Origin of the sequence: Streptomyces caniscabiei (assembly GCF_014930365.1) — a bacterium.
GTDB classification, from domain to species: Bacteria; Actinomycetota; Actinomycetes; order Streptomycetales; family Streptomycetaceae; genus Streptomyces; species Streptomyces caniscabiei.
The window spans coordinates 162,031-218,785 of record NZ_JABXWI010000001.1 but is presented as its reverse complement, the minus strand read 5'-3'; the positions used below and the strand labels follow the sequence as shown (position 1 = coordinate 218,785).

At 71.4% G+C, this 56,755-nt stretch carries 53 protein-coding genes (2 of these 53 running past the window's edge); 32 read left to right on the top strand and 21 right to left on the bottom strand.

Going from position 1 to position 56,755, the window contains the following annotated elements; genetic code table 11:
* Positions 1–1,645: the 5' portion of a serine/threonine-protein kinase gene (locus HW837_RS01235; RefSeq protein ID WP_193379512.1), read on the bottom strand. Its footprint begins 236 nt before the window's first position; 1,645 of the gene's 1,881 nt are visible here — the first part of the coding sequence; the start codon lies at positions 1,643–1,645; its stop codon lies beyond the left edge, outside the window.
* A 257-nt stretch (positions 1,646–1,902) separates the two neighbouring features.
* On the opposite strand from HW837_RS01235, the gene HW837_RS01230 reads away from it, so the two are divergent.
* Positions 1,903–2,196 (top strand): DUF3303 family protein, encoded by a 294-nt coding sequence (locus HW837_RS01230; RefSeq protein WP_045558142.1) that lies wholly within the window; start codon positions 1,903–1,905, stop codon positions 2,194–2,196.
* Positions 2,197–2,225: 29 nt separating this feature from the next.
* On the opposite strand, the gene HW837_RS01225 is transcribed toward HW837_RS01230, so the two are convergent.
* The 4 genes from HW837_RS01225 to HW837_RS01210 all read right to left on the bottom strand — a co-directional run bounded on the left by HW837_RS01225 (position 2,226) and on the right by HW837_RS01210 (position 7,632).
* On the bottom strand, positions 2,226–2,876 hold the full coding sequence (locus tag HW837_RS01225) for a hypothetical protein (RefSeq protein ID WP_045558141.1): 651 nt from the start codon (positions 2,874–2,876) through the stop codon (positions 2,226–2,228).
* Positions 2,877–2,974: 98 nt separating this feature from the next.
* A complete protein-coding gene (locus HW837_RS01220; protein ID WP_193382416.1) occupies positions 2,975–5,431 on the bottom strand; it encodes a dolichyl-phosphate beta-glucosyltransferase in 2,457 nt (818 codons plus the stop codon).
* Positions 5,428–6,132, bottom strand: a complete 705-nt coding sequence (locus tag HW837_RS01215) for a GntR family transcriptional regulator (RefSeq protein ID WP_060883867.1) — start codon at positions 6,130–6,132, stop codon at positions 5,428–5,430. Before HW837_RS01215 ends, HW837_RS01220 begins: the two co-directional genes overlap by 4 nt.
* Positions 6,133–6,276: 144 nt before the next feature.
* Positions 6,277–7,632, bottom strand: a complete 1,356-nt coding sequence (locus HW837_RS01210; protein WP_193382417.1) for an aspartate aminotransferase family protein — start codon at positions 7,630–7,632, stop codon at positions 6,277–6,279.
* A 312-nt stretch (positions 7,633–7,944) separates the two neighbouring features.
* Between HW837_RS01210 and HW837_RS01205 the strand changes: the two genes are divergently transcribed.
* From HW837_RS01205 to HW837_RS01195, 3 genes are all read left to right on the top strand, one after another.
* The gene (locus HW837_RS01205; RefSeq protein ID WP_045558137.1) at positions 7,945–8,556 is read left to right on the top strand and encodes a DJ-1/PfpI family protein; all 612 of its coding nucleotides are present in this window, start codon (positions 7,945–7,947) and stop codon (positions 8,554–8,556) included.
* On the top strand, positions 8,553–9,020 hold the full coding sequence (locus HW837_RS01200; protein ID WP_045558136.1) for a MarR family winged helix-turn-helix transcriptional regulator: 468 nt from the start codon (positions 8,553–8,555) through the stop codon (positions 9,018–9,020). The genes HW837_RS01205 and HW837_RS01200 overlap by 4 nt, the downstream gene beginning before the upstream one ends.
* A 174-nt stretch (positions 9,021–9,194) precedes the next feature.
* Positions 9,195–11,552 (top strand): serine/threonine-protein kinase, encoded by a 2,358-nt coding sequence (locus HW837_RS01195; RefSeq protein ID WP_193382418.1) that lies wholly within the window; start codon positions 9,195–9,197, stop codon positions 11,550–11,552.
* A 126-nt stretch (positions 11,553–11,678) separates the two neighbouring features.
* On the opposite strand, the gene HW837_RS01190 is transcribed toward HW837_RS01195, so the two are convergent.
* Entirely contained in the window at positions 11,679–12,446 is a 768-nt protein-coding gene (locus tag HW837_RS01190; protein ID WP_045558134.1) for an SLATT domain-containing protein, read from the bottom strand.
* 279 nt (positions 12,447–12,725) lie between these two features.
* Between HW837_RS01190 and HW837_RS01185 the strand changes: the two genes are divergently transcribed.
* From HW837_RS01185 to HW837_RS01165, 5 genes are all read left to right on the top strand, one after another.
* Positions 12,726–13,073: a YbaB/EbfC family nucleoid-associated protein gene (locus HW837_RS01185; protein ID WP_078853470.1), complete on the top strand. Its 348-nt coding sequence runs from the start codon at positions 12,726–12,728 to the stop codon at positions 13,071–13,073.
* A 182-nt stretch (positions 13,074–13,255) separates the two neighbouring features.
* Entirely contained in the window at positions 13,256–13,855 is a 600-nt protein-coding gene (gene recR, locus HW837_RS01180) for a recombination mediator RecR (RefSeq protein WP_045558132.1), read from the top strand.
* Positions 13,848–14,510: a DUF5063 domain-containing protein gene (locus tag HW837_RS01175; protein WP_045558131.1), complete on the top strand. Its 663-nt coding sequence runs from the start codon at positions 13,848–13,850 to the stop codon at positions 14,508–14,510. Before recR ends, HW837_RS01175 begins: the two co-directional genes overlap by 8 nt.
* A gap of 88 nt (positions 14,511–14,598) precedes the next feature.
* A complete protein-coding gene (locus tag HW837_RS01170; RefSeq protein WP_159040896.1) occupies positions 14,599–15,024 on the top strand; it encodes a hypothetical protein in 426 nt (141 codons plus the stop codon).
* Positions 15,025–15,160: 136 nt separating this feature from the next.
* Positions 15,161–16,096 carry a M56 family metallopeptidase gene (locus HW837_RS01165; RefSeq protein WP_193382419.1) on the top strand — a complete coding sequence of 312 codons (936 nt, stop codon included), beginning with the start codon at positions 15,161–15,163 and terminating at the stop codon, positions 16,094–16,096.
* Here HW837_RS01165 and HW837_RS01160 read toward each other — a convergent pair.
* Complete coding sequence (locus tag HW837_RS01160) at positions 16,093–16,962, bottom strand: alpha/beta fold hydrolase (protein WP_193382420.1); 870 nt, start codon at positions 16,960–16,962, stop codon at positions 16,093–16,095. The two genes, HW837_RS01165 and HW837_RS01160, sit on opposite strands and share 4 nt — an antisense overlap.
* Entirely contained in the window at positions 16,928–17,386 is a 459-nt protein-coding gene (locus HW837_RS01155) for a hypothetical protein (RefSeq protein WP_193382421.1), read from the bottom strand. The genes HW837_RS01160 and HW837_RS01155 overlap by 35 nt, the downstream gene beginning before the upstream one ends.
* Positions 17,387–17,527: 141 nt before the next feature.
* Here HW837_RS01155 and HW837_RS01150 point away from each other — a divergent pair, with 141 nt between their 5' ends.
* From HW837_RS01150 to HW837_RS01120, 7 genes are all read left to right on the top strand, one after another.
* The gene (locus HW837_RS01150) at positions 17,528–18,283 is read left to right on the top strand and encodes a helix-turn-helix domain-containing protein (protein ID WP_045558277.1); all 756 of its coding nucleotides are present in this window, start codon (positions 17,528–17,530) and stop codon (positions 18,281–18,283) included.
* Positions 18,276–18,467 (top strand): DUF397 domain-containing protein, encoded by a 192-nt coding sequence (locus tag HW837_RS01145; RefSeq protein WP_045558128.1) that lies wholly within the window; start codon positions 18,276–18,278, stop codon positions 18,465–18,467. Before HW837_RS01150 ends, HW837_RS01145 begins: the two co-directional genes overlap by 8 nt.
* Before the next feature lie 295 nt (positions 18,468–18,762).
* Positions 18,763–19,776: a hypothetical protein gene (locus tag HW837_RS01140; RefSeq protein ID WP_193382422.1), complete on the top strand. Its 1,014-nt coding sequence runs from the start codon at positions 18,763–18,765 to the stop codon at positions 19,774–19,776.
* Between the two features lie 103 nt (positions 19,777–19,879).
* Complete coding sequence (locus HW837_RS01135) at positions 19,880–20,458, top strand: Uma2 family endonuclease (RefSeq protein WP_193382423.1); 579 nt, start codon at positions 19,880–19,882, stop codon at positions 20,456–20,458.
* 52 nt (positions 20,459–20,510) lie between these two features.
* On the top strand, positions 20,511–22,010 hold the full coding sequence (locus HW837_RS01130) for an NB-ARC domain-containing protein (protein WP_193382424.1): 1,500 nt from the start codon (positions 20,511–20,513) through the stop codon (positions 22,008–22,010).
* Positions 22,010–22,636 carry a tetratricopeptide repeat protein gene (locus tag HW837_RS01125; RefSeq protein WP_193382425.1) on the top strand — a complete coding sequence of 209 codons (627 nt, stop codon included), beginning with the start codon at positions 22,010–22,012 and terminating at the stop codon, positions 22,634–22,636. Before HW837_RS01130 ends, HW837_RS01125 begins: the two co-directional genes overlap by 1 nt.
* Before the next feature lie 221 nt (positions 22,637–22,857).
* Complete coding sequence (locus tag HW837_RS01120; protein WP_045558125.1) at positions 22,858–23,358, top strand: SgcJ/EcaC family oxidoreductase; 501 nt, start codon at positions 22,858–22,860, stop codon at positions 23,356–23,358.
* A gap of 80 nt (positions 23,359–23,438) precedes the next feature.
* On the opposite strand, the gene HW837_RS01115 is transcribed toward HW837_RS01120, so the two are convergent.
* Both HW837_RS01115 and HW837_RS01110 read right to left on the bottom strand, forming a co-directional pair.
* Positions 23,439–24,827 (bottom strand): HAMP domain-containing sensor histidine kinase, encoded by a 1,389-nt coding sequence (locus HW837_RS01115; protein WP_045558124.1) that lies wholly within the window; start codon positions 24,825–24,827, stop codon positions 23,439–23,441.
* On the bottom strand, positions 24,824–25,543 hold the full coding sequence (locus HW837_RS01110; protein WP_193379519.1) for a response regulator transcription factor: 720 nt from the start codon (positions 25,541–25,543) through the stop codon (positions 24,824–24,826). The genes HW837_RS01115 and HW837_RS01110 overlap by 4 nt, the downstream gene beginning before the upstream one ends.
* 330 nt (positions 25,544–25,873) lie before the next feature.
* Here HW837_RS01110 and HW837_RS01105 point away from each other — a divergent pair, with 330 nt between their 5' ends.
* From HW837_RS01105 to HW837_RS01090, 4 genes are all read left to right on the top strand, one after another.
* The gene (locus tag HW837_RS01105; protein WP_045558122.1) at positions 25,874–27,154 is read left to right on the top strand and encodes an aspartate kinase; all 1,281 of its coding nucleotides are present in this window, start codon (positions 25,874–25,876) and stop codon (positions 27,152–27,154) included.
* A gap of 31 nt (positions 27,155–27,185) precedes the next feature.
* The gene (locus HW837_RS01100) at positions 27,186–28,262 is read left to right on the top strand and encodes an aspartate-semialdehyde dehydrogenase (protein ID WP_045558121.1); all 1,077 of its coding nucleotides are present in this window, start codon (positions 27,186–27,188) and stop codon (positions 28,260–28,262) included.
* An 870-nt stretch (positions 28,263–29,132) separates the two neighbouring features.
* Positions 29,133–29,738 (top strand): SigE family RNA polymerase sigma factor, encoded by a 606-nt coding sequence (locus tag HW837_RS01095; RefSeq protein WP_078853469.1) that lies wholly within the window; start codon positions 29,133–29,135, stop codon positions 29,736–29,738.
* A gap of 344 nt (positions 29,739–30,082) precedes the next feature.
* Positions 30,083–31,321 (top strand): hypothetical protein, encoded by a 1,239-nt coding sequence (locus HW837_RS01090; protein ID WP_313895529.1) that lies wholly within the window; start codon positions 30,083–30,085, stop codon positions 31,319–31,321.
* Between the two features lie 93 nt (positions 31,322–31,414).
* Here the strand turns inward: HW837_RS01090 and HW837_RS01085 are convergent, their stop codons facing one another.
* A complete protein-coding gene (locus HW837_RS01085) occupies positions 31,415–32,239 on the bottom strand; it encodes an SURF1 family protein (RefSeq protein ID WP_093791118.1) in 825 nt (274 codons plus the stop codon).
* A 53-nt stretch (positions 32,240–32,292) separates the two neighbouring features.
* Positions 32,293–32,721 carry a nuclear transport factor 2 family protein gene (locus HW837_RS01080; protein WP_193379520.1) on the bottom strand — a complete coding sequence of 143 codons (429 nt, stop codon included), beginning with the start codon at positions 32,719–32,721 and terminating at the stop codon, positions 32,293–32,295.
* A gap of 213 nt (positions 32,722–32,934) precedes the next feature.
* Here HW837_RS01080 and HW837_RS01075 point away from each other — a divergent pair, with 213 nt between their 5' ends.
* Complete coding sequence (locus HW837_RS01075; RefSeq protein WP_078853468.1) at positions 32,935–34,764, top strand: S9 family peptidase; 1,830 nt, start codon at positions 32,935–32,937, stop codon at positions 34,762–34,764.
* 99 nt (positions 34,765–34,863) lie between these two features.
* Here HW837_RS01075 and HW837_RS01070 read toward each other — a convergent pair whose 3' ends face one another.
* Both HW837_RS01070 and HW837_RS01065 read right to left on the bottom strand, forming a co-directional pair.
* Complete coding sequence (locus tag HW837_RS01070) at positions 34,864–35,490, bottom strand: sigma-70 family RNA polymerase sigma factor (RefSeq protein WP_045558117.1); 627 nt, start codon at positions 35,488–35,490, stop codon at positions 34,864–34,866.
* A gap of 272 nt (positions 35,491–35,762) precedes the next feature.
* A complete protein-coding gene (locus HW837_RS01065) occupies positions 35,763–36,506 on the bottom strand; it encodes a hypothetical protein (RefSeq protein ID WP_045558116.1) in 744 nt (247 codons plus the stop codon).
* Between the two features lie 217 nt (positions 36,507–36,723).
* On the opposite strand from HW837_RS01065, the gene HW837_RS01060 reads away from it, so the two are divergent.
* The gene (locus HW837_RS01060; RefSeq protein WP_193379571.1) at positions 36,724–38,778 is read left to right on the top strand and encodes an NAD-binding protein; all 2,055 of its coding nucleotides are present in this window, start codon (positions 36,724–36,726) and stop codon (positions 38,776–38,778) included.
* 210 nt (positions 38,779–38,988) lie between these two features.
* On the opposite strand, the gene HW837_RS01055 is transcribed toward HW837_RS01060, so the two are convergent.
* The gene (locus HW837_RS01055) at positions 38,989–40,137 is read right to left on the bottom strand and encodes a GTP-binding protein (protein ID WP_193379521.1); all 1,149 of its coding nucleotides are present in this window, start codon (positions 40,135–40,137) and stop codon (positions 38,989–38,991) included.
* 3 nt (positions 40,138–40,140) lie between these two features.
* Positions 40,141–40,311, bottom strand: coding sequence for a 50S ribosomal protein L32 (rpmF, locus tag HW837_RS01050; protein ID WP_033524576.1), 171 nt, complete (start codon positions 40,309–40,311; stop codon positions 40,141–40,143).
* 169 nt (positions 40,312–40,480) lie between these two features.
* Here rpmF and HW837_RS01045 point away from each other — a divergent pair, with 169 nt between their 5' ends.
* Both HW837_RS01045 and HW837_RS01040 read left to right on the top strand, forming a co-directional pair.
* On the top strand, positions 40,481–41,464 hold the full coding sequence (locus HW837_RS01045) for a permease (protein ID WP_193379523.1): 984 nt from the start codon (positions 40,481–40,483) through the stop codon (positions 41,462–41,464).
* Positions 41,461–42,246, top strand: coding sequence for a TIGR03943 family putative permease subunit (locus HW837_RS01040; RefSeq protein ID WP_045558112.1), 786 nt, complete (start codon positions 41,461–41,463; stop codon positions 42,244–42,246). Before HW837_RS01045 ends, HW837_RS01040 begins: the two co-directional genes overlap by 4 nt.
* Before the next feature lie 256 nt (positions 42,247–42,502).
* Here HW837_RS01040 and HW837_RS01035 read toward each other — a convergent pair whose 3' ends face one another.
* Positions 42,503–46,825 (bottom strand): nSTAND1 domain-containing NTPase, encoded by a 4,323-nt coding sequence (locus HW837_RS01035; protein WP_237269802.1) that lies wholly within the window; start codon positions 46,823–46,825, stop codon positions 42,503–42,505.
* A 602-nt stretch (positions 46,826–47,427) separates the two neighbouring features.
* On the opposite strand from HW837_RS01035, the gene HW837_RS01030 reads away from it, so the two are divergent.
* The 7 genes from HW837_RS01030 to HW837_RS01005 all read left to right on the top strand — a co-directional run bounded on the left by HW837_RS01030 (position 47,428) and on the right by HW837_RS01005 (position 52,433).
* Positions 47,428–47,883, top strand: a complete 456-nt coding sequence (locus HW837_RS01030; protein WP_045558110.1) for a helix-turn-helix domain-containing protein — start codon at positions 47,428–47,430, stop codon at positions 47,881–47,883.
* Between the two features lie 236 nt (positions 47,884–48,119).
* Positions 48,120–48,608, top strand: a complete 489-nt coding sequence (locus tag HW837_RS01025) for a M48 family metalloprotease (RefSeq protein ID WP_234442547.1) — start codon at positions 48,120–48,122, stop codon at positions 48,606–48,608.
* Positions 48,605–49,885: an MAB_1171c family putative transporter gene (locus HW837_RS48300; protein WP_237269800.1), complete on the top strand. Its 1,281-nt coding sequence runs from the start codon at positions 48,605–48,607 to the stop codon at positions 49,883–49,885. Before HW837_RS01025 ends, HW837_RS48300 begins: the two co-directional genes overlap by 4 nt.
* Entirely contained in the window at positions 49,882–51,072 is a 1,191-nt protein-coding gene (locus HW837_RS01020) for a cytochrome P450 family protein (protein ID WP_313895530.1), read from the top strand. The genes HW837_RS48300 and HW837_RS01020 overlap by 4 nt, the downstream gene beginning before the upstream one ends.
* A gap of 118 nt (positions 51,073–51,190) precedes the next feature.
* Positions 51,191–51,532 carry a hypothetical protein gene (locus HW837_RS48295; RefSeq protein WP_237269798.1) on the top strand — a complete coding sequence of 114 codons (342 nt, stop codon included), beginning with the start codon at positions 51,191–51,193 and terminating at the stop codon, positions 51,530–51,532.
* 269 nt (positions 51,533–51,801) lie between these two features.
* Positions 51,802–52,029, top strand: coding sequence for a type II toxin-antitoxin system VapB family antitoxin (locus tag HW837_RS01010; protein ID WP_045558107.1), 228 nt, complete (start codon positions 51,802–51,804; stop codon positions 52,027–52,029).
* Positions 52,026–52,433, top strand: a complete 408-nt coding sequence (locus tag HW837_RS01005; RefSeq protein ID WP_045558106.1) for a PIN domain nuclease — start codon at positions 52,026–52,028, stop codon at positions 52,431–52,433. Before HW837_RS01010 ends, HW837_RS01005 begins: the two co-directional genes overlap by 4 nt.
* A gap of 139 nt (positions 52,434–52,572) precedes the next feature.
* Here HW837_RS01005 and HW837_RS01000 read toward each other — a convergent pair whose 3' ends face one another.
* The gene (locus HW837_RS01000) at positions 52,573–53,979 is read right to left on the bottom strand and encodes a restriction endonuclease (protein WP_313895531.1); all 1,407 of its coding nucleotides are present in this window, start codon (positions 53,977–53,979) and stop codon (positions 52,573–52,575) included.
* A 942-nt stretch (positions 53,980–54,921) separates the two neighbouring features.
* On the opposite strand from HW837_RS01000, the gene HW837_RS49520 reads away from it, so the two are divergent.
* Entirely contained in the window at positions 54,922–55,167 is a 246-nt protein-coding gene (locus tag HW837_RS49520) for a helix-turn-helix transcriptional regulator (protein WP_319771732.1), read from the top strand.
* A 103-nt stretch (positions 55,168–55,270) separates the two neighbouring features.
* On the opposite strand, the gene HW837_RS00990 is transcribed toward HW837_RS49520, so the two are convergent.
* From HW837_RS00990 to HW837_RS00980, 3 genes are all read right to left on the bottom strand, one after another.
* Complete coding sequence (locus HW837_RS00990) at positions 55,271–55,453, bottom strand: hypothetical protein (protein WP_193383427.1); 183 nt, start codon at positions 55,451–55,453, stop codon at positions 55,271–55,273.
* Between the two features lie 223 nt (positions 55,454–55,676).
* Complete coding sequence (locus HW837_RS00985) at positions 55,677–55,907, bottom strand: hypothetical protein (RefSeq protein WP_193383450.1); 231 nt, start codon at positions 55,905–55,907, stop codon at positions 55,677–55,679.
* A gap of 287 nt (positions 55,908–56,194) precedes the next feature.
* Positions 56,195–56,755, bottom strand: the 3' end of a protein-coding gene (locus HW837_RS00980) for a helix-turn-helix domain-containing protein (protein WP_193383426.1). It continues 621 nt past the right edge of the window; 561 of the gene's 1,182 nt are visible here — the last part of the coding sequence; its start codon lies off the right edge, out of view; it ends in the stop codon at positions 56,195–56,197.

The window sequence follows — 56,755 nt, the reverse complement described above, 5'->3', positions numbered from 1 at the left end:
CCGGTATGGGAGTACCGGGGCGGGCAGCCCTTGAGAGCGAGAAAGGCGTGGTACCCCACTGCTTCCAGGTCAGCGTGTCCGGTTCGCTGTCCTCGGCGCTCAGATGTAGGTCCATGACGCGGGGGCACCGATCCGCTGACAGGGCCTCCGGCAGCAGGACCTTCTTGGTGGGACGGGACAGAAGGAGCGCCGTGCCGGTGGCGTCGATGTCCGAGAAGGTGCCTGTGCAGACGGCATGGGACGTCGCGGCGATGTATCGGGGGTGCCGGGCGTCTTCCAGATCGATGCTCAGCAGGAAGGGCTTCTGGCCTCCGAGGTCGTGCACAGCCATTCTCCAGGCGCCGCCCCGGACGAGGATCGCCCCTCCACTCATGGTGCTGCCAAGCGTCGGGTCCGGCGATCCCGGCTCCGCCCCGTCCGCGACACTCCCGTCCCACAGCATCCCCACGGCGGGCGTCGCCACCCATATCCCCAGCGTTGTCGACAGTACTCCGGCCACCGCCGCCGTCAGAGAGACGAGCCGTCGTCTGACCACCGTCTGACGCGTGAGCGGCTGACGACGGACCATGGGTGGTTCGATGCCCGCCTCGGGCGCGTCCAGCGGATCGCGCCGGACAGCAGGCGCAGGGGACTCAGGAGCATCGGGGAAAGGCTCGGGGAAGTCGAGGAACTCGGGTTCGCCGTACGCCTCCGTCACCCCGAGTGTGCCGGGCGATGACTCGTAGAGCACAGGGGACGCCGGTAAGGGGCGTGCTGCCACCCGGTCGAGGCGCATCAGCAGTTCGGCGGGCAGCCAGGCGCCGGTCGGCGCGTGGCGGGTGCGCGCGAGGATCTCGCCTATGGTCGGGCGGTCGGCGGGGTCCTTGCTCAGACAGGCTCGTACGACGTCCTCTATCGACTCCGGCAGGTCGCTGAGATCTGGTTCCTCGTAGGCGATGCGGAACATCAGAGCGTGTACCTGGCTCTCCTCGCCCCTGAAGGGGGAGTGGCCGGTGGCGGCGTAGCCGATCACGCTGCCCAGCGAGAAGACATCGGACGCTGAGGTGACGCGTTCACCGCGGACCTGTTCAGGGGACATGAACTCCGGTGTCCCGACGAGGGAACCGGTGCGGGTGATGGTGCTTTCGAGGGACGCGTCGACGGAGTGGGCGATGCCGAAGTCGATGACGCGGGGGCCGTCGACGGTGAGCAGGATGTTGGACGGTTTGAGGTCCCGGTGAATCAGTCCGGCATGGTGTATGGCGCGCAGGGCGAGTGCCAGTCGGTTGGCGAGAACCAGTGTCGAGGCGGAGGGAAGCGGGCCGAAGTCGCCCCGCACGACGGCCCGTAAGGAGGGGCCAGGTACGTACTCGGTGGCCACCCAGGGCACGTCGGCAGTGGTGTCGGCGTCGAGGACACGGGCGGTCCACTCACCAGCCACCCTGCGGGCGGCGGCGACCTCACGGCTGAATCTGCGGCGGAATGATCGCATGTCGGCCGGGTCCGTGAGATCGGCCCGAACGAGCTTGACCGCCACGGGCGTGGTGTCGGGCCCGCCGTTCTCCTTCCGCGCCAGATACACGCGTCCCATACCGCCGCGTCCGAGCAAGGACAGCAGACGGTAGGAACCTAGGATCGCGGGATCATCGGGATTCAACCGGTCCATCAGGCGCTTCCTTCCGCCACTCGCGAGTCCGCCGGGCTCGCTTCCGGCGGCCGTGCGCGGATCTTCGCACAGGGGCAGGAGAGTTGGCTGCGTGTGGGGCACAAAGCACGCTTCGTGAACCTCTCGTCACTGCCTGCGCCGACGCTTGGTGTCGGCCGTAGCCGTCGGGTGACCACATTCTGCGGAGCGGTCATATTCTGGAAAGTGCGCCAATCGTAAATATGGCGCATATCGGGCGACCGGAGGAAGTGACTGCGATGCGCATGATGCTCAAGGCTCGGCTCGACACCGAGAAGTCCAACGAGGCCATTCGGAACGGCACGCTGGCGAAGCAGATGCAGGCGTCCATGGAGCAGGTGAAGCCGGAGGCCGCGTACTTCACCGCCGACGGTGGGCAGCGCACCTGTTACCTGGTCTTCGACATGCAGGACAGCTCCCAGATGCCCGCCATCGCCGAGCCGTTCTTCCTCGAACTGGGCGCCGAGGTCACGTACACCCCCGTCATGAACGCGGAGGACATGCAGAAGGGCCTCGCGGCGCTGGGACACTGAGTGCGGGGACCCTCGGACTCGAAGATCCCTCAGCTGAAGACGATCATCGAGCCCTGCGCCAGACTGCGGGTCGTCGCCGCGTGCAGGCCCAGCCAGACGTGCCGTTCACGGGCGAACGGGCTCGGGTCGTAGGGCGCCGGCACGGCCGGCTCCTCCAACTCCGTGGGCGCGAGCGGCGCCTCGGGCGGCGCCGGCGGGTTCGCCGGGTCGATGCCGATGGCCGGGGCGACGAACTCCAGTTCCCTCAGCAGGCCTTGGGACGAGCCCAGGGGGCCGCCCCCGGCGAGCAGTTCGTCGCTGGCGAGGGGCTGCGGGAAGTCGACGGGGACATAGGCGCCCGCGTGGTCGTAGTGCCAGACCAGGTGCGACTGCTGGGCCGTGCCCTCGAACATCTCCAGGAGCTGCTCGTAGTCGCCGCCCAGCGCGTCCACCGGCGTCACCGCGAGCCCGCACGTCTGGAGCAGATAGGCGCGGCGCAGGAAATGCAGCGCGTCGTAGTCGAAGCCCGCGACGGGGGCGACCTCCCCGGTCAGCCCCGGCATGTACTGGTACACCGGAACCGGTGGCAGCCCGGCCTCGCCCAGCAGCTGGTTGTAGAGCGCGAGTTCCTCGGCGAAGGGGTTGTCGGGCGTGTGGCACAGCACGTCGACGAGCGGGACCAGCCAGAGGTCACAGGCCAAAAGAGAACTCCTCGGTCATCCGGCACGCACACGCACGGTAGGGATACGTTCGCGTACGGCACACAGTGGTCAGGGAAGCGTAGTCGCTGGACGCGTCTTCAGTCCCCTTCGTGCAGGTCCCATACCCACACTCCGGCCACCCACCTCCCGGGGCGGCCGACGAGCTTGTCCACCGCCTCCCGCAACTGCTCGTCGTACGGCTGCGGGCGCAGGACCAGCGCGCCCGCGTGCCAGTACGCGAAGTCCCTGCGGGCCTGCGCCCGCCAGTTCTCGCCGATCACCGGGACCTTGCCGCTGTAGCGGACGTCGCGCAGCAGATTGGAGGTGTGGCGGGGGGCGGCGCCGTAGATGCCGACGCGGTCCTCGCCGAACGGGCCGTTGAAGTAGCCGCCGGGCATCCGGAACCCGAAGTCCGCCGTGGTCTGCCAGCGCAGCGCCTCCGCGTTGCCCGGGTCCGGCAGGGGCACGGGCACCAGGGTCTCGCCGGCGCCGGTGTCGACGTAGGACCGCCATGTGCCGTCCGCGAAGAACGCCGGGACCTCGGGGCGTTCCACGGACTTCAGCGGGGCCGGGACGATCGGCAGCAGCGCGAGGGTCACCGCCAGGAAGCCGACGTAGCGCGTGCCGAGGGAGGGGGTCGCCGCCAGGCGTTCGCAGGCGATCGCCAGCAGCATGCCCAGCACCGGGGCGCAGATCATCGCCACCCGGCCCTCGATGACCGACTCGAACAGCGGCTTCTCGGCGAGCAGCGCCCACGGGCCGGGCAGGACGAGGCCGGTCTGCGGGAGGCGGAACTCGGGGCCGAGGGAGAGGACGGCCGCGGCGACCGCCGTGAACGCCAGCGCCTTCACCAGCGCGTGCTCCCACAGCCGTACGACGATGCCGAGGGCCAGCAGGACCAGGGGCCAGCCGTAGAAGGCGTTCTGCTCGGTGATGTTGAGGGAGAGCGCGTCCGCGCGGTCGCGGTCGCCCGCGAGGAGGGAGCGCTCGGCGAAGGAGAGGAGCGCGAGCGGGCTGTTGCCGGAGTTCGCGCCGTGCGCGATGTTGCCGTAGCTCTGCGGGCCGAAGAACTGCCAGGAGAGGGGGAAGGTGACGAGGGGGAGGGCCACGACGAGCGCGACGCCGAGGCCCTTCAGCAGCGGGCGCCAGGAGTCACGGGCCACGTCCCGGCGGACGAGGCCGTACCCGACGGCGAACAGCAGCATGCCCATGGCGGCGAGGAGGAGGGTCTCCTCGCCGAGGAATATCTGGTAGGTGGCCATCAGGCCGAGGACGATCCCGTCCCGCCGGGTCGCCGCGCCCGTGCACATGCGCAGCGCCCGGTCGACGATCAGCGGGATCATGAACAGGACGACGAAGTTGGGGTGCGCGTTGGCGTGGCTGACCATCGGCGGCGCGAACGCGGCGAGCGCCGCTCCGGCGAAGGCCGCGCCCCGGTGCCGTACGACCCGTTTGACGATCAGCCAGTACCAGGCGACGGCCGTGGCGGCGAGGCCCAGGGTCATGACCAGGGCGAGCGAGACCGCCGGGCCGAGGAGGAGCGTGACGGGCGCGAAGGGGGCCGACAGGCCGAGCATGACCGTGTTGGCCATCAGGTTCACGCCGTCGGGGAAGCCCTGGAAGGTGGTGAAGAGCGGGTTGCGGAAGTGGACGAGGTTGTCGGCGGTGACCGCGAAGAACCACTCCCACTGGTTCTGGTCCTGGAGGGAGTCGGGGAGGTAGCGGCCGTTCGGGTCGAGCCAGCGGCCGCCGTAGAGGGCCACCGCCATCAGCAGGAAGCCCAGGACCGCGAGGACGTCGGCCCGGCGGACGGAACGGGCCCGCAGGACGGCGAGTTCGCCGAGGACCCGGGCGTAGTCGCTCGGGCGGATCTTCGAACCGGGCTGGTGGGACCAGCGGACGGGGACCTCGGCGACGGGCCAGCCGCTGCGGTGGAAGTACCGCAGGATCTCCACGTCGATCCCGAACCCGTCGAGTCGGGACGCGGCGAACGCCTCGCGGGCACGGTCGCCGTCGAACAGCTTGAAGCCGCACTGGGTGTCGCGGATGCCGGGCACCGCGACGCCGCGTATCAGGAAGTTGCCGGCCCGGCCGAGCGTCTCGCGCAGGCGGTGCTGATGGCGCTCGATGCTGGCGCCGGGTGCCTCGCGCGAGCCGATCGCCGCCGTGTGGCCGTCGGAGAGCGCCTTGTCGAGCCGCTCCAACTCGTCGATGGGCGCGGAGAGATCGGCATCCGTGAGCAGGACCCGGCGGCCTTGCGAGGCGAGGACACCGAGCCGCAGGGCGTGGCCCTTGCCCCGGTTGCGGTCCCCGCCGGAGACCAGTTGGACCCGGGCGTCGCGGGCGGTGACGGCGGCCACGACCTCGGCCGTCCCGTCCGTCGACCCGTCGTCGACGACGATGACCTCCCAGCGGGCGGCCGCCTCGGTGGCCGAGAGATGGGCGATGATCGCGTCGAGCGTGGGGGCGAGGCGGTCCTGCTCGTTGTAGGCGGGGACGACCACGGAGAGGTCGACGCTCAGCTGCCCGCCGCCCGCCCTCGGGGTCGTGGTCATCCGTCCGCCAGGCGTTCCACAAGCATCAGGGACTGCTCGTCGTAACCGGCGATGATCTCCTGCGCGGTCTGCGCGTCCCGGCGGGTGAGGGCGTCGACGAGGTCGGTGTGGTCGGCCCACAGCCGGCCCTTGAGGTCGTCCGCCCCGTGGCTCGCCTGACGCAGGTACTGGACCGCGCACACCCAGGACTGCACGCGCAGCCGGTGTAGGAAGTCGGTGAGGTACGGGTTGCCGAACAGGGCGCTCAGCTCGCGCCAGAAGCGGAGGTCGTAGCCGATGAGGATGTCCAGGTCCCCGGCGGTCGCGGCCCGTCGCGCCTCCTCGCCGCGCCGTCGCACCCCGGCGAGCGCGGCGGCCGTACGGGGGTCGACCTCGCGGTCGCCGAGCCGCCGGAACATGCCGGCGGTGACCAGGATGCGGGCCTCGACCATGTTCCGGTAGTCGGCCACCGAGTACGCGTGGACCTCGAAACCACGGTGCTGCACGGCGTCCAGCAGCCCCTGCGCGGACAGGTCGACCAGCGCCTCGCGCACGGGCGTCGCCGAGACGCCGTACTGCTCGGCGATCTCCTTGACCGTGAACTCCTGCCCCGGCTTGAGTCTGCCGCCCAGCACCTCGTCACGGAGCGCGTCCGCGAGCTGCTGCCGCAGGGTGCTGCGGGTCACGGCGCCATTGCCGCCGCCGGTGCCGGTGCCGGGCATCGTGGTCTGGGTCCCCCATCCGCGTACGCGTACGCATCCTGTGCGTGCTCTCCAAGTTCTCTTACGAGCACGTCACCTTACGCGTTCGGGTTCGGGGGAGAGGTTTTCGCCCTTTCTGCTCGGCACCGGCGGCTTCCCGCGATCTCACACGGTGTGCTCGTCCGCCACGGACAGGGCCGCGTCCAGGGCGGCGAGCCCCTCCTTGGCCTCGGCCTCGGTGATGTTGCACGGGGGCACCACGTGCGTGCGGTTCATGTTCACGAAGGGCCACAGGCCGTTCGCCTTCGCGGCGGCGGCGAAGGCGAGCATGGGGGCGTTCGCCTCGCCGGTCGCGTTGTAGGGGACGAGCGGCTCGCGGGTCTCCTTGTTCCGCACCAGCTCCAGCGCCCAGAACATGCCGGTGCCGCGCACCTCGCCCACCGAGGGGTGCCGGTCGGCCAGTTCGCGCAGCGCCGGGCCGACGACGGAGGCGCCGAGGGTGGCCGCGTGGGTCACGACCCCCTCCTCCTCCATCACGTCGATCGTCGCGACAGCGGCGGCGCAGGCCAGGGGGTGGCCGGAGTACGTGAGGCCGCCGGGGTAGGGGCGGCGGGCGAAGGTCTCGGCGATCGCGGGGGAGATGGCGACGCCGCCGAGGGGGACGTAGCCCGAGTTCACGCCCTTGGCGAAGGTCATCAGGTCCGGTACGACGTCGAAGAGGTCCGCCGCGAACCAGGTGCCGGTCCGCCCGAAGCCGGCCATGACCTCGTCGAGGACGAACACGATGCCGTACTTGTCGCACAGCTCCCTGACCCCGGCCAGATAGCCCGGCGGCGGGACCATGATCCCGGCCGTGCCCGGCACGGTCTCCAGGATGATCGCGGCGATCGTCGACGGCCCCTCGAAGGTGATCGTCGTCTCCAGGTGCTCCAGCGCGCGGGCGCACTCCTGCTCCTCCGTCTCCGCGTGGAAACGGGTGCGGTAGAGGAACGGCGCCCAGAAGTGCACCACGCCCGCGGTGCCGGTGTCGGAGGCCCAGCGGCGCGGGTCGCCCGTGAGGTTCACGGCCTGCTGGGTGCCGCCGTGGTACGAGCGGTACGCGGCGAGGACCTTGGGGCGGCCGGTGTGCAGGCGGGCCATGCGGGTGGCGTGCTCGACCGCGTCGGCGCCGCCGTTGGTGAAGAAGATCTTGTCCAGGTCGCCGGGGGTGCGTTCCGCGATGAGCCGGGCGGCCTCCGAGCGGGCCTCGATCGCGAACGCCGGGGCGAAGGTGGTCATCGTGGCGGCCTGCTGCTGGATGGCCGCGACGACCTTCGGGTGCTGGTAGCCGATGTTGGTGTAGACGAGGCCGCTGGTGAAGTCGAGGTAGCGGTTGCCGTCGTGGTCCCAGAAGTAGGACCCCTCCGCGCCGGCGACGGGGAGGGGGTCGATGAGTTCCTGTGCGGACCAGGAGTGGAAGACGTGCGCGCGGTCCGTGGCCTTCACCTGGGCGCCGGTCTGGGGGTTGGGGCGAGGGGTCATGGGGGCGAGGGTAGGGGTGGGGGGTGGGTGGGGGACATCGGCTTTGTGTCTGTATGGGGTCGGCTGAGCACGACAGTGTGTCGCCCCCGCCGAGGGCTGCGCCGCTTGAACCGTCGGCCGTCCGTCCGGTGGGGGCTGGTCGCGCAGTTCCCCGCGCCCCTGAAGGCCTGCGGCTATTTCGGGCCGAAAAGCACGGGGCGCAGCCCCTGCTTTTCAGGGGCGCGGGGAACTGCGCGAGAAGCCCCACTCACCCGCAGCCGACACCCGACCCCTCCTATTGACAGCAGGCTGTCGTAATGTCAGCATGCTGTCATGAGTATTCGGAAGCCTGTTCATCTCGCCGTGTACGACACCTACGCCGACTGGGAGACGGGCCACACCGCCGCGTGGCTCGCGAGGGGCGGGTACGAGGTCCGGACGGTCGCCGAGGGGGCCGACGCCGTGCGGACCATCGCGGGGGTGCGGATCCAGCCGGACGAGACGCTGGAGGCGCTGCGGCCCGAGGACAGCTCGCTGCTCGTCCTCACCGGCGCCGACCTGTGGGACACGGGCGACGCACTCGCGCCGTTCGCCCGCAAGGCGCGGGAGTTCCTCGCGGCCGGCGTCCCCGTCGCCGCGATCTGCGGCGCGACCGCCGGGCTCGCCCGGGAGGGGCTGCTGGACGACCGCGCCCACACCAGCGCGGCCCCCTTCTATCTGGCGGCCACGGGATACGAGGGCGGGCAGCGGTACGTGGAGGCGGACGCCGTCACCGACGCTTCCGGCCTCCTCGTCACCGCCGGCCCCACCGAACCCGTCGCCCTCGCCCGCGAGGTGCTACGTCTCCTCGGCGTCTACGAGGGCGAGGTCCTCGACGCCTGGTATCGCCTCTTCCACGACTCGGACCCGGAGGCGTACGCCGTGCTGGAGGCGGCGGGCCAGTGAGCCGCGAGCAGCAGGACCTCCTCAGCCGCGCCGCCCTCGGCGTCTTCCGCCTCAACGGACAGTTCCTCTCCGTCGCCGACGAGCTGGCGCGCCCGGCGGGGCTCACGGCCGCCTGGTGGCAGGTGCTCGGCGCGGTGCTGCCCGAGCCGCTGCCCGTCGCCGGGGTCGCCCGGACCATGGGCATCACCCGGCAGAGCGTGCAGCGGGTCGCCGATCTCCTCGTCGACCGGGGGCTCGCCGCGTACGTGCCGAACCCGGCCCACCGTCGCGCCAAGCTCCTCACCCCGACCCCGGCCGGCCGCGCGGCGACCGAGCGGATCGACCCGGGCCACGCGGCCCTGGCCGCCCGTCTCGCCCAGGCGCTGGGGGAGGAGGAGTTCACGGCGACCGTGCGGGCGCTCGAACGGCTGTCGGCGGTCCTGGACGACCTCGCGGCGGCACCGGACGCTGTTACGGAACCGTAGACACCGCCCCATCGGCCTCCCCGTACGGCCGCACTACGATCGGTCCGTTGCGCACGTACGCGACGTAGACGACGTTGACGACGTTGATGAGGTTGCCGACGTAGGCGACGTACCCGTACGTACGTGTACACGGACGCGTCGGGGACGGCACGGGGAATCAGGGGGACGGTGGCCATGGAGAAGCTCGGGCCGGGGGATCCACAGCGGATCGGGGCGTACCGGCTGCTCGCGCGGCTGGGCGCCGGCGGCATGGGGAACGTGTACCTGGCCCGGTCCGAGCGCGGCCGTACCGTCGCCGTCAAGCTGGTCCGGCAGGAACTGGCGGAGCAGGAGGAGTTCCGGGCGCGGTTCCGGCAGGAGGTGCGGGCCGCGCGGCAGGTGGGCGGGTACTGGACCGCGCCGGTGCTGGACGCGGACACCGAGGCGGGCATCCCGTGGGTCGCCACCGGGTACGTCGCCGGGCCCTCCCTCCAGGCTGTCGTCGGCCGCGACCACGGGGCGCTGCCCGAGCGGTCGGTACGGATCCTCGCGGCGGGCCTCGCGCACGCGCTGGAGGACATCCACGCGGCCGGGCTCATCCACCGGGACCTCAAGCCGTCCAACGTGCTGGTGACCATCGACGGGCCGCGCGTCATCGACTTCGGGATCGCGCGGGCGCTGGAGACCGTCACGGACGGCGGGCTCACGCGCACCGGCGCGCTCGTCGGGTCACCGGGTTTCATGGCGCCCGAGCAGGTGCGCGGCGACCGCATCACCCCCGCCTGCGACGTCTTCTGCCTCGGCTCCGTCCTCTCCTACGCGGCCACCGGCAACCTGCCGTTCGGCGCCGCCAACTCCGGTGTCCACGCCCTGATGTTCCGCATCGCCCAGGAGGAACCGGACCTGGAGGGGCTGCCGGAGGGCCTGTACGACATCGTCCGCGACTGTCTGCGCAAGGACCCGGCGGCCCGCCCGACCCTGGCCCAGATCCTCCAGCGCACCGGCGCCGAGGACACGGTCTTCGCCGGCCGCTCCCGCGACCCGTGGCTCCCGAGCGCCCTGGTGGCCCAACTGGGGCGGCACGCGGTGCGGTTGCTGGAGACCGAGGATCCGGAGGAGTCGGGGGAGACGGGGGAGACGGGTCCTGGCGGGGCGGCGGGCCCGGCAGGCGCGGCGGCCGCGGGCGTCGGGGGGCCGACGGCTACCCCGGCCTCGGCCGGACCCGACGCGGGGCCGCGCCCGGGCCCGGCGGGCCAGTCCCCGCCTCCGCCGCCGTCCACACCTCCATCCGTACCTCCGTCTGCACCTCCGTCCGCGCCTCCGTCGGGGGCCTCCGCCGCGAATCCGGCGGCCGGTGCCACTGCCGGTGCCGGTGCCCAGGGCTCGCAGGCGGCCGGGGCCGCGGGGCCGCCGCCGTCGGCTCCGCCCGTGTATCCGCTGGGCGATCCCCACTCTCCGTACGGCGGCTCAGGCGGCTCAGGCGGCTCCGGTGCGTCCGGGGCCCAGGACGCCGGCGGGCGGCCCGGGCCGGGGACGCCTGCCGGTGCCCCCGGCTCCCCGGCCGAGCACCCCGCCGCCCTGCCCGAGGGCGCCGTACCGCCTCCGCCGGGGACACCGGGCGGGGAGCCGCTGGACCGGATGCCGACGCGGATCGTGGGGGCGGAGGGCACACAGCCTCCGCCTCCGACCGCCCCGCCCGGGCCCGCCGGGTACGGCTTCCCGCCGCCGTACACCCAGCAGCCCGCCGGCGGGTACGGGCAGCACTCCGCCCCCGGCTACGGCTACCCGCAGGGCGAACCGCAGGCGCCGTACGGGGCGCACGGGGCGTACGGGCAAGGGGCGTACGCCGGCGGTCAGGGGCTCCAGGGCGCCGGCGGGGCGGGGCTGGGTGCGACCCCGCCGTACGGGTCGGAGCCTTTCTACGGGCCCGGCGCCGGGGCGGCCCCCGGTGGCCGCCCCGAACCCGAGCGCGGGAACCGGCGTTCCTCCGTGCTGCTCGTCGTCGTCGCGCTGGTCGTCGCCCTCGGGGCGGGCGGCTCGGTGTACGCGCTGATGAAGAAGGGCGGTGACGGCGGCGAGGAGGACGACGCGAAGGGCGGCACGAAGTCGAGCGCGCCCGAGACGCCGGGGCCGGTGACCGACGAGCCCACGGACCCCGCGACCTCGCCGGACCCGACCACCGAGTCGCCCGACGCCGGCACGGTCCCGGAGGGCTTCCTCGGCACCTGGAACGCCACGCTCGACGGCTCCAGCGGCTCGGACACCCGCCAACTCGTCATCCAGCAGGGCGAGGTGGGCGACACGGTGCTCTCGCTCACGGCGGACGGTCCGCTCGAAGGCGGCGGCACATACCACTGCGTGTTCGAGGCGGCCCTGACGAACGAACCGTCCGACGCCGGTCCGCTGGAGATCGGCCCCTCCACCGTCACCACCGGCGAACCGGCCGAGTCCTGCTCCCCCGGCGCCGCCACCACGGTCACCCTCCTACCGGACGGCCGCCTCCGCCGCGTAGACACGGCCGGCAAGTCGGTGACGTACGAGAAGTCAGCCTGAAGCCGCCTGAAAAAAGCCGGGGCGCAGCCCCGCTTTTTTTCAGGGGCGCGGGGAACTGCGCGACCAGCCCCCACCGGACGGACGCTGGGGGTCAAAGGGGCGCAGCCCCCGGCGGGGGCGAGGAAACTACCTTGCCTCCGGCGGCCGCTGGCGCGGCATGTTCGGCCGCGCCCCCGGAGGGAGCGGCACCCGCCCGTTCGCCGAGCCCTCCGGCCGGGGAACGGCACCCCCCGCCCGCACCCCCAACGGCGTCGCCCCCGTGCGGAACTCCAGCATCCAGTCCGCCGTCTCGGCCCGGACCAGCTCCGTGATGTCCTCGGAGAACCGCCGCAGCACCCCGAGACACCGCTCGGCGGCCTCCCCGGCCGTCCCCTCGGCCGGTCCCAGCACCTCACGCGCGCTCTCGGACGCCCAGTCGAACCGCAGCACCTGGAGCCGCCGCTGCACCGCCTGGGCCGTGGCGACGTCCCTCATCCACCCGGAGGTGACGCCGAAGAACCGATCCACCGCCACGCACGCCGCACAGGACAGCAGCGCGAGATACCCCCAGGGGGCGACCCCGCCCACCGCCCCGGTGAGGTCGAGCAACGGCAGCGCCGCCCCGACGAGCGCCCCCGCCGCCGCCCCGATCCGCAGCAGCCGGGCCGCGAGCCGTTTCCACACCCGGTCCGCGAGATACCACGACGCGGTCTCCAGCGCCGCCCGCTCGACCCAGTGGTACAGCTCCTCCAGCCGCTCCGCCGGAGCCCCCCAGTCGCCCTGCGGGAACGGCCGCCCGGCCGGCTCCCCCACCCACGGTCCGGTCGCCGCCGTCCACGGCTCCGCCCACAGCCCGGATCCCTCACCCCGCCCGTCCTGGGGTCCCCCCTCGGGCTGCATCTCCGGCTGGCTCACCCGGCACTCCCTACGTACGTACGGCGCTCACGCACCACCCTGACGCGGCCGGACCCTTCCTACCGCCCAATGGGTGGCGAAGATGGTGTTTTCACCGCTTATCCCCTGGAAGATGCCCTTGATCGGATATACGAATCCCCGGCCGACTCACTCGAAAGAGTGGCGCGGCAGAGGCCGTGCCGACCACGTAGGCTCGTTGCGACCGCAAGAACGTCCACGGGGGCGTCCGTAGAACCGTCCCCGCGGACCTCCGCAAGTACTCGTGCGAGGGAGCTGAACGTGATCCCCGGTGGTGGCCAGCCCAACATGCAGCAGCTGCTCCAGCAGGCCCAGAAGATGCAGCAGGACCTGGCGAGGGCGCAGGAGGAGCTCGCGCGCACGGAGGTCGACGGCCAGTCGGGCGGCGGTCTGGTGAAGGCCACCGTCAACGGCTCCGGCGAACTGCGTGCCCTGAAGATCGACCCCAAGGCGGTGGACCCGGAGGACACCGAGACCCTCGCCGACCTGATCGTCGCTGCCGTCCAGGCGGCCAACGAGAACGCCCAGACCCTCCAGCAGCAGAAACTGGGCCCCCTCGCCCAGGGCCTCGGCGGCGGTGGCACGGGCATTCCCGGCCTGCCCTTCTGACCCCACCCCTCGGCCGGCCCCCACCCGCTCCTCCCCGCGCCCCCGGCGCGCCCCAGCCTCCGAACTCCTCCGAACTCCTCCGCAGTCCCCCGCGAGCCCATCCGTGGCCGGTACCGCCTTCCTCGGAGCGGCGGCGGCCGACTACGGTACGTACTGAAAGACACCAGGAAGGACGGCAGTCCGTGTACGAAGGCGTGGTCCAGGACCTCATCGACGAGCTGGGGCGGCTGCCCGGCGTCGGTCCCAAGAGCGCGCAGCGGATCGCCTTCCACATCCTGCAGGCGGAGCCGACGGACGTACGGCGGCTGGCGCATGCCCTCCTCGAAGTGAAGGCGAAGGTCCGTTTCTGCGCGACCTGCGGCAACGTGGCGCAGGAGGAGCTGTGCAACATCTGCCGCGACCCGCGCCGCGACCTGTCCGTCATCTGCGTCGTCGAGGAGCCGAAGGACGTCGTCGCGATCGAGCGCACCCGCGAGTTCCGGGGCAAGTACCACGTCCTCGGCGGCGCGATCAGCCCGATCGAGGGCGTCGGCCCCGACGATCTGCGCATACGGGAGCTGCTGACCCGCCTGGCCGACGGCACGGTCACCGAGCTGATCCTCGCCACGGACCCGAACCTGGAGGGCGAGGCCACGGCCACGTATCTCGCCCGCATGATCAAACCCATGGGCCTCAAGGTCACCCGCCTGGCCAGCGGCCTCCCGGTGGGCGGCGACCTGGAATACGCGGACGAGGTGACCCTCGGCCGCGCCTTCGAGGGGAGACGATTGCTCGATGTCTGACGCCACGCTGCACGCGACGGACCTGAACCCGGACGACTTCGCGGTCCAGATCGCGGACCAGATCGAGAGCTTCCTGGTCGCCGTCACCGAGGTGGCCAAGGGCGACGAGCCCGACTCGGCCGTCCCGTTCCTGCTGCTGGAGGTCTCCCAGCTGCTGCTGGCCGGCGGTCGCCTCGGCGCGCACGAGGACATCGTGCCGGACGAGCGTTACGAGCCCGACCCGGGTTTCGAGCCGGACGTGGACGAACTGCGCGAACGCCTCGCCGTGATGCTCGACCCGGTCGACGTCTACTCCGAGGTCTTCGACCCCTACGAGCCCCGCAAGGCGCCGGTCCCGGCCCGGATCTCCGACGACCTCGCCGATGTCATCGCCGACCTGCGCCACGGCATGGTCCACTACCGCGCGGGCCGCACCACCGAGGCCCTGTGGTGGTGGCAGTTCTCCTACTTCTCCAACTGGGGTTCCACCGCCTCGGCGACCCTCCGGGCCCTCCAGTCCCTCGTCGCCCACGTCCGCCTCAACCAGCCCCTCGCCGAGCTGGACGGCCTCGACACCGACCAGGAACTGATGGGCGACGAGACCCTGGAGTTCGAGGCGGGCCAGGTCATGGCGGAGGAGATCGCGGGCCCGCTGGGGCTGGGCAAGGCGAAGTAGCCACACCGCCCGCACCCGCCGCAGGGCCAGGAGCCGGGGGCGGGCCCGGTGGTTCCCCGTTCGACCCGCTGTTCGCCACAATGCCCCCATGACATTGAAGCCGTGGGCTTGGGCCGGGCTGGGGATCGCGGGGGCGGGCGTGGTCACGCTGACCGGGTTCGCCTTCGTCGATCTGGGATCGGCCGATCAGATCGCGAGCGTGGCCGGTGGGTCCGCGGGCGTGGTCGGCCTCGTCCTCGCCGCCATCGCGCAGTTCGGCGGCTCGTCCGCGCCGCCGGCCCCGCCCACCCCCGTGCCCCCGCCGCGGAAGGTCGACGCGTCCGGGACCGGCGCGATCGCCGCCGGAGGCAGCATCGGCTCCGCCTCCACCGGCGGCACCGCCCCGCCGCAGCCCCCGCCCGCCCCCGCCCCGCCCTCCTCCGGCACCCCTGCCCCGGGCACGAACGTGACCGCCTCCGGCCGTGGTTCCATCGCGGCGGGCGGCGACATCGGATCGGCGTCGACAGGCACTTGACCGTCGGCGGACCGGGAACGCTTCGGTGATGGCATCCGCCCCGCGCACCGGTAGCGTGTCCCCCGGCCGTGGAAGCCGCGCACCACCAGCTCGTGTACGGCCCGCCCGCCCCCGACCAGGAACCGGACCCAGTGACGTGACCGTTCTCCTGCTCCTTCTCACCGTCGTGGCCCTGACCGCCGCCATACTGGGCCCCCGTGCCCTGGTGAAGGCGAGGTGGCCCGAGCGGGAACCCGTGGTCGCGCTGTGGACGTGGCAGTGCCTGGTGGCGGCGGCGCTGCTGAGCTGCCTCGCGGCGCTCGTGCTCGGGGCGGCGGCGGTGTTCGAGACGGTGCGCACGCATGCCTTCGCGCCCGCGCCCCCGGCCGTGACCGCCGCGTACGACCTCACGGCCGCGCCGCCCTGGACGGCCGTACTGACGCTGGTGCTGGCCCTCGGGGCGGCGTGGAGCGGCGCGATGCTGGCGCGGGAGCTGGTCGAGGCCCGGCGCCGGCGGCGGCTGCGCCGCGCGCATCTACGGGAGCGCGCCCCCGACCTCCCGGCCGGGCTGCCGCAGGCGAACGGCCCGCTGCTGGTCCTGGAGGACGAGTACCCGGACGCGTGGCTCATGCCGGGCGCCCCGCCCCAACTGGTCGTCACCACCGGCGCGTTGGCCAAGCTGAGCGACCATCAGCTGGACGCCGTGCTCGCCCATGAACTCGGCCACGCCCGCGCCCGCCACGACTGGCTGCTGCACCTCTCCACCGCGCTCGCCACGGGCTTCCCGCGCCTCCCGCTCTTCGCCCACTTCGCCGACCAGACCCACCGCCTGGTCGAACTCGCCGCCGACGACACGGCGTCGCGCCGCTGCGGTCACCTCACCACCGCCCTGGCCCTCATCGAACTCAACCAGCACCGGGGCGTGTTGAGCTGCTCCAACACCCGCCGCCTGCTGGGCGACCGGGTCGAGCGCCTGCTGGAGCCGCCGCCCCGACTGGACCGCACCCGCCGCGCGGCCACCACGACCGCCGCCGCGCTCCTTGCCCTCCTCCCCCTCCTCATCGCGTTCGCCCCGGCGCTGGGCACGCTCTAACCGGCCGACCGAACCGTCAGCCGTTCCCCCGAGTGGTCGCGGAGGAAGTCCATCAGTACGGCGGTGAGTTCGGCGGGGGCGTCCTCCTGGACCAGGTGCCCCGCACCGGAGATCGGCTCGAACCGTGCCCCCGGGATGCGGGCCGCCAGTTCCCGCCCCTTGGCCAGGGGGATCCAGCTGTCCTCCTCGCCCCAGCACACCAGCGTCGGAACGCCGATCTCCCCGTAGCGCCCCTGGATCTCATCCGTGTGGGCCTGGTTCGCCTGCGCTATCTGCCGGTAGAAGGCGGGCTGCCCGTGCTCGCCGAGCCACGGCTCGACGAGCCGGTCGAGGACGGTGGGGTGCAGTCCCGGCCCGCTGGCGGAGCTGACGTACTCCCGTACGAGGGCCCGGTGCAGGGCGGGCGGCAGCTGTTCGAAGACCTCGGCGTGCCTGCCGAGCAGCCGGAAGGAGGGGGATCCCCACGGGGCGAGGGCCACGGGGTCGACGAGGGCCAGCGCGCGGTAGTGGGAGCCGTGCAGGAGATGGGCCCGCAGGGACACGGCTCCGCCGAAGTCATGGGCCACCACCAGGGGTTCCTCCAGCCCCCACTGCCTCAACAGCTCGGCGAAGACCCACCCCTGAGCGGCCAGGGAGACATCCTGACCGGCGTGCATGTCCGACTCCCCGTATCCGGGCATGTCCCACACGAACACCTGGTAGCGGCCGGTGTCGGCCAGTGCCTGGGCCATGCCGCGCCAGACGTAGGAGGAGAAGGGCGTGCCGTGACAGAGCACGACCGGGTCCCGCCCGTCCTCCCCGATCCGGCCCCACCGCACGGCCCCCGACGCACTACGAAAAGTCTGAGTCAGCAGCACTTCGCTCATGGATGTCTGTTACCCCACGGAACGCGGTCGTCACTGCGGCGAGCAGTGACTCCGGTTCCACGTATGGCGTTTGCGGCGTCGGCTCGGAGCACCAGCGCAGCGGGAACGTGTTGCCGTCGAGGGCGGGGATGCCTACGTACGTGACCCTGCGCATGTTCGTCGGGTCCAGCCCGAAGCGCTGCACGCCCGGCAGCCACGCGTGTCCGTGCACCGTCCCCGGCCGCAGCAGGAAGTACACCCAACGGAACCCGACCTGTTCGAGGACGACCGGCCCGGCGTCCCCGTCGGTCACCTTGACCAGCCTGCTCGTGACCAGTTCCCCGCGCCGGCCCTGGATCCGTACGGCGTCGAAGTGCACGCCGATCACGCGCAGCCGGTGTCCCGACACCGGTACCCACGGCGGCCGGTGAATTGCGTTCGTCATGGTCACACGGTGGCGATGCGCGGGCTACGCTCGGTAGTGACTGAGGTGATACACGCCGGTGTGTATCGGTCGGAGGTGCGCGCGGTGTCAGCCCAGTACAACTCCCCCTCGCCGGTGGCCTGGCGGTACGGCGGCAACCAGATGAAGCGCTGGCGCACGAAGGCGAACGTGAGCCGTGAGGAGCTGGCCGAGGCCGCCAACTACTCGCCGGACACGATCAAGTCCATGGAGCAGGGCGTACGGATGCCGACCCCGCGGGTGCTGGATGTGGCGGACGAGTTGTGCGGGGCGCAGGGGTTGCTGAGTTCGGCCAAGGACTACTTGCAGCGGGAGAAGTTTCCGGCGCGGGCTCAGGACTTCATGGAGCGCGAGAGGGAGGCGATCAGCCGGTGGTCGTACGAAGTTGCGCTGATTCCGGGGTTGTTGCAGACGCAGGGTTACGCGCGGACGCTGATCGAGAACCGCTACCCACCTCTGGATGAGGAGACGGTGGAGGCAAGGGTCGCCGCACGTCTGGAGAGACAGGCCATCCTCACGGAGCGGAAGCCCCCGGTGGCCCTGAGCTTTGTGTTGTACGAGGCGGTCCTGCGCAGTTCCCAGGTGGACGCCGAACAACTGCGGCGCTTGCTGGAGGCGTCCTGCCTTCGGAACGTCCTGTTGCAGGTGCTTCCCTTTGATCGAGCCATCAGTGCGGCCCTCTTGGGGCCCATGGTGATGCTGGAGACGCGTGATCACGAGCGGTTCGTCTTCACGGAAGGGCCGCTAGCCAGCGAGCTTTCGGCTGATCCGGAGGTTGTCAACCGCGTGACCGAGCGGCTTAGCATGATCCGCGCGCAGGCCCTCAGCCCCGCTGAATCGGCCCGTTTCATCGAGCGGATGGTGAACCGTAATGAGTGAGCAGCTGGCATGGGTCAAGTCGAGCTACAGCGACGACGAGGGCGGCGACTGCGTCGAAGTCGCCCTGTCCCACGCGCGCCTGACGGTCCACGTTCGCGACTCGAAGAACCCCACCGGCCCCACCCTCACCCTCCCCGCCCCCGTCTGGACCGCCTTCATCGCCGCAGGTCAGCCCGGAGCTTGAGCCCCGGGACCCGAGCTCTTCTCATGGGTTTCCAAGACTCTGGGAAAGACTTGAAAACCAACCCAACCAACCAAATCTGTACGTGAGTTGAAGGGGCGCAACTCGAAAGGGTGACGTTCCGTGATCGACTTGCTTCGGAACGTAAAGCCGCTCTAGGTTCGCGGCATCTGACCACATAGATCGGCCCCGGCCGGTGCGCCAACACCAGTGCCAGGGCCTAGACCTACGGATCGACGGAGACTCGATCGTGGCTTACGCCCAGCCTAGTGCTGCCCTGCCTTCCCCGTCCCACCCGATGGCCAAGACGGGTTACGGAAAACGCTCCGTGGGTGACGAAGACCCGCACGCGGATCCGAACTTCGCACACCTGAGCCCCCGCGACGCCGAGATCGCCGTCTTCATCGACCATCTCGAAGACGGCCACGCCATGGGCCACAAGGTGATCGCGGCAGAACACCCTCACTACGGCCAGCAAGCCGTACGCACGTCGGCGGGTCGCCTCGTGCGTGCCGGGCATCTGCGCTGGATCAAGGAGCACATCACCGTCGAGGAAGGCTCCATGCGCTGGGTGACGCGGACGTACTGGTCGCGCACGCCCAGGTCCGTGGAGTGGTGGGCGGAGTTCGCACGGAAGCGCGACGGCAGGGACGTGACGGAGCACTACCAGTCGGGGCTGGCCCGGGTCGAGGAGAACGAGCCCGCCGACGAGACGCCCGAAGAGGCGACCCCGACCCCGACTCCAAGCACCGCCCCGAGCCCGGCTTCGGGGGACGAGCCCAGCCCCGCGTACCAGACCCTCGCCGACATCCGTTCCGTCGATCCCCGTATGCCGCTGTCCGAAGCCGATTGCCTCGCCCTCGAATCCCTGGTCACGCAGTGGCTGTCGCGAGGGGCGACGCCGCAGGACGTCACCACGGCGCTGACCGACGGGTTGCCGTCGGAAGTCACCAACCCGGGCGGATTCGCCCGCAAACGGTTGGAGAAGAAGATGCCCCCGACCCCGTCGCCGCGTCCGAAGAAGGCCAAGCTGCGGCAGAAGGCGGCGCGGCGCGCTCGTGTCACCCGCGTGATCATGGCCTGTGGTCTCTGCGACGCGGACGAGCGGACCGCCGAGATCGTGCACGGGCTGTGTCCCGAATGTCTTGCCGAGATCGAGGCGGACGGGCCGATGCCGGTGTACACGCCGGTCCCGGACACCTTCCTCCCCGCCCCGCGTGCCGGTGGCCTGCCCGGCGCCGACGAGGTCGTGGACGTCACGGCCCGGGTGGATGAGCTGCGCCGGGCGGGCCGTCTGGGGCGCTGGAAGTGATGACACGGAGCGGTCTCGCCGGCGACCCGGCGGACGGGAGGGGCGGCGTATGAGCGTCCAGGACGTATCGGTCAGGGCACCATGGAGTCGAGGAGGCGACGCCATGACCCCCACGCCCGAACACCGGCCGCAGATGTCCGTCGAGGAGTTCGAGGAGCTGGAACGCCACGCACCCGAGATGGTGCGGCTGGAGTTCATCAGGGGGAAGGTCCAGGTCAAGCCGGTGACCGATGGCAATCACGACCACATCGTCGCCTGGTTGCAGCGGCTGTGCATGCAGCACCGTCCCGAGCTGTGGCTCTACGGGGATCGTGGCATGAAGGTCGAGGAATACCGGAAGGGGCGGGCACGCCCGGACGGCTTGCTCGCGCCGTTCGGATTCCCGATGGGGCATGGGGACTGGTCGGACACCGAGGGCGTCCTCATGGTCGTGGAGGTGACCTCGCACGACTCCGACACCCATCAGCGCGACCGGGTCGAGAAGCCCGACGGCTACGCAGCCGCAGGCATCCCTGTCTACCTCCTCATCGACCGCGACGACTGCTCGGTCGTCGTGTTCAACCAGCCGGAGGGCGGGCGTTACCAGCACGAGGAGAAGTTCGCCTTCGGGGCCACGGTCAAGCTCCCCGACCCGGTGAACATCAGCCTCGACACCGAGCACCTCAAGGAGTACGCGGACTGACCGCCGCCCCGCCATGATGGGTCACACGGGTCGTGCGCGGAGGGGGCGAACGGTGAGAGACGCATCGGCGGGGGACGAGGCGTCCGGCGGGCGTTCGGTGGAGGCATCCGGGGAGCGGGCCGTCGCTGCCGGACGGGACATCCGGCAGGTGGCCACCGGTGATTTCGCCACCCAGGTCCAGGTCGAACAGGGCACCGTACTGCCCGCCGAGGCGCTCACGGTCGGGGATGTGACGTGGCCCGTGAGACATCTGCCCGGGCGGACCGCGCATTTCGTGGGGCGGGAGCGTGAACTCGCGCTCCTGGAAGAGGCGTTCGAGGCGCCCGGTGGGGTCGTGGTGCACGCCGTGCACGGGCTCGGCGGGGTCGGTAAGTCGACGCTGGCGGCGCGGTGGGCCGCCGGGCGGGGCGCCGACGTCAACCCCGTCTGGTGGATCGCCGCCGAGTCCCGGGCCCAACTGGACGCGGGGCTCGCCGATCTCGGCCGGGCCCTGACACCCGCGCTGGCCGGCACCCTCCCGGAGGCGGCCCTCCGGGAACGTACGCTCCAGTGGCTCTCCGCCCACGACGGCTGGCTCCTCGTCCTGGACAACGTCGACGACCCGGCCGATGTGAGGACTCTGCTGGATCGGGCTCCGAGAGGCCGTTTCCTGATCACCACACGGAGGGGGCCGACGAGTTGGCGAGGGATCGCGCGCACGCTGGACCTGGATGTGCTCGCACCCGACGAAGCCGTGGAACTGTTCACGACCATCTACGAGGGCTCGACGGACGGCGTCGAGGAACTCTGCGCCGAGCTGGGGTGCCTGCCCCTGGCCGTCGACCAGGCCGCCGCGTACTGCCGCGAGGCCGGGATCACGCCTGGGGCGTATCGGGAGCTCCTCGCGCGGCGCCCCGCGAGCCTGTACGCCTCGGGCCCCGAGGGCGGTGACGCGGAACGGACCGTCGCCCGGGTCTGGCGCGTGACCCTGGACCGGCTCGCGGACACGCCGAAGGCGCTGATGCTGCTGCACATCCTCGCGTGGCTGGGCTCGGAGGGCGTTCCGCGCGGGTACGTCGAACTGCCGGGTGACCCGCTGGATGCGACCGAGGCGATCAGGCGGCTGGCCGCCCACAGCATGATCACCCTGGGGGACGGGACGATCTCGGTGCACCGGTTGGTGCAGGCCGTGACCCGGACGACCGACCCCGGCGACCCTCATCGGATCGAGGTCCACACCGCCGGCGGTCGTAGAGTCGCCGTCCAGGTGCTGGTCCTGGCCGAACCGAGGTGGCAGGACGGGGACGACACCGACATGAGGGCCGTGCTCCGGCCCGAGGGACGGGTGTGGGCGACGCAGGTGGAGGCATTCGCGGCACGGTATCCGCAGGAGGAGGACACGGCGGACACCGCGATCCTGTTCACCAGCGCCGGTCTGCTGCTCGTCATCAACGAACCCGGTCCGCGTGCCGTGGCGTTGTGCGAGCGAGGGCTCGCGGCCGCGCTGCGCGCCCTCGACCCCGACGACGAGGGCGTCAGATTCGCTCGGGGGCCCTGGCCGAGAGCTGTCTGATGACCGGGGACGTCGACCGGGCCCTCGACCTGAGGCTCCGTAGCCTGGCCGACTGCGAGCGTCTGCTCGGCCCGGACCACCCGGACACGGTCCGGGCGCGGAGCGAGCTGTCCGACGCGCTGGAGGAGGCGGAGGACCGGACACGCGCGCTCGGGGCGACCTTCGCGCACGCCCCGCAGGCGCGGCGGATTCTGGGCGCGGACCGTCGGCCCGACGAGAACACACCGGGCGCGCCGAACGGGACACCGTCGGCGCAGTCCCCCGCCGAACCGGAGCGGCGCCAGGCGTGGTCCCTCAGCGGATCCACGGACGACGACCCGGAGGACCCCCTGCGGCTGCTGGACCGGGCGCGGACAGCCTCCGCGAGCGGTGACCGGCAGCGGGCCGTCGACCTGTCGGCACGGGCCGTCGATCTGGCCCGCCGGGATCTGGGAGACGTCTCACCCGTTACCCTCCTCGTCCGTGCCTACCACGTCGTCCTGCTGCGCAGGGCAGGGCGGCACGCACACGCCGAGGAGTTGGCGGCCGGGGTGAACGAGGACGCCCTGCGGTCGCTGGGCGACTCGAAGATCGGCAGGAACGTGCGCCGCCTCGCTGCCGCCCCCGCGCCGGACGACGCCGACTGACGTCGGTCCGATCCCCACGCCGCTCCACCTGCGGCCGACCCCTGCGCCGATCGCCCGGCGCCGACCCCTGTTCCACCCCTCCCGGACATGCTGTACGAACCTTGCCCGCGGCCTGTACGTCCGCTGCACAGCCCCTAACCGGCGTCGCGCGAATCTTGAGTCACTTCCACCGCACACGAAGCGGAGGCAGTAACACCCCACACTTCGCACAGGAGATCGCGATGACCCGCAAGAACCGGATACGCGCCGCCATCGTCACCGCCACCGCTCTGGTCACCGCCGGCACGGTCACCGCCGGTGTCAGCATGGCCGGGGCCGAGGCCGCTCCGAAGAAGCCCTCCAAGAAGGAGATCGCGGCGCTCTTCGACGGCTGGAACAAGACGCTGCAGACCGGTAGCTCCAAGAAGGTCGCGGACCGCTACGCGAAGGACGCGGTGCTCCTGCCGACGGTCTCCAACAAGATCCGCACCGACCGCGCCGGCATCGTCGACTACTTCAACCACTTCCTGGAGAACAAGCCGGTCGGCAAGAAGACCAAGACGATCATCAACGTCCTGGACAGCAACTCCGCGATCGACACCGGCTCGTACTACTTCATCCTCACCGACCCGAAGACCGGCGAGAAGAAGCGCGTCGACGCCCGCTACACCTACGAGTACGAGAAGCGGAACGGCGTGTGGAAGATCGTGAACCACCACTCGTCGGCGATGCCCGAGGGCTGATCCGCCGGCCGGACCCCAAGTCGTGGCTGGGCTCGACCCCCCGGCCCAGCCACTCAAGGCCGGCTGAGCCACCCCCCGGCTCAGCCACCCCCGTGCCGCGCCGCGCGCAGCGTGAGCGCGACGCACAACCCGCCCCCGGGCGCGTCCCCCAGGGCCACGGTCCCGTTGTCGTCGGTGACGAGCTGCTTGACGACGGCGAGGCCGAGGCCCGACCCGGACTTCCCGGTGAGGCCCTGACCGCGCCAGAAGCGGTCGAAGGCGCGGGACTTCTCGGCGTCCGACATACCGGGCCCCTCGTCCAGCACCGACAGCACCACCTCGTCGCCCCGGGTCTCCACCGAGACCGTGATCGTCGCACCGTCCGGCGAGACCTCCAGGGCGTTCGAAAGCACGTTGTCCAGGACCTGGTCCAGATGACCGGGACTGGCCAGCACAAGCGGCCGGCCGTCGGCACTCCCCCTGAGCGTGATGGTGACTCCGCGCTCGTCGGCGGCCGGTCTCCACACATCCAGGCGCTCCTGGATGACGTCCCGCAGGGACAGGGGTTCCGCCGCCGTCACCTTCGCCTCGGCCCGCGCCAGCACCAGCAGACCGTTGACCAGCCGGCTCATCCGGACCACCTCGGCGGTCGCCTGCTCCACGTCCTCCCGTACGAACTCGTCGTCCACCCCGTCCGCGATGTTGTCCAGCGACAGCCGCAACGCGGTGAGGGGGGTGCGGAGTTGGTGGGAGGCGTCGGCGACGAAGATGCGCTGCGACGCGATCAGCGTGTCCAGCCGCTCGCCTGCCTGGTTCAGCGTGCGCGCGAGGGTCTGCGTCTCCTGGGGGCCGGTGACAGGGGAGCGGGCCGTCAGATCGCCGTCGCTCATCTTGCTGGCCATCTCGTTGAGTTGGCGGAGGGGGGCGGTCAGGCGTCGGGCGGCGAACACGCCGATGCCGGCGGCGGCCAGGAGGACGAGCACGGCCAGGCCCGCCCGGAAGCCCCAGATCTGCCAGAGCCGGTCCGTGAGGTGGTCGGTCGAGAACTTGATCCGGACGGCGCCGACGACCTCGTCCGTCTGCGTCTCTCCGTCCGGCGAGCGCTCGAAGGCGGGGACGGTGACCACCAGGTTGTCGCCCCAGATGAAGTCGGAGCCCCAGTCGACGGTGCTCTCGCCGCGTTCCAGGGCCCTGGCCAGCGCCGCGTCCGCCGTCGGTTCCCGCAGCCTGTCCGGCGCGCACCGGTCGGTCGCGGTGACCTCGACCTTCTCCTCGTCGGGCGGGTACGCCCCGGCGAGCTGCGCCAGGGCCTCGCAGGACGCGGTGTCGCCCACGCCCAGCAGCCGGGCCATCGTCCTGGCCTCGCGCTGGACGGCCTCGCTGGTGTCGTCCCGCAGCTGATCCGTGAGCGTGAACGCCACGGGCACGGTGAACAGGGCGATCGCCACAGCCACGAGGAGGACGTAGCTGCGGATGAGCTGACGGATCATGGCGTGCCGTCGCCCTCACGCGCGGAGCCGGCGGTCTCGACCTCCTCGGTGACGATGAGCCGGAACCCCACCCCCCGCACCGCCTCGATCGTGATCGCCCCGGCGAGCTTGCGCCGCAGCGCGGCCACATGGACGTCGAGTGTCTTCGTCGGGCCGAACCAGTTCGCGTCCCAGACCGCCTCCATGATCTGCTCGCGCGACATCAGGGCGCCCGGCTCCTCGGTGAGGAAGGCGAGGAGGTCGTACTCCTTGGGGGCGAGCGCCACCTCCGTACCGTCGAGGTGGACGCGCGCGGCCTTGCGGTCGACGGTCAGGTGGGGGCCGTAGCGGTCGGGGCCGGCCGGGGGAGCGTCGGCGGCGCGCGGCTGGACGCGGCGCATCACCGCCCTTATCCGGGCGATCACCTCGCGCACCCCGAAGGGCTTGGAGACGTAGTCGTCGGCGCCGAGCTCCAGCCCGACCACCCGGTCCGTCTCGTCGCTGCGGGCGCTGATCACGATGATCGGCACCTGGCTGCGGTCCCGCAGGGTTTTGCAGACGTCGAGACCGTCGGTGTCGGGCAGCCCGAGGTCGAGGAGGACGACGTCGTACGGGCCGTCGTACGACAGTGCCGCCCCGCCCGTGTTGACCCACTGCACCTCGAAGCCGTATCGCAGGAGTCCCCGGCGCAGGGACTCGGCGACCGGCTCGTCGTCTTCCACCAGAAGTACGCGCACGGCATGACCTTAGTGCTTGAAAGTTGGGGTTCCGTCGTCGCGGGGCGCCGTTGTGTGACCCCAGGCACTTTTCGCCGTCCGCGCCGACTGTTCGGCGACGACCTGGGCAGGGACGTTCCCGGAGCGGTCGAGGGTCCGCGGTGAGAAGCCGGGTGAAACCGGTGGAAGGCCCGGAGAAAACCCAGGTGATCAAAGGGTGAGCGGGACATCTCACCATGCGGTACCAGGGAAGCGATATTCGACCGCTCGATAGACTGAGCCGACCGCCGCAGCACGTGTGAGCGCGTGTGTATGTGCGGATAAGGGACTGAAACGGAGCGAGGAGCGCACGTGGGCCTTGTCGTGCAGAAGTACGGAGGCTCCTCCGTAGCCGATGCCGAGGGCATCAAGCGCGTCGCCAAGCGGATCGTGGAAGCGAAGAAGAACGGCCACCAGGTGGTCGTCGTCGTTTCCGCGATGGGCGACACGACGGACGAGCTGATCGATCTCGCCGAGCAGGTGTCACCGATGCCTGCCGGGCGTGAGTTCGACATGCTGCTGACCGCCGGAGAGCGTATCTCCATGGCGCTGCTGGCCATGGCGATCAAAAACCTGGGCCACGAGGCCCAGTCGTTCACCGGCAGCCAGGCAGGCGTCATCACCGACTCGGTCCACAACAAAGCCCGGATCATCGACGTCACGCCCGGCCGCATCCGGACCGCGCTGGACGAGGGCAACATCGCCATCGTCGCCGGTTTCCAGGGTGTCAGCGCGGACAAGAAGGACATCACCACCCTCGGCCGCGGCGGGTCGGACACGACCGCCGTCGCGCTGGCCGCCGCGCTGGACGCCGAGGTCTGTGAGATCTACACCGACGTCGACGGCGTCTTCACCGCCGACCCGCGGGTCGTGAAGAAGGCCCGGAAGATCGACTGGATCTCCTCCGAGGACATGCTCGAACTGGCCTCGTCCGGTTCCAAGGTGCTGCTCCACCGCTGTGTCGAGTACGCCCGTCGCTACAACATCCCGATCCACGTCCGCTCGTCCTTCTCCGGACTGCCGGGCACCTGGGTCAGCAACGAGAAGCCAGAGTCGCAAGGGGACCACAAGGTGGAGCACGCCATCATCTCCGGAGTCGCCCACGACGTCTCCGAGGCCAAGGTCACGGTCGTCGGCGTCCCGGACAAGCCGGGCGAGGCCGCCGCGATCTTCCGCGCCATCGCGGACGCCGAGGTCAACATCGACATGGTGGTGCAGAACGTCTCCGCCGTGACGACCGGGCTGACGGACATCTCCTTCACCCTCCCCAAGACCGAGGGCCGCAAGGCCATCGACGCGCTGGAGAAGAACAAGGCCGGCATCGGCTTCGACTCGCTGCGCTACGACGACCAGATCGGCAAGATCTCCCTGGTCGGCGCCGGAATGAAGACCAACCCGGGCGTCACCGCCTCCTTCTTCGAGGCGCTGTCCGACGCCGGTGTGAACATCGAGCTGATCTCGACCTCCGAGATCCGTATCTCGGTCGTCACCCGCGCCGACGACGTGCCGGAGGCCGTGCGCGCCGTGCACACCGCCTTCGGGCTCGACTCCGACAGCGACGAGGCCGTCGTCTACGGGGGTACCGGGCGCTGATGGCCCTCTTTCACGGAGGCGGCGGTCGTTGATGGCTGTCGATGCCGGGCGCGCCGGCCGGCCGACGCTGGCGGTCGTGGGCGCGACCGGCGCCGTCGGCACCGTCATGCTCCAGCTCCTGTCCCACCGTGCGGACATCTGGGGCGAGATCCGTCTGTTCGCCTCCCCGCGCTCGGCCGGCCGCAAGCTGGCCGTGCGCGGGGAGCAGGTCGAGGTGACGGCCCTGACCGAGGGCGCCGAGGAGGCCTTCGACGGGGTCGACATCGCCCTGTTCGACGTACCCGACGAGGTCGCGGAGCGCTGGGCACCGATCGCGGCGGCCAAGGGCGTGGTCGTCGTCGACACCTCGGGCGCCTTCCGGATGGACCCGGAGGTGCCCCTCGTCGTCCCCGAGGTCAACCCCCACGCCGCCCGGAACCGGCCGCGCGGGATCGTCGCCAACCCCCACTGCACGACCCTCTCCATGATCGTGGCGCTCGGCGCGCTGCACGCCGAGTTCGGGCTGCGCGCGCTGGTGGCCTCCTCGTACCAGGCGGTCAGCGGCGCGGGGCGGTCCGGCGTGGACACCCTGCGCCGGCAGATCTCCCTGGTCGCCGGCACGGAGCTGGGGACCACCCCCGGTGACGTACGGCGGGCCGTGGGCGACGACACCGGGCCGTTCCCGGAGCCGGTGGCGCTCAACGTGGTGCCGTGGGCCGGGGACCTGCGCGCCGACGGCTGGTCCTCGGAGGAGATGAAGTTGCGGGACGAGTCCCGCAAGATCCTCGGGCTGCCGAAGCTTCCGGTGGCCGTGACCTGCGTACGGGTGCCGGTGGTCACCGCGCACTCCCTCACGCTGCACGCCCGCTTCGAGGGCGAGGTCACCGTCGCCAAGGCGCGGGAGATCCTCGCCACCGCGCCCGGGGTCGTCCTCTACGACGATCCGGACGCGGGGGAGTTCCCCACGCCGGCCGACGTGGTCGGCACGGACCCCACGTGGGTGGGGCGCGTCCGCCGGGCCCTCGACGACCCGACGGCCCTGGAGCTCTTCGTCTGCGGCGACAACCTGCGGAAGGGCTCCGCCCTGAACGCGGTGCAGGTGGCGGAGTTGGTGGTGAAGGGGGCGTAGGGCTGGCCGACGGCGCCTGCGGGGGTGGGGGTTCGGGTGCGTGGGCGGCTGCGGGTGCGGGTGCGGTGGGGCTTCTCGCGCAGTTCCCCGCGCCCCTGAAAAGCCGGGGCTGCGCCCTGGGCTTTTCAGTTTGCGGCCCCGTTGCTTTTCAGGCTCGCGAGACCGTGGTCCTTTGGGTGCCTGAGGGGCTGTGGTCCTTCTGGGCCGCTCGGTCGTGGTCCTTCAGGCCCGTGGGGCCGTGCCCGCAGGGTCTGGCTTTCGGGTCCGTGGGGGCTGTCTGTCGGGTCCGTAGGGCCCGGTTTTCGGGGGCGCGGGGAACTGCGCGAGAAGCCCCACCGCACCCGCGCCCGCCGACGCGACCCGCACCCCCCGCCCCCGCCGCCTCGGCCCTTGTCGGTGGTGCCGTGTAAGTTCTTCGAGTCGGCGGTACCCACGGGCGGAGGATTTCCGGCCGCACCGTCGCCGGATTTCCGGGTTGATTCAGGCCTCCCGGTGATCGAGGATTTTTTTCTCCCCGTCCGCCGCAACCGCGCGGCGGACGGGGAGCGTCTTTACCGGGCGCCCTTCGGCGGGGCTGGGCGCCAACACTTGGGGCATAGGGGAAGAGCTGGTACGCATGAGGGCGTTCGACGCGCTGTCCGGTGTTCGGTGGGTCGTACCGATGGCTGCGCGCTGCGTGCCGACGGACGTGGCCGCCATACCGCCCGGCGCACGTTCCCTACGGAGACGTGTGCGGTTCGACGCAAAAGTGATGCCTGTCTCGTACAACCCCGAGGGGGGTACGCGGGTCCAACAGGCGTGGCAGAGGTACTCGATTTCACCGCGGTACAGACGAGGGGCACCGCCCTTCGTCCACCCCGCCGTCCCCGCATGCCCGGTTCGGCCGGCGGCATGCCGGTGATCGCGCCGATGCCAGCGGCGCGGCCGACCCGCATACCCAGCCAGCGCGACGGCGCGGACGACACGTCGACGGTGCCGGCCTCCGGTACGACGGTCGACCATCTCACCGAGACCTACCGCGCTCACTACCGCTCGCTTCTCGGCCTCGCGGCGCTCCTCCTCGACGACACGGCCTCCTGCGAGGACGTCGTCCAGGAGGCGTTCATCCGCGTGCACTCCGCGCGCAAGCGCGTCCGTGACCCGGAGAAGACGCTCGCCTATCTGCGCCAGACGGTCGTGAATCTCTCGCGCTCCGCCCTGCGCCGCCGCATCCTCGGCCTGAAGCTGCTGTCGAAGCCGATGCCGGACATGGCGAGCGCGGAGGAGGGCGCGTACGACCAGCTGGAGCGCGACTCCCTGATCAAGGCGATGAAGGGACTCCAGCGGCGTCAGCGCGAGGTCCTCGTGCTGCGCTACTTCGCCGACATGACCGAGGCCCAGGTCGCGGAGACGCTCGGCATATCGCTGGGCTCGGTGAAGGCGTACGGCTCCCGGGGCATCGCGGCACTGCGCGTCGCCATGGAGGCGCCCGCATGAGCACGCACGGCAGGGACGACGGCCCCGACAGGCAGGACGGTCGGGACGAGCTCGGCGCCCGGAGGCGTGCCTCCTGGGGGCGCCGGGACGAGGACGACCACGCCGAGGAGCACGGGAACGAACGCGCGGAACAGCGCGGGAACGAACGCGCGGAACAGCGCGGGCGGGACGGGCGCGTCGGGGGGCGCGGGCTCGAGGAGCACGAAGAAACGCAATCGCACGCTGGGAACGGAACTGTGAATCACGGCCCCGACGAACAAGGCCCCCGCCCCGAGGGCCAGCATCTCGAAGGCCAGGATCTCGAAGGCCACGCTCCGCACGACGCGCATGAGGACGGCGCGCGTGTGAACGACGCGGGTGAGGACGACTCGCGGTCTGCCGACCTGAATTCGGCTGACCCGGGTACGGACCACGCGGCGGCCGACCACGCGGCGGCGGACGACCCGCCCATGAGCCTCTCGGCGTCGAAGGGCGCCGGGCTGAACGCCTTGGCGCTCAGCGGCGCCGGGCTGAAGGGCGCCGGACTGACGAGCGCCGGGCGGACGAGCACCGGGCTGAACGGCTCCGCGGCGAAGGGCATCGGCGGGTTCGACTCCGACGAGCTGATGCTGCGCGATCTGCTGCACCACGCGGTGTCGGAGATCGAGCCCAGGGACGGCACCCTGGAGCATCTGCGGCGAGCGGTACCGGCGCGGCGGACCCGCAAGCGCCAGGCCGTCGTCGGTATGGCCGCCGCCGCGCTCCTCATCGGCACGGCGATCCCGGCCCTCATGCACGTCTCCAACTCCAACGGCTCCGACGTCAACACATCGATCATGGGCAACGGCTCGAACCAGGAGCAGACCGAGGGCCAGTCCAAGGGGCAGACCGGCGGGAACGGTTCGTCGGGGGGCTCCTCCGGCGGGACCAAGGAGTCCGGCAAGAACACGGACAAGCACAAGGGCGACAAGGGCAAGAGCGAGAGCAACGGCCCCACGGGCGGCACCCAGGCGTCGCCGACGGCCGCCGCCTCCACGCTGTGCACGTCGGCCCAGCTCGGCGGTGGCGGCAGCGTGGGCGCACCGGACTCCGGCGGTGCCGTCTACGGCTCGTTCCGTGTCTCCAACATCTCCGGTACGGCCTGCACGGTCACCGGCGGGGGCGCGGTGAGCACCATCCCGCAGGGGGCCGCGGACGCGTCGAAGATCACCGTGCTGCCCCATGCCGCCGGTGACGCGGCGGCCGGACTGCCCGACCCGTCGCTGTCCCTGACCCAGCTGGTGCTGGAGCCGGGAGCCGCCTACGAGGTGCGGTTCGCCTGGGTGCCGTCCGAGCCCTGCCAGACCACGGGCGGGACGACCGGCGGCGGCACCGGCGGCACGGATCCGTCCCCGGACCCGACGCCCACGGAGCAGGAGACCCCCGGCACCACCACCGACGGCTCCAACTCCGTCTCGACCCAGCTGGTCATGGAGGACGGCGTCGTCGACGGCAGCGTCCTGATCTCCCACACCACCGAGGGCGGCATCGCCAGCTTCACGACGTCCGTCACCAACGCCTGCGCGGGCGTGGTCTACCGCACGGGCCTGCTGGCGGGCGCCTGACGGCAACCGTGGCCGGGGAGCCTCGGCCAGTTGTTCTCTCACAATCGCGTCCGCAGTCGCGGTCGCCTCCGCGGCCGCGTGAGCCCGCCGGTCCTACGGGGCCGGCTCGGCTTCGCGGGAGCGGTCTCCGGGGGCACGGTCGCCGTCCGGTTCGACCGGGTCCGACAGCAGCCCCAGCTCCGCGTCGCGGAGGAACTCGACCTCGCGGCGGACCAGGCGGAACCACATGAAGACGACGAAGCCGGCGAAGACGAACCACTCGCCGGTGTAGCCGAGGTTCTGGAAGGCCTTGAGGTCGAGCCCGGTGTCCTGCGGCGCGGTCGCGGGCACGGCCTTCATGCCCGAGTCGCCCTTGTCGAGCGTGATCCAGGCGTCGTACAGGTCGTCCGGCACGAGGTTCACCAGCGTCGCCGCGCTGATCACCGAGGTCTGCCCGGCCGGCAGCCCGCCCTGGACGGGCACGCCGTTCGACCCGGGCGTCTCGGACGCCTGCAGCGAGCCGGTGACGGTGACCTCCCCGGAGGGGGCCGCCGGGGCCCGGTCGGCGTCCGCGGCGCCGGGCAGCCAGCCCCGGACGACCGGCAGGGCCTTGCCCTCGTCGGTGCGCAACAGCGTCAGCACGTAGAACCCGGTTCTGCCGTCCACCTGGCGGTTGGGCACGAGGAGCTGCTCGCCGTACCGTCCGCTCACGGTGGCCAGTTCGCCCGAGGTCTCCTTGTCCACCGGCAGCAGCTCGGCCAGCGGGCGCGCCGGGGCCCGGTCCGCCGGGTCGATCCGCTCGGTCGCCGCGCGGTGGTCCTGCATCCGGTCCTCGAACCGGCTCAGCTGCCACGAACCCATGAACACGCAGAACGGGATGGCGAGCAGCACGAAGACGTTGATCCCCCACCATCGGGGCGTCAGCAGGAACCGGTACACGCCTTCCACCGTACGGTGCCCGCGCGGTGCCCCCGGCTTCGGGGTCGACCCCCTCAGTACCGCTCGACGAGGTGCTCACGCCCGGCCGGCGGCTCGTACGGCTCGGGCCAGAAGTCCGTTATCGCGATGATCCGGCCGTGCTCGTCCCCCGTGAAGAAGGAGATCGCGTACATCTCCTCAAGCCCCACGGTGACATGCGTCCAGCTCACCACCTGCCCCGGCCGTCCTGGCTCCGCCACGATCCGTTCGATCCGGGCGTGCCAGTCACCGGGGTACTCCCGGTTGAACTCCACGTACCGCTCACGGCCGCGGATCCGCTCCCGCGTCTGCGGCAGCTCGTACACGACGTCCTCGGCCAGCGTCTCGGCGAACGCGGCCCAGTCCCGCCCCTCGGCGGTGGCCCAGAACCGCTCGACGGTCCGGCGGAGATCGGTGCTCGGAGGCCCCGCGGTGGTCCCCGCGGTCGCCCCTGCGGGGACCACGGGAGTCGTTGTTTCTGTAGCTGTCTCCGGTGTCTCCGGTGTCTCCGGTGTCTCCGGTGGCTCTGGTGTCGTCCTCGATGTCGTTGAGGTCATGCGGCGAGTCTGCACCCGGCCACTGACAATCGGCCCGGCCCGCCCTCCTGGCGGCGGAAGTTATCCACAGGCTGGGGGCCTCGTCGGCGCAATGTCGTGCGGGCGGGGCAATATGGGGCCATGACTGAGAGCAACGGGGCCACCCCGCAGCAGCAGAGCGGGTCCATGCCCGACTGGGAGAAGAGGTTCCGGGCACCGAGGGTGTCCCTGCCGGACTGGGCGGAGGACGCGCCGCACCGCTCGCTGTTCGTCTCCAACGCCACGGGCACCTACGAGCTGTACGCGTGGGACCGCGCCACCGGCGAGCAGCGCCAGGTCACGAACCGGGCCAACGGCACGACGGACGGTGTGCTCTCACCGGACGGCGAGTGGATCTGGTGGTTCGACGACAAGGACGGGGACGAGTTCGGCGTCTGGCGGCGCCAGCCCTTCCACGGCGGCCCGGACGAGGAGGGCGCCCCCGGTCTGGAGCCGTCGTACCCGGCGGGCCTGGCCATCGGCCGTGACGGCCGTACGGCGGTCGTCGGCCGCTCCACCGACGAGGACGGCTCCACGATCCACCTGTCCCGCCAGGGCGAGGCCCCGGTCGAGATCTACCGCCACCGCGAGTCGGCCGGCGTCGGCGACCTCTCGCACGACGGCTCGCTGATCGCGATCGAGCACACCGAGCACGGCGACGCGATGCACTCCGCGCTGCGCGTGGTCCGGCCCGACGGCACGGCGGTCGCCGAGCTGGACGACACCAAGGGCGGCACGATCGAGCTGGGCCTGGAGGTGCTGGGCTTCGCGCCGGTCGTCGGTGACACCCGGCTGCTCATCGGCCATCAGCGGGGCGGCCGTTGGGAGCCGCTCGTGTGGGACGTGGTCTCCGGCGAGGAGACCGACCTCGGACTCGCCGACCGGCTGGAGGGCGACCTCAGCGCCGAGTGGTATCCGGACGGCTCCGCGCTGCTGGTCGCCCACAGCTTCGAGGCCCGCAGCGAGCTGTTCCGCTACGACCTGGCGTCCCGCGCCCTGGAGCGGGTGGACACCCCGCGAGGGACCGTCTCCGGGGCCACGGTCCGCCCCGACGGCAGCGTGGAGTACCTGTGGTCCTCGGCCGCCGAACCGCCGGTCGTCCGCTCCACGACCGGCGAGGTGGTCCTCGATCCGCCGGGACTGAAGTCGCCCGGCTCGGTGCCGGTGGAGGACGTCTGGGTGGACACCCCCGGGGGCCGCGTCCACGCCCTCGTCCAGCGCCCGCCGGGTGCCGCCGGCCCGTACCCGACGGTCTTCGACATCCACGGCGGCCCGACCTGGCACGACAGTGACGCCTTCGCCGCGGGCCCGGCCGCCTGGCTCGACCACGGGTACGCGGTGATCCGCATCAACTACCGCGGCTCCACCGGGTACGGCCGCGCCTGGACCGACGCCCTCAAGCACCGGGTCGGCCTGATCGAGCTGGAGGACATCGCGGCCGTGCGGGAGTGGGCCGTCGGCTCGGGCTTCGCCGACCCCGACCGGCTCGTCCTCACCGGCGGTTCCTGGGGCGGGTACCTCACCCTCCTGGGCCTCGGCACCGAGCCGGAGGCCTGGACGCTCGGCATCGCCGCGGTCCCCGTCGCGGACTACGTCACCGCGTACCACGACGAGATGGAGGCGCTCAAGGCGATGGACCGCACGCTCCTCGGCGGCACGCCCGAGGAGGTCCCCGAGCGCTTCGAGGCCTCGTCCCCGCTGACCTACGTCGACGCGGTGAAGGCCCCGGTCTACATCTCCGCCGGTGTCAACGACCCCCGCTGCCCCATCCGCCAGATCGACAACTACGTCGACCGGCTCGCCGCCCGCTCCGCCGTCCACGAGGTCTACCGCTACGACGCCGGCCACGGCTCCCTGGTCGTCGACGAACGCATCAAACAGCTCCGCCTGGAACTGGACTTCGCGGAACGGCACCTGGGAGGACGCCCCTGAGACCGCCGGCACCCCCGCGCCCTCAAGGGGCGCGGGGAACCGCGCGAGAAGCCCCACCGGGCCCGCTGCCGGCTGACGACCGAGCAGGACGGACCCACCTCAGGCCGCCACCAACACGCCCTCCTCACACGCCCCCTCGGCCGCCGCCAGCAGCCGTACGAGCGTGGCCCGCGCCCGTGCCACACGCGACCGCACCGTCCCGACGGGGCACCCGGTCAGCTCGGCCGCGTCCTCGTAGGAGAGTCCCCGCATCTGTGTGAGGACGAACGCCTCACGCCGCTCCTCGGGCAGCGCGCCGAGGAGGTCGGCGAGCGCGACGCCGTCGTCGAAGCCGGGCAGTCCGCGCGGCTGGGCGTGTTCGACGGCCAGCCGCCAGTCGGGTACGTCGGACAGCCGGGGCCGGGCCGCCGCGTACCGGAAGCTGTCGGTCACCGCCCGGCGGGCGATGGACAGCAGCCACGTACGGGCGGAGCAGCGGCCCTCGAACCGGTGGAGGCTGCCGAGCGCCCGCAGGAAGGTGTCCTGCGCGAGGTCGTCCACCGCCTGTGGATCCGCGCAGAGGTGGGCGACGAACCGCTGGACGTCACGTTGGAGCGCGCCGACGAACCGTTCGACGGCCTCCGGGTCCCCACCGCGTGCGGCGAGCGCCCAGGCGGTTATGGACTCGTCGGTCGTCGACCGGGAGGCACGCGGGACCGACGCGGGCGGGGGAGTGAGGGTGATCACCTGGTGTCCTTCTCGGGTCGTCCGGGACCCGGACCGTCCATCGACCGACACGGGCACGTGAGAACCGCATGGCCGTACGGGCGCCGTCCGGGCGCGAACGGGCGCGAACGTGCGCGAAGGTGCGGCACAGGGGAACGCGTCCGGTGATCGGGTGGCCCGTTGGTCCGGTGGTCCGGAGGGGAGGGAAGCCGGCCGTACGGCACGCGGGGTGCGGTGTACGGCCGTAGCCCGGGGAGCGAGCCGTGGTGGCTGCCCCGGGGCACCGGCTGTCGTCAGCTGACAGCGGTCCCGGCGGGCGGACCCCGAGAGGTGATCGCATGGACGAGAAGGAGCCGACGCGGCGAGCGGTCCGTACGGCCGCGTCGTACGCGGGGGCGCGGCCGCTCCGCCGCGACGGGCAGCGCGAGCGCCAGCCGCAGCGGCGCGGCCAGCCGGGCGGCCACGGCGCGCAGCAGCGCGAAGGCGGCGCGCTCGCCGTGCGCCAGCCACAGACCGCACAGCAGCGCGGCCAGCAGATGCGCGGCGAACATGCCGGACGAGGACGCGTCCGCGCCGTCGAGGAAGTAACCGGAGGGGTCCACATGGTCCATGTGACCGGTCGGGCCCATGTGGACGGTGTGATTCATATGGGCGGAGCCCATGTCCATGTCCATGGCGCCGCTGGCGGAACCGGCGCCGGCGGAACTCACCCCCGCGGAACTCGCGCCCATGGAGGCCGAGCCCATGGAGGCCGAGCCCACGGAGCCCGCGGCCATGGAGCCCATCGGTTGCGCCAGTTCGAAGCTCCAGTGGAGGGCCGTCTGCGCGGCGACCACCACGGAGGTGATCAGCGGCAGGCCGCGCTCACGCCCGGCCAGGCACCAGCCGACCGCGCCGGTCGCGGAGATCCCGACCGCCAGGGCCCACCAGGGGACATGACCACCGGACATCAGCACGTGGCCCAGGGCGGCGAGCAGCACACAGACGGCCGCGAACATCGCGGCGCGTGTCGTGCGCGTACCCCACCCTGCGGTCATGGCGCCCCATCCTCGCATCCGGACACCGCCGTCGATCCGTCCCTCTTGAGTACGGATTTCCACCCGCCGTCGCACTCACACCGGCAACTGTGATCCGGATCACTGAGGAACCGGCCCTGTCCATGCGGCAGTCTTCTGCCTCGTGGGGAGCCCTTCGCAGCACAACAGCCGTATCGGTCCGGGCCGGCAGCCGGGTCCGCCCGACCCGGGCGCGCACATGGTCGTCTGCGGGGACGACGGGCTGGCGCACCGGCTCGCCGCCGAACTGCGGACCGTGTACCGGGAGCAGGTGACCCTCGTCGTGCCGCCCACCGCGCGGGTCGCGCAACGGCCGGTCGTCGGGCGCGCCCGCACCGCCGCCGCGTTCCTCGACCGGGTGACGGCGGCCGTCAACAGGGCGGCCGGCAACGGCGATCCGACCACCGGCGACAGGACCGGTGACCGAACCGGCCCGGCTGGAGACCGGACCGGAGAGCGAGGCGACCGAGGCGACCGAGGCGACCGAGGCGATCGAGGGGATCGAGGGGATCGAGGGGACCGAGGGGGCGACCGGGGAGGCGGCAGGAACAACGCCCGGGACGGCGGTGAGCGGGTCCTGGAGGCCGGGGAGGCCACCGAGGCCGTGCTCGCCGAGGCCGGGGTGGAGCGGGCCGCCGCGCTCGCCCTGGTCTATGACGACGACGAGACCAACATCCGCGCCGCCCTCACCGCCCGCCGCCTCAACCCGCGCCTGCGGCTCGTCCTGCGGCTCTACAACCGCCGGTTGGGCCAGCACATCGAGGAACTCCTCGACCAGGCATCGGCGTTGGCGACGGGCGGAACCGCGGCCGACGGGGTCGACGGCTTCGGCGCCTCGACGACCGTCCTGTCCGACGCCGACACGGCCGCGCCCGCGCTGGCGGCGACCGCCGTGGCCGGGACCAGCAAGGTCGTCCAGACGGACGGGCTGCTGCTCCGTGCGGTGGAACGCCCCCCGGGCCGGGCGGGCCAGGGCGCGGGAGGCCAGGGCTCGGCAGGGCTGTGCACTCTCGCGCTGCTGTCGGCGACCACCAACGACCCCGCCGGAACCGAGGGTTCGGAGGGCAGCGGGGAACGCGGCCCTCAACTCCTGCCCGACGAGCGGGCGGTGGCGGAGGCCACCGGGCGCGGCACCGTCGTCCTGGACACCGTGCGCTACGCGGGGCCCGCGCTGCGGCCCGGCCGGTCCGGCGGCGGTCCGCTCGGGGCCTTCGGGTCGCTGCTCTCGCGGCGCCTGCGGTGGTCCCTCGCGGGGATGATCGGGTGCGTGTTCGCCCTCGCCGTCGCCCAGATGGTGATCACCGGGGAGCATCCGCTCCAGGCGACGTACGCGACCCTCCTCGACCTCTTCGGGATCGCCGACCCCGCGACCGACCAGAGCGACTCGCGCCAGATCCTCCAACTCCTCTCCGGCCTCATGGGCTTACTCCTGCTGCCCGTGCTGCTCGCCGCCGTCCTGGAGGCGCTCGGCACGTTCCGCAGCGGCACCGCGCTGCGCAAGCCGCCGCGCGGCCTGTCCGGACACGTCGTCCTCCTCGGCCTCGGCAAGATCGGCACCCGGGTGCTCGCCCGCCTGCGCGACCTGCACATCCCGGTCGTCTGCGTCGAGGAGGACCCCGAGGCGCGCGGTCTCGCCGAGGCTCGGCGGTTACGGGTGCCGGTCATCCTCGGCGACGTGACCCAGGAGGGCGTCCTGGAGGCCGCCAAGATCCACCGGGCTCACGCCCTCCTCGCCGTCACCAGCTCCGACACGACGAACCTCGAAGCCGGCCTGTACGCCCGTTCCGTACGCCCCGACCTGCGCGTCGTCCTGCGCCTGTACGACGACGACTTCGCCACCGCCGTCTACCGAACCCTCCGCGCCGCCCACCCGGGCGCCCTGACGCGCAGCCGCAGCGTCACCCACCTCGCCGCCCCCGCGTTCGCCGGCGCGATGATGGGGCGCCAGATCCTGGGCGCGATCCCCGTCGAGCGCCGTGTGCTTCTCTTCGCCGCCGTGGAGGTCCGAGGTCACCGCCGCCTGGAGGGCCGTACGGTCGCGGAGGCGTTCCGGGCGGGGGCGTGGCGGGTGCTGGCCCTCGACACGGCGGCGCCCGCAGAACCGGGTCCGGAGCGGGCGCCCGGGCCGGTGCCGGGTTCGGGACTGATCTGGGACCTGCCCCCCACGTACGTCCTGCGGGCCGAGGACCGTGTGGTGCTGGCGGCGACGCGGCGGGGGCTGGCGGAGTTGTTGGGGAGACGGGCGGGTGAGTAGGTCTGGGCCGGGTCGGTCGGCTGCGGGTGAGTGGGGGCTGGTCGCGCAGTTCCCCGCGCCCCTGAAAAGCAGGGGCTGCGCCCCGTGCTCTTCAGCCCGCAGCCCGTCGCTTTTCAGGCCCGCAGGGCCGTGGTCTGTCAGGCCCGCAGGGCCTGGGCTTTTAGGGGCGCGGGGAACTGCGCGAGAAGCCCCACCGCCCCGCAGCCGACCTCACTCGCAGACAACCCCGTGCACATCCCACGCCGGGAACGGATCATCGAGGGCCCGGGAACCCACCTCGTCCCCCGTCACCAGACACCCGGCGAGAGCCGCCCGCAACGCATCCCCCCGCAACCCCGTCCCGATGAACACCAACTCCTGCGCGAACGGGGCCTCCTCGTCCTGCGCGGCAGTCGGTTCGAAGCGGGCCACCGACCCCGCCTGGGACCACAGCCCGATGACCCCCGGCCGCCCGGCGAGCGTGAAGAACCCCTTGGACCGCAGCACCTGCCCGAACGCACCGCTGTCGAGCCCCTCGGTCACGAACTCCCACAACCGCCCGGGATGGAAGGGCCGTTCGGCACGGAACACCGTCGAGGAGATGCCGTACTCCTCGGTCTCCGGCACATGCTCACCGTTCAGCTCCCGCACCCACCCCGGCGCCTGCTGGGCCCGTTCGAGATCGAACGCCTCCGTGCCGAGGACGTCCCGGACCCGGACCCGCCCATGGCTGACCGGCACGATCCGCGCCGCCGGGTTGAGCCGGGCCAGGGTCGCCGCGAGCCGCTCGGCGGTCGCCGTGTCGACGAGGTCGAGCTTGTTCAGCACGATCACGTCGGCGAACTCCACCTGGTCCATCAGCAGATCGCTCACGGTGCGCTCGTCGTCCTCGTACTGGTCGAGCCCCCGCGCCACCAGCTCGTCCCCGCGCGCCAGCTCCGGCAGGAAGTTCACCGCGTCGACGACCGTGACCATCGTGTCGAGCCGGGCGAGATCCCCGAGCGTGGCCCCGTCGTCGCGCGCGAAGGCGAACGTGGCCGCGACGGGCATGGGTTCGCTGATCCCCGAACTCTCGATCAGCAGATAGTCGAAACGCCCCTCCCGCGCCAGCCGGTCCACCTCCTCCAGCAGATCGTCGCGCAGGGTGCAGCAGATGCACCCGTTGGTCATCTCGACGAGCCGCTCCTCGGTGCGGGACAGCGCCGCCTCGCCCCCGCGCACGAGCGCGGCGTCGATGTTGACCTCGCTCATGTCGTTGACGATGACCGCGACCCGCAACCCCTCGCGGTTGCCGAGGACATGGTTGAGCAGGGTGGTCTTGCCCGCGCCGAGGAACCCGGACAGGACGGTGACGGGCAGCCGCTCCCGGAGCGTGGTCACCGCTCAGCCCTCGGGGTGGATCAGCCCGCGCTCGTACGCCTTCAGCAGTCGCTGCGGTACGAGGTGCGTGGTGCCGTCGACCGTGAACGGCACCAGCTGGGGCGTGCTCGCCTTCCACTGGGCGCGACGGTGGCGGGTGTTGCTGCGGGACATCTTCCGCTTGGGTACGGCCATGGGGTCCTCCTCCACAGGGTGATGGACCGGAACGCTACATGAAAATGGATCCCATTACTAAAAATGGTTTCCGGTGGCCGTGAGCAACCCCGCGCCGGGCGCCGTATGGGAGGAAAGGGTCGAACAGGCCCGCTCAGCACAGCCGTTCCCTACGGAGGTACCGTCCCCCGTGGCCACAACCAAGGAAGAAGCCCCGCACCGCGGCCGGCATCTCGACCCACCCCTCCTGCTCACCATGCTGCTGGTCCTCGCGGTGGTGGCGCAGGCCCCGCTGCGGGGCCTGCTGTCCGCGCCCGTGACCCAGAGCTGGATGACCGTGTTCGTCGCGGTGGTCGTGCAGGCCCTGCCGTTCCTGGTCATCGGGGTGCTGCTGTCGGCGGCCATCGCGGTGTTCGTGCCCGCGTCGTTCTTCGTCCGCGCGCTGCCGAAGCGACCCGCCCTGGCGGTACCGGCCGCGGGCGTGGCCGGGGTGGTGCTGCCGGGCTGCGAGTGCGCCTCGGTGCCGGTCGCGGGCGCCCTCGTACGCCGGGGCGTGACACCCGCGGCGGCGCTCGCCTTCCTCCTCTCCGCCCCCGCGATCAACCCGATCGTGCTGACCGCGACCGCCGTGGCCTTCCCGGGAAACCCCGAGATGGTGCTGGCCAGGCTGGTGGCGAGCCTGCTGGTGGCCTGTGCGATGGGCTGGCTGTGGCTACGGCTGGGCCGCGGCGAGTGGATGCGCCCGCCGGAGCGGCCGTCCTACGAGGGCCAGGGCAGGGGCGCGGCCTTCTGGGGCTCGGTGCGGCACGACGTGATGCACGCGGGCGGGTTCCTGGTCGTCGGCGCGATGGCGGCGGCCACGCTCAAGGCGGTCGTCCCGGCGAGCTGGCTGAATGCCGCTGCCGACCATCCGGTGATCGCGATCCTCGCCCTCGCCGTCCTGGCCGTGCTGCTGTCGATCTGCTCAGAGGCGGACGCGTTCGTGGCGGCCTCCCTGACCCAGTTCTCCCTGACCTCCCGGCTGGCCTTCCTGGTCGTCGGCCCGATGATCGACCTGAAGCTCTTCGCCATGCAGACCGCCACCTTCGGCCGCGCCTTCGCGCTCCGCTTCGCCCCCGCCACCTTCGCCCTGGCGATCCTCGTCTCGGCCCTCGTCGGGGCGGTGCTGCTGTGAACCGCCAGGCCCAGACCGTCATCCTCTTCCTCACCGGCGGGGCCCTGCTGCACGCCGGCTTCACCGACCTGTACCTCCGCTACGTCAAGGCCGGCCTACGCCCCCTCCTCATCGGCGCGGGCATCGTCCTCATAGCCGCCGCGGCCGCCACCCTCTGGTACGAACGCCGGGCACGCCAGCAGGAGCAACAGGCCGAGCCGCACACCCACGTCGACGACTCGCACTCCCAAACCGACGAGCCGCACGCCCCTGCCGACGAGCCGCACCCCCACCGCGAACCCCGGGTCTCCTGGCTGCTCGTCCTCCCGCTGCTCGCCCTCGTCCTGGTCGCCCCGCCCGCCGCCGGTTCGTACACCGCGATGCGCACCGGCGCGGCCCTCCAGGAGCAGCCCTGGGGCTATCCGAAGCTCCCCGCCGACGGCACCCTCCGCCTGAGCGTCGCCGACTACGCGGGCCGCGCGGTCTACGACAAGGGGCGCGCCCTCGCGGGCCGCCCGCTCAAGGTCACGGGCTTCCTCGCGTTCGACGACTCCGGGACGCCGTATCTGGTCCGCATGGCCCTCAACTGCTGTGCCGCGGACGCCCAGCCCGTCAAGATCGCCCTCACCGGCGAACTCCCCGCCGTGCTCCAGCCCGACACCTGGATCGAGGTCACCGGCACCTACACGCCGAAGCGGACCGAGGACCCCCTCAACGGCACCGCCGTCCCCTACCTCCGGGTCACCACGACGAAGCCGGTGAAGGCACCGCAGGACCCGTACGACGAGGCCTGGAACGGCTGAGACGGCTAGAGGCAGCGGGCGAGGGCCCGGAGGGCATGAAAGGGCCCGGTCGCTGGCGACGGGGGATGCACCAGCGACCGGGCTATGGCCAAGGCTAACAAGGCTGTTCGCGCGACGGGAGCCGACTGGTCGATAGCGTTGACAAGTTGTGATCGGGATCACGCGGGCCCACAGGCCCGACCACCTCGCCCCCGGCCCCGTCCCGATGGCCGGAACGGACCGGGTGGCGATCGCGAACGCGCTGCTCAGCGGCTTGTCAGGCACCCTCGCACGGCGGCTCGTACGACAGCCGAGGCAAATACTCGTCCCACTTCTCCCGCGTGAGCACTCCGCGCGTCGACGAGCAGATGTGCCGTACGGCATCGTCGACATCGAGATTCCACAGCCGTACGGTGTCGGCGCCGCTGGACACCCCGAGCACATCGCTGACCGGGCTGAACGACAGGAACTGGCCGGTCTTGGCGTTGGGGCTCATCGCCCGGCCGATCGGGGAGGCCTCGGCGGGACGGGAGACGTCCCAGAGGTGGACGGTGCTGTCGTTGCCGCCGCTGGCCAGGGTCCGGCCGTCCGGGCTGAAGGTCAGCGAGACGACCGCCTCGGTGTGGCCGACGAGCGGGGCGCCCAGGCGGGTCGCCTCGCGCGGGTCGGAGACGTCCCACAGCCGGACCGTGTCGTCGCCACCGCCGCTGGCCAGCGTCTTGCCGTCCGGGCTGTAGACGAGGTCGCTGACCGCGCCTCGGTGGGCGGTGAGCGGCCCGTCGAGCCGCGCGGACCGGGCCGGATCGCTGACGTCCCACAGCCGGATCGTGCCGTCCGCGCTGCCGCTGGCGAGCGTCCGGCCGTCCGGGCTGAAGACCAGGGCGAGGATGTAGCCCTTGTGCCCGGTGAGGGGCTTGCCGAGCGGGACGACGCGAGAGGGGTCGCTGACGTCCCACAACCGCACGTCGTGGTCGCCGTAGGAGGTGGCCAGGACCCGCCCGTCGGGGCTGTACGCCTGCGCGTCCGTGTACCGGATCCGCAGCGGCAGCGGCGACCCCCGCAGCACCGGGCGGGCCGGGTCGCCGACGTCCCACAGATACAGCGCCCGGTTGCCGGCCACGATCGACAGGGTGCGGCCGTCGGGCGAGAACGACAGGGAGCGATTGCCGCTGTCCTCGAGCGTGAACGCCTTCCCCAGCAGCACGGGTCGGCCGGGCTCCGCCACGTTCCACAGCCGGATCCGGCCGTCGCGCCCGGCGGTGGCCAGCACCCGCCCGTCCGGCCGGAACGCTCCGTTCCGGCCGACCATGTCCGAGGTCGGCACCGACCACAGCCGGACCTTGCTGTCACCGCTGCCGGTGGCGAGGGTCCGGCCGTCCGGGCTGAACCCCAGCGCGAACATCTCCCCGCTCGCCCCGGCCAGCGGCTCGCCGACCTGCGACGGGTACGCCGGGTCCGCGACGTTCCACAGGCTCGCCGTGCTGTCCGCGCTGGCGGCGGCGAGCGTGCTGCCGTCCGGGCTGAAGGCCACGGACCAGATGGGGCCGGTGTGCCCGGTGAGCGGCGCGCCCAGCGCACGCGCCCGGCGCGGCTCGGCCACGTCCCAGAGCCGGACGGTGTTGTCCGAACTGCCGCCGGCCAGCGTCCGCCCGTCGGGACTGAAAGCCAGCGAGTGCACCAGGCTCGTATGGCCCTTGAGCACGGGACCCACCGCGCGCGGCGCACGCGGATCGGCCACGTCCCACAGCCGGATCGTGTTGTCGTCGCCCCCGGTCGCCAGCGTCTTCCCGTCCGGACCGAACGCGACGGCGCGTACGGGAGCGCTGTGGCCGGTGAGGGGCGCGCCGAGTTCCGTAGCGTGCGCCGGGTCGCTCACGTCCCACAGCCGTACGGTCTGGTCCTCGCCCACGGACGCCAGCGTCTTCCCGTCCGGGCTGAAGGCGATCAGGAAGATCGTGCCGTCGTGCCCGGTCAGCGGTGCGCCCAGCGCGCGCGGGGCACGCGGGTCGCGCACGTCCCATATGCGGATCGTGCCGTCGTCGCCGGCGCTGGCGAGCGTACGGCCGTCCGGCGCGAAGACCGCACTGCTCACCCAGCTGGTGTGCCCGGTGAGGGGCTTGCCGAGGGCCTTGGGCCGGGACGGGTCCGCCACGTCCCACAGCCGTACGGAACGGTCGTAGCTGGCGGTGGCCAGGTATTTCCCGTCGGGGCTGAAGGAGGTGAGGTAGACGGCACCGCCGTGGCCGAGCACCGGGGTGGCCAGGGGCGCGTTGACGATCGAGACCAGCCGGTTGCCGGTGCCCTCGTCGTCGGGCCGTAGTTCGTGCGCCACCAGGTCGAGCTGGGCCGACAGCGACGGATCCGAGTACTGGACCCGGTCGGCCTGGGCGACCACCTGCTCGAACACCGCGTCGTTGCGCTGCTGCCAGGCGACCACCGCCGAGCCGACGGCCACCAGGGCGAACGCCACCAGCGCCGCCACGGCACTCCGCCGGATCCGGACGGTACGGCGGCGCAGTCGGACGGAGGCGGCCAGGAACTCCACGGCGCTCCGGGTCAGGAAGACGCCGGTGGTGTCAGCGGCGTCACCGGGGTCGCCGGTGCCGGTCTTTCTTTCGGCGCCGCCCTTGCCCTTGCCCCCGTCGCCCCCGGTGGACTTGGCGTCCGGGGTGGACCTGGCGCCCCCGGTGGACTTGGCCCAGGTGTGCGCCTGTTCGAGCCGCGAACCCCGGTAGAGCAGCGAGGAATCGCGGTCGGAGTCCTCCCAGGCGCGGCCGTCCTCCTCCAGCCGCTGCCGGAGCAGATGGTCGTTGCGGCCCTCGTCGATCCACCCCCGCAGGCGCGGCCAGGCGTGCAGCAGTGCCTCATGGGTGATCTCGACGGTCTCCGCGTCCAGCGTCAGCAGCCGGGCGCGGGCCATCGCCTCCAGCGACTCCTCGGTCTTCGCCGGGTCCGCGGAGCCGTCCGCGAGCTGCCGCCGGGTGCCGCGGCGCCGGGTGGCCTGGGTGTCCTCGCCCAGCCGGACCAGCCGCAGCAACAGCAGCCGCGCCGCGGATCGCGCCGCCGGGTCCAGCCCCGACCAGGCCCGCTCGGCGGTGGCGGCCACCGCGCCCTGGATACCGCCGGCCGCCCGATACCCGGCCAGCGTCAGCCGGCCCGCCTTGCGCCGCTGCCATGTCACGAGCAGGGCGTGCGAGAGCAACGGCAGTACGCCCGCGTCGTGCGCCCCGCGCGGCCCGTCCGCGCTCACCTCGCGCACGATCAGCTCCGCCAGCCCGGGTTCCAGCTCCAGCCCCACGGCCTTGGCCGGGCCGGTCACCGCCTCCCGCAGCTCGGCCGTGGTCAGCGGCCCCAGCACCATGTGCCGGTGCTGAAGGGCGTCCGCGAGTTCCGGATAGCCGAGGCACTGCTCGTAGAAGTCGGCCCGCACACCCAGTACGACGACCACGGGCGCGGCCTCGCCCCCCGCGCCGGGCGTGCACGCCGCACTGAGCAACTGCACGAACGTCCGCCGGTCAGCCTCGTCGGAGGAGAGCGTGAAGGCCTCTTCGAACTGGTCGACGATGAGGACGGGGCGGAGGGGTGCGCGGGTGGGGAGGGGGCCGGGAGAGCGGGTGGGGCCGGAGGAGAGGGCGGAGGCGGGGGTGCTCCGGGGTTCGCTGCGGGCGCCTTGGCTGGTCCCGCTTGTGCTTCGGCTGCTGCTGCTGCCGCTGCCGCCGCTGCCGCTCACGGGCCCGCCCCCGGACCCGGACCCCGACCCGCGCCGTCGTGCCCACGCCGCGACGGCCTCTCGTACCGCCTCGGCGAACATCGGCGTACCGGGCTCGTAGGCCGCGGAGACGACCTGCGCCAGCTCCGGTATGTGACGGGTCAGCTCGCCGACCGGATCGGCACCCGGCACGAGCTGGAGCACCTCGCCGCCCCGCCGCCCACCGGCGGGGCCGGCGCCCCAGGCGTCCAGGGCGCCGTCACGGAGAGCGGGGACGAGCCCGGCGTGGAGGAGGGAGGACTTCCCGGCGCCCGAGGCACCCACGAGCATGACCAGGCCGCCGGTGCGCCCCGCCGCGCGCAACAGCTCGACGAGCGCGTCCGTGCTCCGCTCGCGCCCGAAGAACCAGCGGGCGTCCTGCTGCCGGTACGAGGCCAGCCCCCGGTAGGGGCAGACGCCGCCGGGGAGGGGCGAGCCCTCGCCGGGAGCCTGCTCGTCCGGGACGGCGCCGGGCGGGGCCGCCGAGGTGCCGGACGCGGAGTCCGCCGGGCGCTCCCCGGCGGGATCGGCCAGGGCACGCTCCCAGAGCTTCTGCCACTGGGCCATCTCGTACAGCCCCTTGGTCACCGGAACGGGCCGCGCACGCCGGGCCTCGGGGATCAGTACCTGAAGGACGGCGGCGAGGGCGGCGAACTGCGCGGGCACGTTCCGGGCCCGTCGCCAGTCACTGATCCGCTGGGCCGAGACCCGCACGGGACGCCCGCGCTCGTCGACCCGCTGGAGCCGGACGACCGACTCGGAGACGCTCTTGAGGGGAGGATTGCCCGCTTCCTTGTACAGCAGCGCGAGACGTTCCGCGAATGCCGTGCGTGCCTCGGAGCCGTGACTCAAGGCATCTACCCCTTACTTTCCCCCGCTGCGTGGACATCCGGACCGGAAAACTCACCTTGCTGGTCTGACCTGCGGATATTCCGTCACCGGAGACCAGAGCCCTCCTCTCCCACCAGCCCCGACTGGCAGGATCGGGCCCAGGCCGCACACGCCGTGCACGGCCCGCAGAGGCCACCGGCGTAGCGCCCGCAAATCCGATCCATCATGCCGCACGCATCCGGCCACCCTCAGCGACGCCCCCCAGCCACCACCTCCTCGATCCGCGTCCCCAAGCGTGGATCGACACCCCCGCGCCGTCCGGCACCGGTCCCCACGTGGGGAGGGACCGGTGCCGGACGAAGCGGCCGTACGGCGGCGTCGCGGAACGGAAAAAGCTCCGAAACGAAAACGCTCCGGAGCTGAAGGCTCCAAGGCGGCCGGGCCCACCCCCGCGGAACCCGGCCACCTGGCGCCGTGGAACACTCTGGTGTGAGTGATCCCTCGTAGAACGTACACCGTAGTTGTGGTCGATCGTCAACTAAAGTTGATCAGAAGCCACCGCGGTCCGCGCTCACACGCACCAGAGTGGACACAGCGGCGATCAGGACAAGGACGTACCGGACGTGACAGACGACGAGGCGCGCACCTTCGCGCAGTTGCTGGACCACCTCTTCCAGGAGGTCCACCCCGCGGGTCGCGGCCCCTACACGTACGCCGAGGTCGCCGAGGGGATCCGAGAGGCCTCGGGGGGCGAGGGCAAGGGGCTCACGGCGAGTGCGATCCAGCAACTGCGCACCGGCGCCAAGAAGAACCCCACGCGGCACACCATCAAGGCCTTGGCCGACTTCTTCGGCGTTCCCGCCGGCTACTTCGTCGACGAGCAGGCCGCCCAGCGCACCCGGGCGGAGATCGCCGTCCTGGCCGCCATGCGAGACCAGAACGTCCGCACCGTGGCCCTGCGCGCCAACGGCCTGAGCGCGGAAACCCTCCAGATGGTGACAGCGGTGATCGAACAGGCCCGCATCCTGGAGGGTCTCCCGGGCGAAACCCCATCGAACGACCTCGACCTGGACAATTAACACCGCCCGCAGCCACCGCCAGGGGGCACCCAGATCGCGAGATCCGGCCATTCAGCCACAGCTCCCGGATTCCCTTGGACGCGCCCACGTGTTCGCCTAAGCTTTCGAGCGATTCGGTGCCGGGGACCCCGGATCGCACTCCGGCCTTACGGGGTCACGCCGTCAGCGGCCAGACCCGAGCAACGTCAGGACCGGACATGGACCTTGAGCGGTTACGCCGCGCATGCGAAGAACGCGTGGACGCGCTCAGCCTCCCGCACCGCTTCAACACGAGAGACCTCTGCGACGCCGTGGCGGAGCAACGCGGCCGGCCGATCATCCTCCGCCCCCTGAGCACCCTCGGCGCGATCGACGCCCCCTGCGGGATCCGCCTGGAGACACCCGACGCGGACCTCCTCTTCTACGAGGAGGGAACCTCCGCCCTGCACCAGAACCACATCCTCGCGCACGAGGTCAGCCACATCATCTGCGACCACCCCGGCACGCTGGAACTGGACGCCGACGCCTGCCACGCCCTCGGCTTCAACCCCACCCTCGTCCGGCGCATGAACGGACGGACGAGCTACTCCACGGACGACGAGCGCGAGGCCGAGACGATGGCCACCGTCATCCGGCAGCACATCTACCGCGGACGCGAGTTACCTCCCCGCGAGCCCGAGAAGGGCGCCGAACGCTGGGAGGCCCTGTTCGCCGAACCCACCAGGAAGGGCCGTCGCCGCCGATGATCGACCTCTTGTTCGCAGGCGTGGCCCTCGTGCTGCTGCTCGCCGCCGGCTACTGGCTCCGCGGCCGGGGCGGCCACCGGCCGACCGGCACCTGGGCCATGGCGGCACTCCTCGTCTCCTTCGCCTGTGCCTTCGGCTCGTACGTCTCCGTCGTGGAGAACGCGGTCGAAAGCGTCGTCCCCGACGGCGGACGACTGCTGAGCAACTCGTTCACGCTGGCCGCCGCGACCTCCGTCCTGGCGTTCATGCTGCAACTCGACCTGGAACCCGAGGAGGCCCGGCGGAGCATCCGACGGCGCGTGCTGTTCCTCGGCATCTCCGTCACCGGCATGACGGTGCTGTTCACCGCCAGCCAGTTGAACGACGACTCGCCCCAGCTGTACGCGCTGTACGTGCTGATCTACATCACGTACCTCGGCGTCACCGCGAAGGACTTCGGCAAGCAGACCTGGAAACAGGCCGGCCAGTCACGCCGCAGGAGCCAGCGCGCAGGGCTGCGCATCACCGCCGTGGGCTGCGCCTTCGCGCTGGTGTACGCCGCGTACAAGGTCTTCGGCCTGATCTCCATCGGGCTGGAACTGGACCTCCTGCCGCACGGTGTCCGGTGCTCGACTCCTGTCAGCCCCGTCCGCTGCGTGTTCAGCGTGACGGCGCCGGCGCTCGCGGTACTCCTCATCACCCTGGGACTCACCCTCCCGGCGGTCGCCTGGCCCGTCAGCCAGTTCCTGCGCCGCCGCTGGGAGTCGAGGTCGTTCGCCGCGCTGGCCGTCCTGTGGAAGGACATCACCGACACGACCCCCGAAGTCGTCCTGGCCTCGACGGACTCGCGGCACGGGGACGACTCCGACTTCCACCTCCACCGCCGGGTGATCGAGATCAACGACGGCGTACTGGCCCTCCGCCCCCACCGCTCGCCCCGCGTCCAGCAGAGTGCCGAACGAGCAGTCGCCGCACGCGGCTTGACGGGAACCCCGGAAGGGGACGCGATCGTGGAGGCAGCCGTCCTGCGCGCGGCGATCCACACGAAGAAGGCGGAAACGGAAACCGAACCGGCAACCGCGAGCGAACCGAAATCCCACCCCACCCCACCACCCCCCAAACCCCCCTCCCGACCGGGCAACCTGAGAGCCGAAACGGAATGGCTGCTCCTGGTGGCCAGGGCATACACCCGAACCACCCCCGCGACCACTCGTGGAACCACCCCCGCGACCACCCCGGACTGCGGGTCGCCCACCCCCGAACCCTTGACGCCATCCGGAACGGACCCCCGAACGTGACCAACCCGGCGCCCGACCCGCTGCAGGACCCCGGCTTCTTCACCGACCCCTACCCGACCTACGCCCGCCTGCGTGAAGCGGCACCGGTGAGCAAGGTGGCCACCGGCTCGGGAGGCCGCCACAGCTACGTGGTCACGGGCTACGCCGAGGCCCGGGAGGCATTCACGGACCCCCGGCTCTCGAAGGACACGGCGAGGTTCTTCGCGGGCCGACCGTCGCAGCGCGATCTCCATCCGGCCGTCTCCCGGAACATGCTCGCCACCGACCCACCGGAGCACGCCCGGCTACGGGCACTGGTGGCGAAGGCGTTCACCACGGGGGCGGTGGCGAGGCTGCGCCCGTACATCTCCGGCGTGGTCGACGAGTTGCTCGACGCCTGGCCGGACCACGGAACGGTGGACCTCGTCGCCGAACTGGCGGTCCCGCTGCCCGTCACGGTCATCTGCGAGCTGCTGGGGGTCCCCGAGCCCGACCGCGCATCCGTACGGACGTGGTCGAGCGACCTGTTCGCAGCCGGAGACCCCCGGCGGATCGACGCCGCCTCCCACGCCATCGGTGACTACATGACGGCCCTGGTCGCCACCAAGCGCGCCGCCCCCGGCAACAGCCTGCTCGACGACCTCATCGCCGTACGAGACGGCCAGGACCGCCTGTCGGAGGAAGAGCTCGTCTCGCTCGCCGTACTCCTGCTGGTGGCCGGCCACGAGACCACGACCAACTTCATCGGCAACGCGGCCCTGGCCCTCCTACGGCACCCGGAGTCGCTCGCGCGACTGAGGGCCGAGCCGCGGCTCATCGGCGACGTGCTGGACGAGTTGCTGCGCTTCGACTCGCCCGTCGGGATCGCCACGTTCCGCTACACCACCGAGGCGCTCACCCTGGGCGGCACCGAGATCCCCGCAGGCGCCCCGGTCCTCATCGCACCCGGCGCCGCCAACCGCGACCCCGACCGCTTCCCCCATCCCGACCGTCTCGATCTCACCCGCAGCGCCACCGGCCACCTCGCGTTCGGCCACGGCATCCACCGATGCCTGGGAGCCCCCTTGGCCCGCGCCGAAGCCGAACTGGCCCTCCACGCCATCATCACCCGCCACCCCCGAGCCAGCCTGGCGACCCCCGCCGCCGCCCTCCCCTGGCGCCACACCCGCCTGACCCGAGGCCTGAGCCACCTCCCCCTCACCCTCTGACAACGCCCCCCCGGAACCGCGGACGACGCATCGGCAGTCATGTCATGTCGTGCACACAGCAGACCCGAGACCCACCTCCTGCCTTCCCTGGGCAGGCTCCGCCCTGCTCGGAGCCACGATGGGCGCCGCCGCCTGGTCCCTGACCGTCTGGGCACGCGCGTACTGCGACGCGGGTTACGACGCGGGCGGCCGCTTCGAACTCAACTTCCTGCTCCCCCTGACCGTGGCAGCCGAGGCACTGGTCGCCCTGCTCACCCATGCCCTCGCCCGCCGCCTGGCACGCCACGCGCCAAAAGCGCTCCGCGCCACGCTGCCGCTACTCCTGGTACTCCTCACCACGGCCGCCCTGGCCTGGTACCTCTTCGCCACCCGAGGCACCCTGGCCGACTACCCGGCCGACTCAGGCCTCTGCCCCCCAACCAACATCCCACCCCAATGGCCCACCTGGCTCCCGGCCTGATCAACACCCCCCGGCCCCGGCGGGAGGGTCTGGGGAGCAGATCGGCTCCCAAATGGCTCCCGGAGTCGCATGGCGAGGATCTCGGAGCCCTCCGCTGGCACCGAGCGCGCTCTGCGGTCTGTCGCGACGTACCGAGCCGAGTCCTGGCGTGTCCCTGCTGTCCATGGATGCTCGTCGGTCCGCAAGCGGCAGACTGGTTCCGACCCCTCCTCGCGATATATTCGATCATGTATAGTGATACATTGGCTGGTGTATACGGAGGTGGGCTCATGAGCAGAACCGTCATCGATCTCGACGACGACGCGTTGGACGCCGCAGCGAAGGAGCTGGGCACTTCCACGAAGCGGGACACCATCAACACCGCCCTGCGTGAGGTCGTCGCACGCAACCGTCGCTTGCGTGCCCTGCATGAGCTGCAGGATCTCGCGGATGAAGGCGCCCTCGACATCGAATTCCTCCTGGACAAGCGTAACTATCGAGGTGGTTCCGCCCGGTGAGCGTTGCCGACTACCTCATCGATACGTCGGCCCTGGCTCGCGTGCTGCTGCGTCAGGCGACCGAGGAGTGGGAGCAGAGGATGGGCGCCGGTCTGATCGCCCTGTGCGACCTCACCGAACTGGAAGTCCTTTACTCCGCACGTTCCGAGAAAGACCGCGAGGCCATCCAGGAACGGCTGAACCAGTTCACCTGGTGCCCCATGCCCGACGGCATTTACCGGCGCGCCCGCATCGTCCAGCGCGAGCTCACCACCAAGGGTGAGCACCGCAGCGCCGGAGCCGTCGACCTCCTCGTGGCCGCGGCCGCAGAAGAAGCAGGACTCATGCTGCTGCACTACGACCGCGACTTCGAAACCATCGCCCGCACCACCGGGCAGCCGGTCCGAGTGATCGACCTCAAGTAGCCGGTCCGCTCCCCGATCCCCCGCCACCGCAAACACCCGACCTCCGCCGTACCGATAGCCGTACTCTCCAGGCTCTTCCACAAGATCACGTACTTGAGGCTGCAGTGCGCCGGCGTCGCGTCCTGGAAGCAGGGCGCGCCTACTGGGGACGCCGCTTCGGTGGTACCGGTCCGGGGATGACGTCGAGCTTCATATGTTCCTTGAACAGGTGCACCAGGTTGGCGCCGTCGAGGAGTTCAAGCCTCCCGTGCTCGTTGGCGAACGCTTCGCTGGCCCGGCCGAACCAGGAGGTCGTCACCAGGATGCCTTTGGCTGCACGCTTGTGTTCCACGACGCCGGCGAGCGCAGAGACAGTTTCGAACGGCACCACATTCTTGGTGCGTTTGGCCTGGATGATGCACAGCCCCTTCATGACCGGGTCCGTGTTCATCGCGACCGCGTCCACACCCTCGTCCTTCGACGGCTGTGTGTTTACGCTGTCCAGGCCGATGGCCTCGAACAGTTGCCGGATGAGGTGCTCGAACTCCGTGGGCGTCAGGTCCATCAGTACCGGGCGGCTGTCCAGACCTGCCACGACGTCCAGGCTGTCCATGAGGCGGAACTTGGACAGGTCGAATGTGACCAACGGCCGTACTGGCTCCAACTCGTACGGGTTGGGCGAGATGATTGACCGCAGCCGCTTCAGGCAGGCCCGCGGGTCCACCTGCGTCAGGACCAGCTGACTGAACTCGGTCCGATCCGCCTGAAGCGTGATCAAGCACGGATGGACGTTTCGCCCCGTGGCGCGGTCGATAGTGGCCACATGCCCGTTCAGGGCGACGGACTGGACTACGCCCTCGGTGTCGGAGGCGAAGAGCTCGTGGACGGTGCGTAAGGCAGTCTGCGCCAGCACTGACGCGTACAGTTCCTTGCACTCTTTGTCCGGCCTCGGAACGGGAGTGATCTCGTCGCGAGTCTTCACATACCGGTACGCGCGGGCCGCAGGAACCACGTCTTCCAGGGGTAGGTCGATCTCAACCAGCAAGTCCCCGGTGTCTGCTTGGAACGAGACCTGATGGGTCTTCGGGAAACCGTGCGGATAGACAGAGGCGGCCAGGACCTGGTCGACGAACCACTCGACAGCTTCGACGTCCCTGTCCCGGTAGGCGTTACGGCGGCCCGCCAGATCGGCGTTCCACGCCTCTACTCGGGCAGCTTCTTCCTGGTTGCGTTCCTTGTGCTGGGCGCGGGCTTTCTCCAGCTTCTCAACGCGCCTCTTCTCGTCGCGTGCGTGGTCTCGCAGCGCTCGGTCGAACCGCTTGCGAGCGGCTTCGACCTCCGTGTCGTATCCGCGGCGTCCAAACCCGAGAGCGCCCAGCAGTCCCCGTGGGGGCTCCGGCTCGTACTCCTCCCACTTGGGCAAGGCCACGGCTTTGGCGCGACCCTTGGGTTGTGCGAACGGCGCCGCAATGAACTTCTGCTTCAAGCGCTCGAACGTCAACGGACTTCCGTCCACGACAGCCGTGCGGAGCAGCTTGGAGAGCTGCTCGGCATCGTGCTCGGCCACGCTCGTACGGTCGACAGCCTCTTGGGCGCGGGCCGCTTCGTACGCCAGTTTCGCCTCGCGAGCCTTCCGCTTTGCCTCAGCTTCGGCGGCCTTCCGGGCTTTCTCCCGCTCTCTGGCCTGCCGCGCGAGTTCCCGTGCGTATGGATCGTTCCCGCCCGCCACTGTTTGCCCCCAGCTCAGTGCATGATCGTCAGTTCGGAACGTTTCGGAGTATCCCGCACCAGGTCGATGCCGTCAGCAGGTACTTGTTGATGGCGTCCCTGCCATGAACTGCCCCGGCCGCCCTGCCTTGACACGGCCCGTTCATTTCAGGCGGAGACTTGTCCTGCCGACGGTTGATAACGGCAATCTTGCGGACGCACCCTTGGAAGCCAGGTTGTGAGTCGGCTCCCCAAGATGGCCCCACAAACCACTCAGGGGCCCGACCCGCTAAGCGGATCAGGCCCCTGACCTGGTACTTCACTGTCGGGGTGGCGGGATTTGAACCCACGACCTCTTCGTCCCGAATACAGAGGGCCGGGAAGTCGGTTCTCACTCGCCACCCCCTGCGACCTGCACCGTAACCGAGGTTAACCGCAGGTCAGGGGCTGTTAGTTCAAGGCGCTGCGCGGACTCATGGACTTGTCCGGCACTTCTCCGACACCCCTGAATGACTCCTGGGTGTCGAAGGTCCACACCCAGTTCACACCCAGAATCGCGAGACGTGCGCGAGAAGTACTCAGGGCAAGAGCCTAGCAACGAAGGAGCGGCCTCATCGCGTGAGGCCGCTCCTCTGCCGGGGCTGCGAGGGGGCCAATCCATACAGCCCGGCAGTTTGCGTGGGGGGGTGGCGCCCGCCCATACCCGGGGGTGTGTGCGGGCCCTATCCCAGCTACCCCCAAACTTCAAGATCACACAATGCCAGGTATGCCTGGCTGACTAACGATCACGGCAAGCCTGAGCGTGTACGAGGTGCACGCTCCATCTGATGACGACGACTGGGTCCAGGACCGGCTCCGCATCATCGGCGACCACATCCGAGCCGAGCGCCTTCGCCAGAACCTCACCCAGGAGCGCCTCTATCTGGCTGCCGGGATCAGCCGCTGGACCCTCCAAGAGATCGAGGCCGGTCGCAGCAACCCCAGCACCAAGACTTTGCTTCGACTCGCCCGCGCGCTCGAGGTCCCGCTCGCGAACCTCGTTCGGTGAGCCCGCCGCCGCGACGGGGGACGTCAGCGGCGGGCCCACCCAGGCACGCCCCCAGCGCGGGGCGGCCGCCTCGACTACCGGGAATCGGCCGGCGTCGAGGGGATCAGTCACGCCAGCTCGTTTGCGAGTAGGCGTGGTAGTGCTCGGGGTTGCGGGCCTCGTGCCCGATCGGTTCGGTGCAGTGGACGTACGTCTTCCGGTGCTCGGCCCAGCAGTAGCCGCCCAGCCCACGGGGCGCAGCCGGAATCTGCTCGGGGGCCCTCAGCTTCGGCTTCGGCTTGGTCACGGCTTCCTCACCTTCCGGGGGCGGCCCGCCGTCAGCCCGCGCTCTTCGGCGCAGTCGGGGCAGGCGTACACGGTGTTGTCGTGGACGTGGGCGCCGACACCACCACGCGATACGCCGGCCTCAACCGCTCCGGTCGTCAGCTCAACGTTGCACCAGCAGCAGTTGAACCCTTGGTACTGGCCGTACGTCAGCTCGGACGTTGGCGGCGGGGCAGGTAGCGCGGTCATGCGAGCTCACCCCGTGACCGGGCATTCGCCTCCGCCACACCCGCGCTCAAGCCCTCGCTCAACGTCAGACGCCGTAGAGCCCTCGGCTCCGCGTCCCACTCCCGGCCGCCGCCCACGGGTCGGAGCTGCACGTACGGCCCCTCGTGCCCCATGACCCTGCCGACCTGATTGCGGCTGGTGTCCTCGACGGTCTCGCCGATGGCCGGCTTGTACGAGGCCATCCTCATGTCACCCCCAGCCTTCGGCAGCCGCACGTGACGATCGGCCACACGCGCTCGCTGCCGGCCACGGTGATGCAGCCGTCCGCCTGCAGCGTCCGGGCGACGGCGCCGCAGTGGAAGCAGGCTTCACCATGCCGCCGAGCTATGCTCACCGGGCCCTGGACCAGAACCGGTGTGGCCGGTTCAGCTGTGCTCATCCCCGTTCCCATCTGCCTGTTCGGTGTGGACAGACAGATGATGGGCCCCTGCAAGGGCCACAAGTGACACACCTTGTGTCACCCGGTGACACAAGCTCAGACGGCGCCGATCCACTCCGCGAACGACGTCAACGACTCGGCATCCGCCCGCTTCAGCCGACGCAGGGTGGCCGCGTCCTCCCGGGCCCACCGGTGCCCGCGGGTGTGCTGCGGCGCGATCCTGCGCGCCACCTTCAACGACTCGAACGCATCGTCCGCCAGGCCGGCCCAGAGCTGGGCGCGGCCGAGTTCGATGTAGAAGCCGGAGCGCCGCTCGGCCGGAAGATCCTCTGGTGGCTTCCAGTCGCTGGCGACGTCGAGCGCGTCTTGGACGTGGTCGTCCCCGAGGCCGACGGCGACGGACACCTTGTGGACGTTGACGCTGTCGGGGCCGAACGCCGTGCCCTGGTAGACGTCCTCCGGGACCTTCTCGCCGAGCTCGGCCGCCTCGCGCATGTGAATGTCGGCGGCGTCCGGGTTGGCGGCCCGACTAGCGATGACCGCAGCCCGCATGTGCAGGGCGCCGCGCGCCGCGGCCGCCGTCGGTGAGTCCGGGGACGGGCTGGCGTCGATGGCCCGTTCCAGGGCGCGCAGGCCAGGCCGATGGGCGCGAGCGGC

Excerpts from the sequence above, each read along its gene's own strand:
- HW837_RS01220 (WP_193382416.1), bottom strand. The coding sequence starts at position 5,431 with ATGACCACGACCCCGAGGGCGGGCGGCGGGCAGCTGAGCGTCGACCTC.
- HW837_RS01140 (WP_193382422.1), top strand. The coding sequence starts at position 18,763 with ATGGCCAAGACGGGTTACGGAAAACGCTCCGTGGGTGACGAAGACCCG.
- HW837_RS48295 (WP_237269798.1), top strand. The coding sequence starts at position 51,191 with ATGGGCGCCGCCGCCTGGTCCCTGACCGTCTGGGCACGCGCGTACTGC.
- HW837_RS01230 (WP_045558142.1), top strand. The coding sequence starts at position 1,903 with ATGCGCATGATGCTCAAGGCTCGGCTCGACACCGAGAAGTCCAACGAG.
- HW837_RS48300 (WP_237269800.1), top strand. The coding sequence starts at position 48,605 with ATGATCGACCTCTTGTTCGCAGGCGTGGCCCTCGTGCTGCTGCTCGCC.
- HW837_RS01065 (WP_045558116.1), bottom strand. The coding sequence starts at position 36,506 with ATGACCGCAGGGTGGGGTACGCGCACGACACGCGCCGCGATGTTCGCG.
- HW837_RS01100 (WP_045558121.1), top strand. The coding sequence starts at position 27,186 with ATGGCTGTCGATGCCGGGCGCGCCGGCCGGCCGACGCTGGCGGTCGTG.
- HW837_RS01095 (WP_078853469.1), top strand. The coding sequence starts at position 29,133 with ATGCCCGGTTCGGCCGGCGGCATGCCGGTGATCGCGCCGATGCCAGCG.
- HW837_RS01075 (WP_078853468.1), top strand. The coding sequence starts at position 32,935 with ATGACTGAGAGCAACGGGGCCACCCCGCAGCAGCAGAGCGGGTCCATG.
- HW837_RS01060 (WP_193379571.1), top strand. The coding sequence starts at position 36,724 with ATGGTCGTCTGCGGGGACGACGGGCTGGCGCACCGGCTCGCCGCCGAA.
- HW837_RS01150 (WP_045558277.1), top strand. The coding sequence starts at position 17,528 with ATGAAGCGCTGGCGCACGAAGGCGAACGTGAGCCGTGAGGAGCTGGCC.
- HW837_RS01160 (WP_193382420.1), bottom strand. The coding sequence starts at position 16,962 with ATGAGCGAAGTGCTGCTGACTCAGACTTTTCGTAGTGCGTCGGGGGCC.
- HW837_RS01175 (WP_045558131.1), top strand. The coding sequence starts at position 13,848 with ATGTCTGACGCCACGCTGCACGCGACGGACCTGAACCCGGACGACTTC.
- HW837_RS01210 (WP_193382417.1), bottom strand. The coding sequence starts at position 7,632 with ATGACCCCTCGCCCCAACCCCCAGACCGGCGCCCAGGTGAAGGCCACG.
- HW837_RS01010 (WP_045558107.1), top strand. The coding sequence starts at position 51,802 with ATGAGCAGAACCGTCATCGATCTCGACGACGACGCGTTGGACGCCGCA.
- HW837_RS01195 (WP_193382418.1), top strand. The coding sequence starts at position 9,195 with ATGGAGAAGCTCGGGCCGGGGGATCCACAGCGGATCGGGGCGTACCGG.
- HW837_RS00985 (WP_193383450.1), bottom strand. The coding sequence starts at position 55,907 with ATGAGGATGGCCTCGTACAAGCCGGCCATCGGCGAGACCGTCGAGGAC.
- HW837_RS01145 (WP_045558128.1), top strand. The coding sequence starts at position 18,276 with ATGAGTGAGCAGCTGGCATGGGTCAAGTCGAGCTACAGCGACGACGAG.
- HW837_RS01155 (WP_193382421.1), bottom strand. The coding sequence starts at position 17,386 with ATGACGAACGCAATTCACCGGCCGCCGTGGGTACCGGTGTCGGGACAC.
- HW837_RS01135 (WP_193382423.1), top strand. The coding sequence starts at position 19,880 with ATGACCCCCACGCCCGAACACCGGCCGCAGATGTCCGTCGAGGAGTTC.
- HW837_RS01115 (WP_045558124.1), bottom strand. The coding sequence starts at position 24,827 with ATGATCCGTCAGCTCATCCGCAGCTACGTCCTCCTCGTGGCTGTGGCG.
- HW837_RS01205 (WP_045558137.1), top strand. The coding sequence starts at position 7,945 with ATGAGTATTCGGAAGCCTGTTCATCTCGCCGTGTACGACACCTACGCC.
- HW837_RS01170 (WP_159040896.1), top strand. The coding sequence starts at position 14,599 with ATGACATTGAAGCCGTGGGCTTGGGCCGGGCTGGGGATCGCGGGGGCG.
- HW837_RS01125 (WP_193382425.1), top strand. The coding sequence starts at position 22,010 with ATGACCGGGGACGTCGACCGGGCCCTCGACCTGAGGCTCCGTAGCCTG.
- rpmF (WP_033524576.1), bottom strand. The coding sequence starts at position 40,311 with ATGGCCGTACCCAAGCGGAAGATGTCCCGCAGCAACACCCGCCACCGT.
- HW837_RS01120 (WP_045558125.1), top strand. The coding sequence starts at position 22,858 with ATGACCCGCAAGAACCGGATACGCGCCGCCATCGTCACCGCCACCGCT.
- HW837_RS01215 (WP_060883867.1), bottom strand. The coding sequence starts at position 6,132 with ATGCCCGGCACCGGCACCGGCGGCGGCAATGGCGCCGTGACCCGCAGC.